Here is a 57,671-nt window from a genome sequence, read left to right on the forward strand (position 1 = left end):
TTCACAAAGTTTTGAAATAATCTATAATTGTCATTAAAGACCGAATTCTTTAAAACCTAATTCGTAATGAAATAACGATCGGAGACGATTTTATGAACGATGACTATTCATATCCATTGATTGATGGTTTAAGCAACGATGAAGTCATTATACTCGTGACCTTTTTTCAGAAGGTCGAAGAGGCTTATGAAAAACAAAGTGGCGTTGATCGAGAGTCATTTATGAATGCTTATCAGGATTTTGTGACTGTTGTACCGTCAAAAATGGAACAAAAGCAATTAGAAAAGCAATTTCAAGAACGTTCCGGATACAATGCATATCAAGTTATTAGGCAATCTAAACAAGATGTGAAAACTTTGAAAATGAATGAGGCGTAAAATGGAAATAAATGAGCTTGAAGAAATTGATAAAACTGTTAAGGGATGGTTAAGAGAGTCCCGGGATAATGTTTTAAGAAACATCGACACCCGTTTAACAGTTAGTACCAAAACAAGTCGTCGTGACTTGGTAACGAATATCGATAAACAAAATGAAAAGTTTATTGTTTCCAAAATTCGTGAATTCGAACCACATGCAAGAATTCTTGGTGAGGAGGGGTTCGGAGATAAGGTAGATTCGACAAAAGGTCGTGTTTGGATTGTTGATCCTATTGATGGCACTATGAACTTTGTGAAGCAGAGGAATCATTTTGCAATTATGATCGCTTTATATAATGACGGGATTGGTGAACTGGGGTATATTTTAGATGTGATTGGTAACCGACTGTTATCTGGTGGGCCAAAAATCGGCGTGTTTGATAATGGACAACCCCTCACGCCGGTTGCCGACACAGCTCTTAAGGACGGCTTGATTGGCTTGAGTGGACCAATGGTATTAAATAATGAATTTAATATGGTAGATATTGCTGAAAAATCCCTTGGAATGCGCATCTATGGTAGTGCCGGAATCGATATTATTTCCGTCCTGCGCGGTGAGTTGGTGGGTTACATTTCATACTTGAAGCCTTGGGATTTTGGTGCCGGCAAAATTCTTTGCGAATCGGCCGGATTAAAGATGACAACTATTGACGGGAAGCAATTAGGTATGTTATCATCAACAGCGGTATTATTAGCAACGCGAAACGCACATCGAGACGTTCTTACTATCGTCGGTAAGTAATTAGTCATACTGTGACATGACAGTGGTCACAGTTTTTTTATGCGAATATATTATAACTGGATGTGCAACATTCGAGACTGATTTAAATGAAGGGAAGCAAATAATTTGGATACAAAACTTAAGACACGGGATGACATTCGAAATATCGCAATCATTGCTCACGTTGACCACGGTAAGACAACTTTAGTTAACGAAATGTTGAAGCAATCCGATACTTTGGCTGCACATACTCAAATCGAAGATCGGGCACTTGATTCAAACGCAATTGAAAGAGAACGTGGTATCACCATTCTTTCAAAGAACACGGCTGTTAAATATGGGGATAAGCAGATTAATATTCTGGATACCCCGGGACATGCCGATTTTGGTGGTGAAGTTGAACGTATTATGCGAATGGTTGACGGTGTTTTACTTGTCGTCGATGCATTTGAAGGTACAATGCCACAAACTCGTTTTGTTTTAAAAAAGGCTTTGGAACAGCATTTAACGCCTATCGTAGTCATTAATAAAGTTGACCGTGAAGGCGCACGTCCAGAAGAAGTTGTTGATGAGGTACTTGATTTATTTATCGAATTGGGTGCTGATGAGGAACAACTTGACTTCCCAGTCATTTATGTATCAGCTATGAACGGAACTTCCAGTTATGATTCTGATATTTCGACACAAGAGCATACTATGAAGCCCGTTTTTGACACAATCATTAACCGAATTCCAGCACCAATTGATAATTCGGATGAACCACTTCAATTCCAAGTGGCTTTGCTTGATTATAATGATTTCGTTGGCCGAATCGGGATTGGCCGAATCTTCCGTGGAAAGATCAAGGTCGGTGATAACGTTACCGTTATGAAACTTGATGGTTCAAAGAAAAACTTCCGAGTAACTAAGTTGATGGGCTTTATTGGCCTCAAAAAGGTTGATATTAACGAAGCAAAAGCCGGAGATTTAATTGCTGTTTCTGGAATGGAAGAAATTAACGTTGGTGAGACGGTTGTTTCACCAAGTACACCGGAAGCTTTACCAATTCTTCGAATCGATGCACCAACTCTTCAAATGACGTTTGGAACAAACACATCACCATTCTCAGGTCAAGATGGCAAGTTTGTAACGGCACGTCAATTGGGTGATCGTCTAAAACGTGAACTCCACACTGATGTTTCGTTGCGGGTTGAAGATACTGACCAACCTGGATCATGGGTTGTTTCAGGTCGTGGTGAGTTGCATTTGTCAATTTTGATTGAAACACTTCGTCGTGAAGGTTATGAACTGCAAGCTTCTCGTCCAGAAGTAATTTATCGAGAAATTGATGGACAGATGAGTGAACCTTTTGAATCTGTTCAGATCGATACACCAGATGAATATACAGGTTCAATTATTGATACACTTTCTCAACGTAAGGCTGAAATGCAGAATATGGAAACAACCGATAATGGTCAAACCCGTTTGACATTCTTGGCACCGTCACGTGGTTTGATTGGTTATTCAACTGAATTTCTGTCATTAACCCGTGGTTATGGTATTATGAACCATACTTTTGAAAAGTACCTCCCTGTTATTAAGGGATGGAACCCTGGTCGTAAGAAGGGAACTTTGGTTTCAATGAATTCTGGCAAGGCAACGACTTATGCCATGATGGGTATTGAAAGCCGTGGCGAACTGTTAATCGATCCAGGTACAGAAGTGTATGAAGGAATGATTGTTGGCCAAAATAATCGTGAAAATGATATTACGGTTAACATTACAAAGGGAAAGAACTTAACTAACGTTCGTGCCGCTGGTTCAGATGATATGGCCCGTATTAAGACACCAACTCATCTAACACTTGAAGAATCACTTGAATTCTTAAACGAAGATGAATTGTGTGAAGTCACACCGAACTTTATTCGTCTTCGTAAGAAGATTCTTAACACCAACACGCGTGAAAAAGAAGCTAAGAGAAGAAAACATTCATAAAATGACGATAGTCGTTTATTTATGAATTTAAAATAATAGTTTAAAAGGGTTGCGTTGAAAGTCATTTTGAGCGCAGCCCTTTTTGTAATGTCGGAAGGTATTTGTTCTTTGTTTAAAATCTACTTATATCTTTAAGAAGACCACAGTTACCAGATTCTAATATGCTATAATTAAACCCAATGTTTGATGATATATTTTAAGGAAAAGTGGAGTGGACTTAATGGCTAAGGTTCGTTTGAGACATCTGGATTTGTTTATATTTTTGCCATACATCATCCTTTGTGTTTTGGGGATTATCATGGTGTATTCTGCCAGTGCAAATATTGGCATTCAAAATGGTGGCAGTCCAAAAAGCTATTTGATTAAACAGATTATTTTTGTTGTTATTAGTCTGGTCTTGGTTTTTGGAACAACGGCTTTTAATTTAAAAAAAATTCGTAATAAAAAGTTTTTACGTTGGCTGGGTTATTGCTTTATTCTGGTCTTAATCGGGTTATTGGCAGTTGGTCAAACCGTCAATGGTGCTGCTGGCTGGATTCATATCGGGGGAATCAATATTCAGCCTGCGGAGTTCGCCAAGTTTTACTTGATTATTTTAGTAGCAGATGCTGTTGATCGAGATGAAAATGAGTTAACAATTTCGACTTCTCATTGGTGGCAGGCTTTAAGACACCCATTATTAATTGTAGCAGTTATGTTAATACTTATTTTTTTCCAGCCTGATGTTGGTGGGGCAGCAATCAATTTTGCAATTGTATTTATCATGTTGATTGCAAGCGGCTTTTCATGGAAACGAGGTGTGACTTATCTTGTAGGGTTTGGAATTGCCGCCTATGCGTTTATGATGGTCGTGCTAGTTCCTTTATCAGAGAGTGGCAAAATCCAAAGCTACCAGTTGAGTCGAATTACTGCATTTGTGAATCCTTTTAAGCACGCAACCGGCGTTGGTCAACAACTTGTCAATTCGTTTTATGCGATTAGCAACGGTGGTTTGTTTGGCTCCGGATTGGGAAACAGTATTCAAAAAACCGGATATTTGCCGGAACCCAATACAGATTTTATTATGGCAATTTTGACTGAAGAGCTTGGCGCGTTGGCGACTGTTGCTGTAATGGCTATTCTAGCATTGATTATTTTTAGGACGGTCCTGATTGGTATCCGCTGCAATAGCACCTATCAGAGTCTAATTTGCTATGGTGTGGCAGCATATTTAACCGTTCAAGCATTGTTCAATATGGGTGGTGTGGTTGGTTTGCTTCCAATTACAGGTGTAACTTTTCCATTTATTAGTTATGGTGGTTCAAGTATGATGACTTTATCACTGTGTATTGGGATCGTTTTGAATATTAGTGGTCGACAGAGACTAGAACGAAGTGATTATCAAGCAGCAACTAATTAATAGTATAAAGGAGATGTTGATTTGCCATTTGAAATTCAACCAACGATTGGCCTGATCATTTATCTGCATTCGTTGAAGTATGTCCGCAATTTACGAAACTACGGTCGGCTTTACTACGTTTCAAAGCGAATGAGGTATGCGATCATTTATGTTGAAATGGATGATAAAGAGGAAACAATTGCCAAACTTAAGACGCTTAACTATGTGAAACAGGTTGTACCCTCTAAGCTGAATGAACTGGTAAAAGAGGTCCAGGGTAAAGACCCAACAGCGTTAGACAAGCAATTTGATGAAGATTTTGATGATTAATGAGGAACAAAAGAAATGAGAATTGTATCAGGAAAATTTGGCGGCATTCGGCTTAATCCGGTTAAAAGCGATAAAACGCGACCGACAACCGATAAGGTGAAAGAATCGCTTTTTAATATAACGGGGCCTTACTTCGATAGTGGCTCTTTTTTGGATCTGTTTGCTGGCTCTGGAGCTGTTGGTATTGAGGCAGTTTCAAGAGGCATGGATAAAGCCGTTTTAGTTGATCGACAATTTCAAGCTATTAAAGCAATTAAAGAGAACATCAGCAAAGTCCATGCTGAAGGTCAATTTGAAGTTATTAAAGGATCCGCTGAAAAAGTAATGGTCTCACTATCAAAAAAGGGTGAGCAGTTTAATATGGTTTACTTGGACCCCCCATATAAACAGCAGAAACTGATCGAAACGTTAGTGGCACTGAGCGATTTCAATTTACTGATTAATGATGCGGTCGTGATTTGTGAAACGGATAATCACACCGAGTTACCGGATGTGTTGGATGGATTTAAAGTCATGAAACAAAAGAATTATGGTTTAACGAGTTTGAAAATATATACTTATCAAATGGAGAAAAAATAAAAATGGTAGATGCACTTTATGCAGGAAGCTTTGATCCGATTACATTTGGTCATGTTGACGTGATTCAAAGGGCTAGCAATATATTTGACAAGGTCTTTGTTGCGATCAGTATTAATACTCACAAACACGCTCTTTTTACACCAGAGGAAAGAGCCGATTTTGTGAAACAAATATTTGCTGATAATGAACGAGTCAATGTATTAGTTTCTGAAGAATTAACAGTTCATTTGGCAAAGCGTTTGGGGACTTCAGTATTAGTTCGCGGCGTTCGTGGTAGTGCCGATCTTGATTCTGAGATGTCGATTGCTGGTTTAAATAGTGGTTTGGCGCCAGATATTCAGACCGTGTTTTTGCCAACCGCCGGTCAATATCGAGACTTATCTTCCAGTATGATTAAGGAAATTGCAAAGTTTCATGGAGAGGTTTCGGCCTTTGTTCCACCAGTGGTGTCTGAGGCACTTAAAAATAAATTTTAATAGAAGAGTGAAGAAAAGATGAAGAAGAAGGGAATCAAAAAATATGTTCTGGGGGTCATTGCGACAATTATTGTATTAGCAGTGATCTTTTGGCCATTACCCAACTACATTGAAGGCCCTGGAGGTGCGTCAGATCTAAGCCAAATTGTGTCTATAAAAAATCATCCCGATAAACGGAAAGGCATGTTTATGTTAACGTCTGTCAGTATTGCCCAAGCACGGCCGCTGACTTATTTATATGCTAAAATAAGCCCTTATTACTCAGTCGAATCTGATGATAGTGTGACTGATGGTCAGAACATGAAGGAATATGATAAGGTTCAACATTTTTACATGGAAAGCTCAATTGGGGAAGCCATATATACGGCATATAAACACGCTCATCAACAAGTTAAACGGACCTACAATGGTATTTACATTCTGGACATTGAGAAAAATTCCAAATTTTATCACCAGCTTCAAGTTGGAGATATTGTGGTTAAGATTGATGGTCATCAATTTAAAAATTCAGATGGATTTGTCAACTATGTTCGTAAACAAAAGGTTGGCCAGAAATTAACAATTGAGTATCGCCGTGGACAAAAAATGCATAAAGTCACAAAACCGTTGATTAAAATCGCCAATCACCAGCCAGGGATCGGTATCACACTTACCGATGATGTAAAAGTCCATACAGGCGTTCCGATCAAAGTAGATCCGGGCCAGGTAGGGGGGCCTTCCGGCGGTTTAATGTTTTCACTTCAAATATATAGTCAATTAACCAATCAAGATTTACGGCACGGAAAAAAAGTTGCCGGAACGGGGACGATTGATTCATACGGCAATGTTGGTGAAATTGGTGGCATTGATAAAAAGATTATTGCGGCAAAAAAGAATGGCGCAAAAATCTTTCTGGCACCTTATATTAAGCCAACAAAGACAATTTTAAAGTATGAACCTGGGCACCAAACCAACTATCAACTTGCAAAACAAACAGCGCAAAAATATGCACCTAAAATGAAAGTGATTCCAGTCAAAACTTTTGATCAAGCTGTTTCAGCATTACAAAAACAATAGATATATTTTTTAAGGATTAGAAGACGGCTAATCCTTTTTTTCGTATCTAATCAATGAAGGGAGGAACAGTATGAATAGGATTCGCGAGTTTATTGATGAGTATCTTTATCAAGTATTAATCAGTGCAGCCGTCATCATTATTATTTTGGTGGTGATTGTGTTTTCTTTAGTTTTGGGGCACTCTTCAAAGCCACAGGTGCAAGGGATGGTTTCAACAACAAGCGTCAATGAGGCTTCAACAACTTCCCAATCGAAAGGCAGTGATCCCATAGATACAGCTAGTAGCGTCCCGCAGAGCAGTAGTCAACAGCTTTACGTTGATGTTAAAGGGGCAGTGAAAAATCCTGGCGTTTATCAAGTTGGTGCAAATATGCGGGTAGTTGATGCAATTGATTTAGCTGGGGGATTTAACAGGTCGGCTGATAAGAAGCAGGTTAATTTAGCACAAAAATTAACCGACCAACAAATCGTCTATATTCCGATCAAAGGAGAAATTAAAGGAAATCGGTCGCTGGGGGCAACACCAAGTCAGTCACCGTCAGCAGAGACGTCATCCACAAATCCCCAAACAGCGGCGACTTCAAATGCTGAAAGTTCAAGCGGTTCTTCCACTGAAGGAACAGAAAAAATCAATCTAAATACTGCGGACAAGTCAAAACTTCAGGAACTAAACGGAATTGGCGATAAAAAAGCAGATCAGATTATTGCTTATCGGCAAGCGCACGGTCAGTTTAAAAGTATTGAGGAACTAAAGGATGTTCCCGGTTTTGGTGACAAAACGTTCGATAATTTAAAATCTACAATTTGTGTGTAGATCAAATCATCAAATTGAGATATGATTTATTTCATGGAAGGTGAAAAAATGGATAATCGAATTAAATGGGATCAATATTTTATGATGCAGGCGGTCTTGCTTGCGTCCAGAAGTACGTGTGAGCGCCTTTCTGTCGGTGCAGTTATTGTTCGTGACAAGCGTATTATTGCGGGGGGCTATAATGGCTCTGTTGCTGGGGATGATCACTGTATAGATGTCGGGTGTTACTTGGTAGACGGTCACTGTGTTCGAACAATTCATGCGGAAATGAATGCAATTTTACAATGTGCAAAGTTTGGGGAGTCAACGGATAATGCTGAAATCTACGTCACTGATTTTCCTTGCCTACAATGCACTAAAATGTTGTTGCAGGCCGGTATCAAGCGGATTAATTATTTACGTAATTATCATAATGACGAGTACGCACAAAAGTTGATTAGATTAAAGAACGTTGAATTAAATAAAATTAAACTCACTCATTCCGACATGGACAGAGTTCCATTCAATTCCTATTTATCTGACTAATTATTGGAAACTGGCTTATTTTTCCTGCTGCTGCGATGCTTTTTCTGAGTATTTTATTATTTGGAAATCCACTAATCGGCAGCTTTCTTTTGTCATTATTAATGATTCGTTTATGCCTGCTTAAAAGTGTCAAATATACGACATTGACGGTGGCTCTAAGCGTGGTATTTTTATTCTGGGTTGGGTTGACAACTAGCCATGAAATAGCGATAACGGATAAAAATGTTCAAGAGACAATTAAAGTTTACCCGGATATGATAAACGTTGACGGTGATCGTTTTAGGACAGTTGCTAAGTCGCCGACAATAGCACGAAAGGTTATTTATTATGCCCGTTTTGAGTCTTTGAGCCAAAAGCGGGCTATCATAAATTCGTCCAAACCATTACTTCTTTCGATTAAGGGTGAACGACGGATGATTAGCCCGGCGACCAACATGAACCAGTTTGATATGCGGGATTACTATCAACATCAAAAGATTTATGAAACGTTTTCGATTGGCACCATAACAACTATCCATCCTGTTAATAAGTTGTCTTTGATTGATATCATTCATATGGTTCGTTTTCAATTTGATCGGTACTGTGATGGGTTACCCAAAACATTGCGTATTTATTCGATGGGGTTGATCAGTGGCAATCGGGAAAATGATTTTTTTACTGAGATGACTGGTGCCCAACAATTAGGGCTACTTCATATATTCAGTATTTCGGGTATGCATGTCTACTATTTTTTGACCATTCTTGATCAGGTTTTAACCCTATTGGGTATAGGCGACCGATTTAAGGCAATTGTTAAACTATGCTGTCTTGGCGGCTATTTTATTTTTTCGGGTGGGTCACCAGGCTTATTAAGGGCAGTGGTTATGGCTGGAATTGTGATAGTTAGCCAGTTACTTGGCTTTAAAATGTCTCAGTTATCAGCACTTAGTTTAACGTTAATAGTGAATCTTTTCCTGTTGCCCGAAGCAATGTTTATGATGAGCGTTCAGCTTAGTTATGGATTAGCATTTGGATTGATTGCTTCTAGCAAAATGACGTATTTGAGACAAACGGTTTTGTTGAATTTACTGTCACTGCCAATCCTGTTATTTCATTTATATGAATGGCATGTTCTTAGTTTGGCTGTTAACTTGATGGTTTTACCACTGTTTGGAAGAACAATTTTTCCACTAGTCATTTTTGGCCTTCTTTTCGGTCTGGTCAGCAGTAAATTGGCCATACCTGTGGAATGGGTATTGATGGCCTTTAATCGTTCATTAAATATGGTTGGTCGATTACCCGGGATGATTGTGTTTGGTAAACCACAGCTAGTTGTTGTGCTATTGATGTTGGGTCTAACATTGATTGTTATGATACATTCGAAAAAAAGGGTTAGGGGATATAAGGTCATTTTAGCTGGCCTTTATTTGGTGACGTTTATTTGGATTCATTTTCCCATTCACGGAGAAGTGTCAATGTTTGATGTCGGACAGGGAGATAGTTTTCTTATTAGGACGCCCTTTAATCAATCAGTAACGATCATTGATACTGGCGGAAAAGTGACTTTTAACCAGCAACAGTGGCGACGGGTAACGGAGAATTACCAGGCAAATCGTATCTCTATCAATTATTTAAAAAGTATAGGCATTTCAAGAATTGATAATATTTGTATCAGCCATCAGGACGCTGATCACTGTGGCGATTTACCTGCTTTTATTAAAGAACTGAAAATCAAACGCATTATTATACCGCTCGGGATGGATCAAAACCCAGGTTTTGTGAAACGACTATCAGGCAAAGATCCTGCAACGGTTGTTATGCCGGTAAATGATGAATTTCGAGTAGGCGGCTTACCACTCATCATTTTTCATCCCTATCAACCGGGAAAGGGAGAAAATCATGACTCGGAGGTTCTTGGTGGTCGCTTTGGCGGCCTCAATTGGCTCTTTACGGGTGACTTGGACCGCCAGGGGGAAATGGATACCCTACAACGGCATCCGAGCCTTAGAACAGATGTTATTAAGGTTGGACACCATGGAAGCCGTACATCATCGGATCCGGCCTTTATTTCACAGATCCAGCCAAAAATTGCTCTAATTTCCGCGGGCCGACATAACCGTTATCACCATCCAAATGAGGAAACATTAACCACATTAAAAAGGGAGCACATCCGAGTTTTAAATACTCAGAAATCAGGTATGGTAAGATATGTATATCGAAACAATAACGGTTTCTTTGAATCGATGTTAGGACATAATGAAGGGAAAAACGAATGAATTTTTCACAACTAATGACACAGTTAAAACAACATAAGCAAGACGCTGTTTATCTGATTTTAGGTGACCAATCTTATCTTTCCGATCAGATTAAACAAGCTTTTACCTCGTTAATTCCTGATGAGCAACGAGCTATGAATATTGGCGTTTATGATATGGAAGAAACGCCAGTTTCTAGCGCTGTAGAAGATGCCATTTCAGTTCCCTTTTTTGGGGAACAACGACTGGTTATGATTAATCGCCCATACTTTTTGACAGGTTTGCGTGTTAAATCAAAAGTGGAACATCATGTGGATGATTTTCTGGAATATTTAAAGCATCCGGAAAGCTCAACGATTATGGTCATTTTTGCCCCTTATGATAAATTAGATTCACGAAAAAAAATAACAAAATCACTTAAAAAAGTTGCAACCACCGTTGAAATCGGAAAACTTAGGGAAAGCGAAATCAAATCGACGGTTAAACAAAGGATTGCGGCAGAGGGTTATACCATTGATGAAGATGCACTTGAAAGAATGATGCAGCTTACTGCCGGTCAATTAACGTCAATGATGAATGATTTGCCAAAGTTGTTTTTATATAATAAAGACGGCAAACAAATAACATTGTCATCTGTCAATGGCCTTGTGAGTCCATCAATTGAGCAAAGTGTTTTTGATTTGGTTAATAGTGTTTTAAAGAAGAATGCTAAAGAATCAATGGATATTTATCGTAATTTGGTTTTGGAAAATGAAGCACCGATTGGTATCAATGCTGTTCTCATTCAACAATTTAGATTGCTTCTACAAGTTATGATCTTACAAAAGCATGGGTATTCTCAAGGGAATTTGGCTGCTAGTTTGAAGGTTCACCCATATCGTGTCAAATTAGCTCTGCAGACAATCCGTCATTTTGATTATAAGCAATTACGCGATGCTTATTTAGGATTGGTCGAAACTGAAAGGGAGATGAAGTCTTCCAATCGCTCTCCTGAACTTTTATTTGAACTATTTCTTTTAAAATTCATGCGACCTGATGTCGCTTAGATCATCTTCGGTCTTACGGTGGGGTTGGCGCCTTGCCTTAAAAAAAGTCCGTCTGGCAACATTTCAAATGAAGTGTTGCCGGACGGACTCTTTTAATTAATAAAAAAGTTGTTAGCATGTAAGTGACTAACAACTGAAAAGTTTTATTTAGATAAACGAGCAGTAAGACGTGACTTGTCACGAGCTGCTTTATTAGCTTTAATTAATCCCTTTGACTTAGCATGATCAATGGCACTAATTGCATTGATGTAAAGGTCCTTTACATCGTCTGAACCACTGAGTTGAGCTTTTTCAAACCGTTTAACAGCTGTTCTGTAAGTACTCAATTGAGCTGCGTTACGTTTTTGGGCTTTTTCATTAGTTTTTACTCGTTCGATAGCTGACTTGATAATTGGCATTGGATTCACCTCCGAAAGATTTCTTGGTAAAATTATTAAATTTCAACAAGCATCATTATACAAAACTGTAAGGATGATTGCAAGTCGAACCCAAATGGAAACGGAAAGATTTCCTTGTATTTAATAGATAAATTAGGTATACTGTCTTTTGTGTGTTACACGGACCTTCGACTTAGTTTACCGGTACCACTGCCGTTGACTCAGTTGTTGGATCATTTAAAGAAAAGGTGGAAATTAATTATGGCAGTTACACAATCAGAAAAAGACGCACTTATCAAAAAGTACGCTCGTCACGATGGCGATACAGGTTCTGCAGAGGTTCAAATCGCTGTTTTGACTGCAGATATTAATGAAATCAACATTCATATGAAGAATCACCGTAAAGATTATCATTCACAACGTGGTCTTATGAAGAAGATTGGTCATCGTCGTAACTTGTTGGCATACTTGCGTAATAAGGATGTTACTCGTTATCGTGAATTAATCAAGAGCTTAGGATTGCGTCGTTAATATATCGACAATATCAAGTTTTCTTTGATAATTGTAAAAAGTCGCGGACAAAACATTTTTGTTTTGTTTGCGGCTTTTTTCGGTTTACAATGGAAAAATTCGGTTGTTTTGGAAAAATATGGTAAACTAATAGAAGCTGAATCCGAACGTTTAAAAAAGAACGATAAATATTTTTTGAGGTGAAACATGAAAAACGATATAAAAATTATGGCCATTGGTGGTGTCCGCGAGAATGGTAAAAACATGTACGCAATTGACATCAACGGCGGGATTTATATTTTAGATTGCGGTCTTAAATATCCCGAAAACGAATTACTGGGAATTGATGTAGTTATTCCTGATTTTAGTTATTTAGAAGAAAATAAGGATCGAATTGTTGGTGTATTCCTGACTCACGGACATGCTGATGCAATTGGCGCAATCTCATACTTTTTGAGTGAGTTTGATGTACCTGTATTTGGATCAGAAATGACAGTTGAGTTAGCTAAATTAAATGTGGCTGATTCTGAAGAGTTAAGCGGTTTTGACGACTTTCACATTGTTAGTGAACGTTCTGAAATTGATTTTGATGATGTCAAAGTTACTTTCTTTAAGACGACCCATTCAATTCCAGGCTCTTTAGGTATAGCACTTCATACTTCAGATGGTGCAATTGTATATACCGGTGACTTTAAGTTCGATCAAACAGCCGCCCCAATGTATCAAACCAATTATTCTGCTCTAACCCGCTTAGGCGATGAAGGTGTTTTGGCCTTGCTTAGTGATTCTGGGAATGCTGAAAACCCGGCACCCAGCGCTTCGGAAAAGAAAATTGGCGAGTATATCACAGAAACATTCCATTATCATGATAGTCGGATTATTGTTGCTAGTGTTGCTTCAAACATCTTACGAATGCAGCAAGTCTTTAATGCTGCTGCCGAAACTGGCAGAAGGGTCTTCTTAACTGGTCACGACTTGGAGCGAATTGTTAAAACAGCACTAAGATTGCACAATTTGAAATTACCAGTGGACGATTTATTGATTGACTCCGTGAAGGATGTCGATAAGATGAATCCTGATAAAGTGGTTATTATCCAAACAGGTAAAATGGGTGAGCCTATCAAGGCAATTCAACGAATGGCTAATAAAGAGCAGGGCGACATTAACATTGAACCTAATGATTTAGTCTTTATTACAACTACCCCCTCGACTGCTATGGAAACAACAGTTGCCAAAACGCGTGACATGGTTTATCGAGCTGATGGTGAAGTTGAGATGATTTCTGATCAAATGAATTCGTCTGGTGATGCAAGCCAAACCGATCTTCAGCTTATTATGAATTTATTAAAGCCGAAGTTTTTAATCCCTGTTTCAGGTGAATATCGCTTGTTGGAATCCCACGCACAATTAGCAAAACAAATTGGTTTTACAGATGATCGCATTTTTATCCCTGATAAGGGAGATATTGTTTCTGTTAATAAAGATGAAATGTGGATTAGTGGGAGTGCGCCAATTTCCGATACCATGATTGATGGTATTGGCATTGGTGACATTGGTAACATCGTTCTTCGAGATCGAAAAGTGCTTTCGGAAGATGGCATTTTTGTTGCTGTAGTAACGATTGATCGAAAAAAGAAGCGGATTGTTTCTCAGCCTAAGTTGACATCACGAGGATTTGTATACGTTAAAGCAAACAAGGACTTAATGAAGGAAGCTGCGGGAATTATTGAGAAGACAGTTCGCAATAATCTTGATCACAAAGAGTTTGATTGGAGTAATTTAAAGCAGGATGTTCGTGAAACCTTAAGCGATTATTTGTATAAGCAAACGAAACGTCGCCCGGTTATTCTTCCTGTTATTATGGAAGTTAATCAGCATCATAAACGTACTAATAAAAAGCATTCAAAGAACGCTGCCAAAAGTACAGCTAAAGAAGAAAATTAATTTTAATATCTTTATAACAAATAATCAGAGGTTGGGGGACAGAATGTTATTTTTGTTCCCCCAGACTCTGATTTGTTTTTAAAACACCTTTTTGTAATTAGTAACGGAGGGAATATGAATAAATTTTCCAAAAATGATCAGGTTATCTTTTGGAGTGCTGAAGAGGACCTTGATGATCAAAAATTCCATCAGGTATTGAACAAAACGGAGCATCTAGAGGCAAAGTATCCTGACGACCTTCGTATTCACTTACTGATGGCGCAAGCTCTTTTTGCTTTGCATGAGTCTGCTGATGCCTATCGCATTATCTTTGATTATCGTGAGCAGCTTTTCGAGGTTCCCAAATATTTACCAGCTGTTTTTCATATTGTGCTAGAAAATAATGGATTTATGTTTGCCAGAGAATTCTTGCCGAATGTGTCGTCAACTCAAAGGCTGAAATGGCTTGCCAAGATTGAAAATGCAGAAGAAAAATATCGAGAAAAAGACAGAAATGACTTGAATAACAAAATGAAAAATTTAGCACACTTGGGATCATTGGATGCCTATAAACAGGTTCACGGCATTAATGATGCGCTGAAGATGCCATTGAAAGAGTATTTGACAGCAGCTAAATTGCTTCTGTCCGATCCATTTGGGTGGCAGGTTTCCAAAACCCAGGTTTTGCTTGAATTAAATGCAGTTGGAAGTGGGGAAACGATCGATTTAACTTGGATTGATAAAAATAGCTATCATCTTCCTCTCAATGAACTGAAACCGTTAACCGCTTATCATGTGCTTATTGATGCGTTGAGGGAAATCGATAAACAATATGGAGCCGATGATCCTATTAAGTTTCAGTTACTCGAAAAAGAACTCTTTACGCAAAGCAGTTATATTTATCCTTTCTTTGATAAGGTTATTCAAGATTCTAAGTTCTGGGTTAAAATTATCGTAGCTGATTTATTTGGCGATCACTTAGAGGCAAACACACCGGCTCAGCGAGAGATGCTGGGATGGATTAAACAAATTCATCAAGCAGAAAGCTTCATAAAATTCGTTTAATGAAAAATATTTCGAGAAAACGATAATAATCTGTTTACAAACAAATTAAGTACCGATATAATACTTAAGGATTCTTCGAAATTAGACTGCTTTGTCTTTTCAAGAAGATGTAGTATAATATCATTTAGAAATGCATTGATGCGAATTGATGTAATTCTTGAAAACAACAGGAGGTTTCATTAATGGCAAAAGAACATTATGAAAGAACAAAACCCCATGTAAATATTGGTACTATTGGCCATATTGATCATGGGAAAACTACTTTGACTGCTGCAATCACAAAGGTATTGGCTTCTAAAGGTCTTGCAAAGGCTGAAGACTATGCTGATATCGATGCAGCCCCAGAGGAACGTGAACGTGGTATTACGATCAACACTGCTCACGTTGAGTACGAAACTGAAAAGCGTCACTATGCGCATATTGATGCCCCAGGACATGCTGACTACATCAAGAACATGATCACTGGTGCCGCTCAAATGGATGGTGCCATCTTGGTTGTTGCTGCAACTGATGGTCCTATGCCACAAACTCGTGAGCATATCTTGCTTGCCCACCAAGTTGGTGTTGATTACATCGTTGTCTTCTTAAACAAGACTGATTTAGTTGACGATGACGAATTAATTGATTTGGTTGAAATGGAAGTTCGTGAATTACTTTCTGAATACGATTATCCTGGTGATGACATTCCTGTTGTCCGTGGATCCGCTCTTAAGGCTCTTGAAGGCGACAAGGAACAAGAACAAGTTATCCTTGACTTAATGGATATCGTTGATGAATATATTCCAACTCCAGAACGTGATGACAGCAAGCCATTCTTGATGCCTGTTGAAGACGTATTTACGATCACTGGTCGTGGTACTGTTGCTTCAGGACGTATTGACCGTGGTGTTGTTAAGATTGGTGACGAAGTTGAAATCGTTGGTTTGAACGATGCTCCTTTGAAGTCAACTGTTACTGGTTTGGAAATGTTCCGTAAGACACTTGATGAAGGTCAAGCCGGCGATAACGTTGGTGTTCTTCTTCGTGGTATCGATCGCGACCAAGTTGTTCGTGGACAAGTTCTTGCCGCACCTGGTTCAATTCAAACTCACAAGAAGTTTGAAGGCCAAGTATATATCTTGACTAAAGAAGAAGGTGGCCGTCATACGCCATTCTTCTCAAACTACCGACCACAATTCTACTTCCATACTACCGATGTTACCGGTGTTATTGAACTAGAAAAGGGCGTTGAAATGGTTATGCCTGGTGATAACGTTACATTCAATGTTGAATTAACTAAGCCAGTTGCCATTGAAAAAGGTACTAAGTTTACCATCCGTGAAGGTGGCCATACTGTTGGTGCCGGTATTGTTAGTGACGTTAAAGACTAATTTCGCTAATTAATATTGAAAAGCTGTGAGGAGTGATCCTTGCAGCTTTTTTATTTATCATATCAATTTGTCTACTTTAAATTCATTTAGCATTTTACATTTTGTTATTAATACGTTAAAATAACAATGTTATGCAATTATGAATTGTAAAAAAATATGTTTGTCGTCTCGGAGGAAAAAAGATGTCTGCAAAATGGGAAAAGAAGGGTACCAACGATGGTGAATTAACTTTCGAAATTGGTACTGATTCTATCAAAAGCGGTTTAGACCGTGCATTTAAGAAAAACAAAAACAGTATTCGGGTTCCTGGATTCCGTAAAGGAAAAGTACCTCGTGCCATTTTTAACCAAATGTATGGCGAGGAAGCATTGTATGAGGATGCTTTAAACATTCTATTGCCAGACGAATATTCAAAGGCTGTTGACGAAGCAAAAATTGAGCCAGTTGACCAACCAAAGATTGACGTTGAATCAATGGAAAAGGGCAAACCATGGGTTATTAAGGCTAATGTGACTGTTAAGCCGGAAGTAAAACTTGGTAACTACCAAGGATTAAGTGTACCAAAGCAAAATACCCGAGTTTACCAAAAGGATATTGACGCAGAACTTGAAAAGAAACGTCAAAACGAAGCAGAACTAGTTCTTAAAGAAGGTAAAGCTGCTGAAAAAGGCGATACGGTTGTGATCGACTTTGACGGAACTGTTGATGGCAAGCCATTTGATGGTGGCAGTGCTAAAAACCATTCCTTGGAACTTGGATCAAATTCGTTTATTCCAGGCTTTGAAGACCAATTAGTTGGCCATAAAGCTGGTGATGAAGTTGACGTTAAGGTAACATTCCCTGATGATTATCAAGCAAAGGATCTTCAAGGTAAAGACGCGATCTTTAAGACTACTATTCACGAAGTAAAAACAAAGGAATTGCCTAAATTAGACGACGATTTTGCTAAAGATGTCGATGAAGACGTAGATTCACTTGATGAGTTAAAAGAAAAGATTAAAGACGATCTTAAGACTCAAAAGAAAAATGAAGCTCGTGAAGCAATTGAAGATGCTGCTATTAACCAAGCTGTTGACAATTCAGAAGTTAAGGATATCCCACAAGCCATGCTTGATGAAGATATTCAACGACAAATGGATCAATACCTTGCAGGTATGCAACAACAAGGGATTAATCAGCAGATGTATTTCCAATTGACTGGTACAAAGCCGGAAGATTTGAAGAAACAATTTTCTGATGGTGCTGAGCGTCGTGTTAAGACCAATCTTGTTCTGGAAGCAATTGTGGATGCAGAAAAGATTAATCCAACCGAGGATGATCTCAAAGCTGAAGTGAAGGATCTTGCCTCACAATATGGCATGAAAGAAGACGCTGTTCGCAGTGCTTTGACTGATGACATGCTCAAGCATGATATTGGTATCAAGAAGGCTATTGACTTGATCGTTGATTCTTCGAAACAGGATGCTAAAGCTAAAGAAGAAAAATCTGATACAGATAAAAAAGATAGTTCGGAAAAGTAAACGTCTTTTCTTTAAAAGATCCGTTTTAATAACGGGTCTTTTTTTGAAGTGAACCCTTCTAATTGCAATTTGACTATTATATGTTAAAGTTACGTATAGTTGGAGAGTGAATAGGGCTAATTTTTACTGTGGTCGGTTTTATTCTTGGTCTCCATTGTTTGACCAGAATTAACTTCCAACTCTAATGGAGGAGTGAATATATTGTTCGAAGATAACGAATCAAATGGACCAATTACCTGTTCTTTTTGTGGTAAAACTCAAGATCAGGTAAAAAAGATTGTTGCTGGTCCAGGCGTTTACATTTGTAATGAATGTATCGATTTGTGTAAAGAGATCATTGATGAAGAACTAGCACCAGAGAAAACTTCAGAAGATTTATTGAAGGTGTTGACACCTGCACAAATCTTGGACAAACTAAATGAGTTTGTGATTGGCCAAGGAAACGCCAAACGTACTTTGGCTGTAGCCGTTTATAATCATTATAAGCGGGTAAATGAAATGATTAGCGATCCAAATGATGACTTGGAATTACAGAAGAGTAACATTTGTGTCATCGGACCAACGGGTTCTGGTAAAACCTATTTAGCCCAGACACTAGCTAAAATTTTAAATGTCCCATTTGCAATTGCCGATGCAACGACTTTGACGGAAGCCGGTTATGTTGGTGAGGATGTTGAAAACATTCTTTTGAAATTATTGCAAAATGCAGACTATGATGTTGATAAAGCTGAAAAGGGCATTATTTACATCGATGAAATTGATAAGATTGCAAAGAAATCGGAGAACGTATCAATTACACGAGATGTTTCCGGTGAGGGTGTTCAACAAGCATTATTAAAAATTCTTGAAGGCACGATTGCAAATGTACCGCCTCAGGGTGGTCGTAAGCATCCGCAACAAGAATTCATTCAAATTGATACAACCAACATTTTGTTCATTGTTGGTGGTGCGTTTGATGGGATTGAAGGAATTGTTAAGAGCCGACTTGGTGATAAAACAATTGGGTTCGGCACAGATTCTGATGAAGCTAAATATGTCAATTCAAAGAATATTATGCAGTCAGTTATTCCAGAGGATATGTTGAAATTTGGGTTAATTCCTGAATTTATTGGCCGACTCCCAATCCTGACAGCTTTAGATAAGTTGGATGAACATGATTTGGTTAGAATTTTAACTGAACCAAAAAATGCACTTGTTAAGCAATATCAAAAATTGATTGAGCTAGATGGTGCCGAACTTGAATTTCAACCAGCTGCTTTGCAAAAGATGGCACAACTTGCGATTTCTCGAAATACAGGTGCCCGTGGGCTCCGTTCAATTATCGAAGATGTTATGCGTGATATTATGTTTGATTTACCAAGCAGAAACGATGTTTCTAAGGTGATTATTACACCAGAAACCGTTACAAATCATACAGAGCCGCAACTTGTTCTGAAAAAGGCATCGTAATTAAAGGGGGTCTGATGTAAACTTTAATCAGTTTACCGTCAGGCTCTTTTTTTGTCTAAAATGAGATTTTGCATTATTTGAAAGGAAAGGAACGGTGATCTAATGGACGTACAAAACGTCGATTTAACGATTAGTGCAGTGGAGGCAAAGCAGTACCCGAATACGCGGTTTCCAGAAATTGCATTTGTCGGACGCTCCAATGTTGGGAAATCTTCTTTAACAAATGTGTTAATTAATCGAAAAGGATATGCACGAACTTCCAGTCAGCCGGGGAAGACGCAGACACTTAATTTTTACAATATCGAGGATAAACTTTTCTTCGTTGACGTGCCAGGATATGGTTATGCTAAAACGTCGAAGGCTAATCGTGAAAAATGGGGTAAAATGATTGAGAAGTATTTAACGGAAAGAGAACAATTGCGAGGGGTCATTACGCTGGTTGATGGTCGTCATGCGCCAACCAATGACGATGTATCCATGCATGAATGGTTGAAATACTACGGTATTGAAATTCTGACAGTGGCCACCAAGATGGATAAGATTGCCAAAGGCAAATGGAACAAACAAGAGTCCTTGATTCGAAAAACACTTAATTTGGATGCCAATGAAAAACTGATTTCTTTTTCTGCATTAACCAAACAAGGAAAGACAGAAATCTGGCAATGGATTGAAGGGAGAATGCATCAATGAATTTTGATGATTATCAAATGGCTGCCAATCGTACTTTGATGGGGAAAGAGCAGGTCCTTACTAACTGTGTTTTGGGGCTAACAGGGGAATCAGGTGAAGTTGCTGACCTTGTCCGAAAATATACTTTTCAAAGTACAAAATTAGATAAAGGCCAACTGACAAAAGAATTGGGAGATGTTTTGTGGTATCTCTCGCAAATTGCTGAATGGGCTGATATTCCTTTTGACCAAATTGCTTCTGAGAATATTAAGCGATTGAAGCAACGCTACCCGTCATCAAAGGGTGGCCTGAATCAAGTTAATCTGTAATAATTATAAATAAAAAAATAAGATGCTTTAAATAAGTAGATTAGGTCAGCCTGTATTTTGACCTAATCTACTTGTTTTTGTTTACAAAGAATTTCGGTTGTTATGTGATTAAATTCTTATCGTTTTCTAAGTAAGCGTCTGATTTGAAAAGGTTATCAGTGTACAAGATACGCGCCAAAATGCATATTAAACTTAATATTTAGAAAAATAATGAATAAAACGCAAAAATGGTTGCAATTAATGAATATCGGTGTTAACCTCATTACTAATTGATAATTAAGAAATTCGAGGTATTTATAAATGACAGAAAATAAAAAAGTAATTTTAGCTTATTCAGGTGGTCTGGACACATCCGTTGCTATTCCTTGGTTAAACGATAAAGGTTACGACGTTGTCGCTTGTTGTATAAATGTTGGTGAAGGTAAGGATCTTAACTTTATTAAGCAAAAGGCACTTAATGTTGGGGCTGTCGAAGCATATGTTATCGATGCTTTGGACGACTTCGCAGACCATTATGCGTCTGTTGCGTTAAAGGCTAATGCAATGTATGAAGGGGCTTATCCGTTGATTTCAGCATTGTCACGTCCACTTATTTCAAAGGCATTGGTTGACCTTGCTCATCAAGAACATGCCCAAGCAGTTGCTCATGGCTGTACTGGTAAGGGGAATGATCAAGTACGTTTTGAAGTTGCAATTCACAGTTTGGATCCACAGCTTGAGGTTCTAAGCCCGGTACGTGACTGGCACTGGTCTCGTGAACAGGAAATTGAATATGCAAAGAAACATAATATTCCAATTCCAATTGATTTGGATTCACCATATTCAATTGATGCAAATATTTGGGGACGGGCCAATGAAGCCGGTGTCTTGGAGGATCCATGGCATAGTGCGCCGGAAGATGCGTTTGCCATTACAAATGCATTGGAGGATACACCTGACAAACCCGCAGTTGTTGATTTAACCTTTGTTAAGGGACTTCCAACTGAGCTAAATGGTCAACCGATGAAATTCTCAGAAATTATCCAGCAATTAAATACTATTGCTGGCGAGCATGGAATCGGCCGAATCGACCACATTGAAAATCGTTTGGTGGGTATCAAGTCTCGCGAGGTTTATGAAGCCCCGGCCGCAACTGTTCTTCTTAAAGCACATAAAGAGCTTGAAGATCTAACTTTCGAACGTGACTTGGCTCATTTTAAACCAACGGTAGAGAAACAATTGAGCGAGCTGGTCTATAATGCACTTTGGTTCTCTCCTTTGATGGATGCTTTAAATGCCTTTATTGACAAGTCACAAGAAGTCGTTAGCGGTGTTATTAAAGCACAATTATTTAAAGGAAATGTCACAATTCTCGGTCGTAAATCGGGTTCCTCACTTTACGACAAGGACTTGGCAACTTATACGGCATCAGATTCATTTGATCAAGAAGCTGCCAAAGGATTCATTAAGCTTTGGGGCCTTCCAACACAGGTTTATTCACAAGTTCAACTTAAAAATAAGCAGTCCCAATTTGTAAAAGCAGTCACTGAGTCACACGCCGAAGACAAGGTTACTATTCAAGGAAATTACTCTTCTCAAATGGGAGCAAAGAAATAATGAGTACAAAGAAGCTTTGGGGTGGTCGTTTTCAGGAGCAGGCATCAAAATGGGTTGATGAGTTCGGTGCATCGATTTCGTTTGATCAACAAATGGCTGATGAAGATATCGAAGGGTCATTGGCTCATGTCAAGATGTTGACTTATACAAAAATTCTTAATAGTAAAGATGTGGATCAAATCGTGGCTGGTCTGGAAGAACTTCGACAGGAGTTACACGAAGGTAAGCTCACCTTTACAGTTGAGAATGAAGATATTCATATGAATATTGAGGCACTCTTAACTGAGAAAATTGGGCCGGTTGCCGGAAAGCTCCATATGGCTCGTTCACGAAATGATCAAGTAGCGACGGATTTTCATTTATATGTCAAAAATCGTTTACCAAGGATCATCGATGAAATTACAACGCTTCAAAAAACGCTGGTATCAATGGCGGCACAAAACGTTGAAACAATTATGCCAGGGTACACGCATCTTCAACACGCACAACCAATTTCTTACGGTCATTATTTAATGGCTTATTATCAAATGCTGAAGCGGGATAAAGAACGCTTTGAATTTAACATGAAGCATACGGATATGATGCCTTTAGGAGCGGCTGCATTGGCTGGTACGACTTTTCCGATCGATCGGGAATACACAGCTAAAGAGCTTGGATTCGGACAAGTATATGCAAATTCTCTGGACGCTGTTTCTGATCGAGATTTTGCATTGGAGTTTTTAAGTAATAGTTCGATTTTGATGCTTCATTTATCACGTTTTTGTGAAGAAATCAGTATGTGGGTAAGCCACGAATTTAAGTATCTTGAGTTGAGTGATGCCTATACAACCGGTAGCTCAATCATGCCGCAAAAGAAGAATCCTGATATGGCAGAACTTATTCGTGGAAAGAGTGGCCGTGTGTATGGGCATTTAATGGGACTGTTAGCCACTATGAAGTCATTGCCACTTGCGTACAATAAAGACCTCCAAGAAGACAAAGAGGGTGTCTTTGATACGGTTAAGACGCTCCTGCCTTCATTAAAGGTCTTTAACGGGATGCTTAAGACTGCCAAACCAAACGTTGAACGTATGAAGCATGCGACTGAAAATGATTTTTCAAATGCTACTGAATTAGCTGACTATCTTGCTGCCAAGGGTGTACCGTTTCGTGAAGCCCACGGTATTGTGGGGCAGTTAGTGCTTAAGGGGCTTCAAACGCACAAAAACCTTCAAGATATGTCGCTTGAAGAGTTGAAAGAAGCATCCCCTAAAATTGAAGCAGATGTTTACCATGACCTTAAGTCAGAGGTGGCTGTAGAGCGTCGCCATTCGTTAGGTGGAACCGGTTTTGACCAAGTAAGAATCCAAATTAAAAATGCCAAGCAGGAATTAAGCGATTCGTAGATTAGAAAACCTCTGCTGGTTTGTTTTAATAGGGTCTTTCAAAAATTAACTATTGGGTCACATTATCATTAATGCAGAATAAAAAAACGACTGATGACAATAGTGGAAAATTGTCATCAGTCGTTTTTATAATGAAGTGGATAATCGATGAATCCTCTAATGGATAAAGGATATTACTTTTTTTCTGGTCGTTTCTCGTTTTTCTGCTTCTTATCTTTATCGTTTTTCTTATGCTTCAAAAACTTGTCCCGCTTATCATCGTCGAGATTCATTTCAGCAAATTTGCCGAAGATGGCGTCCAGGTCGTCCTGTCGATTAATCTTGAGTGCCATTTAGTTCATCTCCTTATCTCTTTTCGTGATAATCATATCAAAATTAAACAGGAAAGTCACTTTTATTGGTTAATTTTGCATATATGCATTATATCGAACATAATATGAATAAAAACGACTAATTTTCAATTTTTATTGCATAAACAATAAAAATGAGGTAGTATATTCTGTATTATCTGTTTGAGAGAGGGAAAGTTGATGAAAAAGCTTAAAGCAATTATTCAAATGATGCTCGTTTTTGTGACCTTACTGACTGTTAGTGCCATTCAGACTAATAGTGCGTCGGCTGCGGACAATTCACTTCAAAGAGTTAAGCAAAGAGGCGAATTGATTATGGTAACCAGTCCGGATTATCCACCCTATGAATTCCAAGTGAATAAGGGCGGCAAAAGCCGAATTGTTGGAATGGATATTGACGTTGCCAAAAAAGTGGCTAAAGATTTAGGCGTAAAATTAGTCATTAAAAGTATGAATTTTGATTCACTGTTAGTGGCAATCCAAACCGGAAAAGCCGATATGGCCATTGGTGGGATTAATCCAACCAATGAGCGTCGTCAAAGTGTTGATTTTTCGGACATTTATTATTCGGGAGGTCAAAGCTTCCTGATTAATTCAAAAGATGTAAATAAATATAAAAGCGTGAAGAACTTGCGTGGTGGTAAAATTGGTGCCCAAACAGGAACGTTACAGTATGGTTTGGCAAAGAAACGGATTCCCGGAGCTACAGTTAAAGGAATGGATAAATCCACCGATTTGGTTTTGGCACTTAAGACTAACAAAATTGATGCTTTGGGAATTGAAAAGCCAAGTGCAGAAGCTTATGTCAAAAATGATCCAAGTCTTAAGATGATTCCTTCTGGATATCACCTCAATAAAAATGATATTGGCGCTGCAATTGCCTTTAAAAAGGGCTCTACAAGTTTGGTGAATGCCGTTAATAAGAGTATTGTCCAGATCAAAAAGAAACATTTAACAGACAAATACTTAGCTAGCGCAGGGAAGTATATGAAAGTTAACACCGTTAATACATCAATGTTTCATTACTGGAAGTATTTTGCCAGTGGTGTTGAGTACACAATCCTGATTTCGTTAGTTTCAACATTCTTTGGTGTTTTGATCGGAGTAGTTTTAGCTTTAATGCGTTTCAGCAGACAGAGGTGGTTGCGCGGGCTTGCAATCAGCTACACTGAATTTATTCGAGGAACGCCTTTGATGGTTCAAGTGATGTTTGTCTATTTCGGAATTGGCGTGATCATTAATATTCCGGCTTTGATTTCAGGAATGATTGCCGTTTCGCTGAATAGTGGTGCTTATGTTGCCGAAATCATTCGAGGTGGCATTAATTCTGTTGGTAAAGGTCAAACAGAAGCAGCGGAAAGTTTGGGATTAACTAAAGGTGATATGATGCGATACGTCATTTTACCTCAAGCGTTTAAAAATATTTGGCCGGCATTGGGGAATGAATTTATTTCGCTCATTAAGGAAAGTTCAATCGTCTCCATTATCGGGGTTACCGATCTTATTTATCAATTGAATATTGTCCGTGCCGACACGTATCGTGGTGTTATGCCGATATTCGTAGCGATGGTCCTTTACTTCCTAATGACATTCTTATTAACAAGATTATTGAATCACTACGAAGGGAAGATGAAACATGCAGGATAAAGCTGTAATTGAAGTTAATCATTTAAATAAAAAATTTGGTGAAAATACGATTTTAAAAGATATTAATGGTACAGTGAAATCCGGTCAGGTGATTTGTGTGATCGGTCCTTCCGGTGCCGGTAAAAGTACTTTTTTACGTTGCCTGAATCTCCTTGAAAAGCCCACTTCCGGAGAGGTTAAATTTGATGGTACGGATTTAACCCATGTTGATGGTAAGCAGTTGTTGGATTTACGTGAACGAATGGGAATGGTTTTTCAGAGCTTTAATTTATTCCCTAATATGACGGTGCTGAAAAATTTGATGTTAGCACCGATGCGAGTGAAGCATATGACGGAGGATGAAGCTAAAAAGACGGCCATGCATTTGTTAGACCGAGTTGGACTGCAGTCTAAAGCGGAAGCTTATCCAAGCAGCCTATCGGGTGGTCAGCAGCAGCGTGTTGCGATTGCACGGGCGTTGGCAATGAACCCTGAAGTGATGCTTTTCGATGAACCGACCAGTGCATTGGATCCTGAAATGGTTGGTGAGGTTCTGGAAGTCATGCAGGAATTGGCTAATGAAGGGATGACAATGGTGGTTGTTACTCATGAAATGGGATTTGCTAAATCTGTTGCCAATCAAGTATGGTTTATGGCAGATGGCTATATTCTGGAAAAAAGTTCCCCTAGCGAAATGTTTGATAATCCACAAAATGAGCGGGCCAAAGATTTTATTGGTAAAATTATTGAAGCTAAATAGCTTTTTTCGCGATCAAGTCGTTTTATTAATGGACAAACAATAAAGTAATGTGATTGTTACATTTGAATATGAAAGCCGCATCACTTTTGATATCGGAGTGGTGCGGCTTTTTCAATCAACATGGTTGTGATATGATTCCTTTTGAGAGTGACAGGATTCGGTATTTAATAATTGAAGCAAACGTACATTCGAGTTATACTCTTATGTTGAGTATTAAGAAAGGAGTGGACATTTTTTGGCAAGCGAGTATTTAGAACATAAATTATCTTTATTACCAGGACTTCCGGGATGTTATCTGATGAAGGATATCAACGGTAAAATTATTTATGTTGGGAAAGCTAAAAATTTAAAAAATCGTGTTCGCTCATATTTTAAGAGTAGTCATGAAGGCAAAACTGCAAGACTGGTTTCAGAAATTGCTGATTTTGAAACAATTATTACTTCAACTGATAAAGAAGCGTTTTTACTAGAAATTACACTCATTCAAAAGCATCGTCCTTATTTCAACATTAAACTCAAGCAGGGGCACAGCGGTTATCCATATATCAAGATTACCAATGAACGTGATCCTCAAATTAAAATTGTTAATACGCTTTTAAAAGATGGCGCTTATTATTTTGGCCCTTATCCAAATGTCTATGCTGCGGAGGAGACGGTTAACTTTTTGCAGAAGGTTTATCCGCTTCGACGCTGCAACGGATTCCAAAATAGACCATGTCTTTATTATCACATGGGCCAATGCCTCGGTGCTTGTTTTAAAGTAGTCCCAGAGGAAGTATATGATCGTCAAATTAAGCGAATTAAGTCGTTTCTGAATGGCAATGTCGGCCATGCTAAACAAATGTTGGCTAAACGAATGGAAGATGCTTCGGCGAATATGGCCTATGAACGGGCGGCTGAAATCCGGGATTTAATTAAGTATATTGAGATAACAGTTGAAAAGCAGAAAATTATTTCGCATGACAATACACCTAGAGATATCTTTAATTATTATATGAATAAAGGATGGCTATCCATTCAAGTATTCTTTATCCGTCAATCCCGATTAATGAAACGCGAAAAGCGCCTTTTCCCAATTATTACTGATCCGGAAGAAGAAATGGTCAGTTTTATTTCACAATTCTATAAACAAAAAAATCAAATTCTGCCTAAAGAGATCCTGGTGCCCAGCTCCCTGCCTTCCGATGTTGTTAGCTCGGTTGTTGATGATGTTCCGGTAAGAACGCCCAAACGTGGACAAAAACGTGATTTGTTGGAAATGGCCGGGAAAAATGCGCAGCTTGTTCTGGAAGAAAAGTTTCGGTTGCTGGAATTGGATGAGAGCAAGACGACCGGTGCGATGAAGGAATTAACAGATGCGATGGGGATTCCAGAAGGTCACAAGGTTGAAGCTTTTGATCATTCTCACATTCAGGGTGCGGATTTGGTATCAGCAATGGTCGTTTTCGTTGACGGTCAACCCAATAAAAATTTATATCGAAAATATAAATTGAAGACTGTTGACCACGCCGACGAAGCAGCCAGTACCAGAGAAGTCATTCGGCGACGTTATACCCGACTGTTAAAAGAACATGCTCAAATGCCCGACTTGATATTAATGGATGGCGGTACGATTCAAATGAATGCGGTAAAAGATGTTTTGGTTAATGAACTTGGGTTAGATATTCCAGTTGGCGGGATGGTTAAAAACGAGCATCACCAAACGGCCGACTTGTTATTTGGCGATAGTGATACGCCACTTCATTTAGATCCCAAGAGTCAAGGATTCTACCTCCTTCAGCGAATTCAAGATGAAGTCCACCGCTTTGCAATTACCTATCATCGCAAGGTACATGCTAAAAATTCTTTGGGTTCCCGATTGGACTCAATTGCCGGAGTGGGACCAAAAACCAGAAATAAACTTTTGCGAAAGTTTGGATCTTTAAAGAAAATTTCCGAAGCACCTGTTGATGATTTGAAGGCTTTGGGAATTTCAGAAACGGTTGCTCAGACCATTAAGTTTTCATTGAGCAAAATTGATGCAGAAAGAAAAGTCGTTAATTATCAAGATAAAAAATTAATTAATTGATTCGTTATCTTTTAATCTTTTGTTCTTTTTTGCGGATTCCTTTGACCTTCTGATATAAACTCGGTATACTTCAAAAGGTAACAACTGTATGGGTTAAAGTTAAGAATTAATTTGAAATGGTGATAAGATGTTTGTTGATCAAGTAAAAATTGATGTACAAGCCGGAAATGGCGGCAATGGTATTGTTGCGTTTCGGCGTGAAAAATTTGTTCCTAATGGTGGCCCGGCAGGCGGCGACGGTGGTCGAGGCGGAAGTATCATATTTAAAGTTGATTCAGGGATGAATACTTTGATGGATTTCCGCTACCATCGTAAGTTTAAAGCTAAAAATGGCGGCGATGGCGGTAACAAGTCGATGACAGGTAAAAGTGCCGATAATTTAATTGTGCCCGTACCGGAAGGAACCACCGTAACCGATACAACTACAGGTGAGGTTATTGGTGACCTTTTGAAACCGGATCAGGAATTAACAGTCGCTAAGGGCGGTCGTGGTGGTCGTGGTAATATCCATTTTGCAAGTGCGACAAATCCGGCGCCTGAAATTGCTGAAAATGGTGAACCCGGTCAAACAGTTTCTTTGAGTTTAGAGTTACGGGTACTGGCTGACGTTGGCTTGGTTGGATTCCCATCCGCTGGAAAGTCAACGTTACTTTCAGTCATTACCAGTGCGAAACCAAAAATTGCTGGATATCATTTTACCACTCTGGTACCCAACCTTGGAATGGTTAGATTGGATGATGGCAGAGACTTTGCTGTTGCTGATTTACCAGGCTTAGTGGAGGGTGCCTCGAAAGGTGTTGGGCTCGGTTTTCAGTTCTTACGACACGTTGAGAGAACTCGGGTCATTTTACACCTTGTTGATATGTCCGGTGTTGAAGGCAGAGATCCTTATGATGATTATTTGGTAATCAATAAAGAATTAGTTGAATATGATCCGGATATCTTAAAACGGCCGCAAATTGTAGTCGCAACTAAGATGGATTTGCCAAATGCCAAAGATAATTTACAGATTTTTAAGGATAAATTGACATCAGGTCATTCCGTGGATACAGAGTTGCCTGAAGTTTTGGCTATATCATCAGTAACGCATGCCGGTTTATCGGAACTGATTAATAAAACCGCCGCTCTTCTGGATCAGACTCGCTTACAAGCACAGGAACAGCCCGAGACAGAAAGTAACACCAAGGAATACGATTTTGATAAAACTGATTCTCCGGCCTTTAAGATATCCTTTGATAAAGAAATTGATTCTTGGGTTATTTCCGGAGATAAAATTGAAAAACTGTTCAAGATGACTGATACTGAACATGATCAGAGTATGTTGAGATTCGCACGCCAAATGAGGGGTATGGGAATTGATAGTGCACTTGAGAAAGCCGGTGCTAAGGATGGAGACACAGTCACTATCCTCGACTTCTCATTCACTTATGTAGCTTAAAGTAATTTAATTAAGACAGGGAAGATTTTTAATGCAACAGGTTCGCTCACAACAAACTGGGAAAAGACTTAAGAAGAGTCGATATATAACAGGTTTTGATGGCATTCGTGCACTGGCCGTGGTTGGGGTAATTGTTTATCATTTATTGCCGTATAACCTCCAAGGTGGTTATCTTGGTGTGCCGACGTTCTTCGTTGTATCGGGTTATTTGATTACGGATTTATTGTTACAAGAGTGGGAGCAAAATGGCAAAATTGATTTTTGGGGATTTTATTCCCGGAGATTAAAACGGTTATATCCTGCTTTAGTATTTATGCTGGTGGGAACCGGCACGTACATAACCCTTTTTGAACGATCGCTTTTGACTAATTTAAGGTCGATTATTACTACTAATATGCTGTATTTATATAATTGGTGGGAAGTCGGTCATGGACAAAGTTATTTTGACAGGTTCAACGGAGAATCACCATTTACCCATTTATGGTCATTATCAATCGAAGGGCAGTATTATCTGATCTGGCCGTTGATTTTAATTGCCATGATTTTAATCATTAGAAGAAAAAAGGTAATCGCTTATATTTTACTTGCTTTGGCGGCTATATCGGGACTGTTAATGGGCGTTCTATACACTGGTCCGGATGCACTGAACCGTGTTTATTATGGGACTGATACGCGAATGTTTTCAATTGTATTTGGCGCTCTACTCGCGATTATCTGGCCATCTACTCATTTGCGGAAGAATATTTCTGGAGGATCCAGATGGACGTTAAATGTCATTGGAATCCTTTCGATTGGTGTAATGGCAGTGATGTTCTTTAAACTTGCCGGGCAAAATACGTTTACCTATCGCGGTGGCATGTTTATTATGGCGGTTGTTTCTACAACGTTGGTTGCTGCATGTGCACATCCGGGGGCCGATATCAATCGGTGGTTAACCAACCCGGTATTTGCATGGATTGGTACTCGCAGTTATGGTATTTATCTCTATCAGTTTCCGGTAATGATTTTTTACGAGATGAAAATTCAGGATATCGCAGATCATCCGATTTTAAATGCGTTAATTGAAGTGGTACTCATTATGGTGATTAGTGAGCTATCGTATCGTTATATTGAAAAGCCACTTCGTCACTATCATTATAAGCAGCTTGGCCGTTCAATTACTGAGTTTGTCAAACCAAATTCACAGTTTGGACTTAAACGATTGTGGATGCTGCCCGCGTTAGGGTTAATTGGTATTTGTTTATACGGAAGCGCGATTGCACCAACCAAGGCTCAAAAAAACATACTTCAAGAAAATATTTTGAAGAACCAAAGTAAGGCAAACGCCCATAACAAAGTTGCATTGGCAAAGCAAAAAAAGGCTAAAAAACTAGCTGAGAATAAACGCAAAATGCACGCTTTAATGACCAAAAAGTTAACCCGTAAACAATATTTGATTGCTAAAAAATATCGTTTAAGCAAAGCACAATATTTAGTTGCCTCACATCAACCGTTGACGGCTGTTGGAGATTCGATTATGGCAGATAATAGTCATGATTTGCAAACGGTTTTTAAACAAGCATATGTTTCTGCCAAGGTTGGCCGACAAATTTGGCAAGCAGGGGACGTGTTAACTGCTCTTAAAAAGAGGGGGGAGCTGGCACCTAACGTTTTAATCAATTTGGGAACTAATTCACCAATGACATCTGCTCAAATCGCCAAAGTTGTCAAGACGATTGGTAAGGGACATCGGATCTTCTGGGTCAATACCCATGTTCCTACAAGAAATTGGGAAACAGAAGTCAACGCTACGCTTGGCATGGCTGCTAAAAAATATAAAAACTTTTATGTTATTGATTGGCATAGTTATAGTGTTAATCGTTCAGATTGGTTCTGGCAGGACAATGTTCATCCAAATCCACAAGGGAATATTCATTACACACATCTTGTGGCAAAAGAAATTGCACATCAGTTAATGCCGGCGAGCTGAGTTTGACTATTTTACAAGCAGGTTGATGTACACACATTCAATCAGTTTATTGTTGTAATCAAAAGAGGTACGATCAAAAAGTTGATTTTTGATCGTACCTCTTTTTGTATGGCCTGTTCACATAATTAAAGTGATCACAACTCAACATGACTCATGGGACTACTGTGGGGCATGATTGATCATTAGGAAAGTGTCACTTGTAAAGCATGAGAAGGAGCTGAAGCAATTTTAGTTCCTTTAGTATCAAATATTGGCCCAAAATTGATGGCTAAATTTGATGCTGGATCTTTATCGTAATGATAAAGATAACCGTTCATCACGAATTGGCGGGATTTTCCCGCAGGAATTTGACTACCTGCCGAAGAATCCGTTAGTTGGTTGGATGTTTGAAGCGTCTGTCCCTGATTAGTTTTAACAGAAGATACGCCATTTAAAGCGATTGTCTGCTGCTGTTGGTTGGTAACCTCATAATTAATGACAAATGTATAGTAAGTATCAGGAACACTAGACAGATTGAGTACTTGAGAAGCTGCTTGCTTTGCGGCACTGGTTTTTGCCGAGTTCTTTAATACTCGTACGTTTAGTATACGGTAAGTCACTTTATCACTGTTGAATGTTGATGAAGGCGTGGCTTTTTTTGCCAGTTGCTGCTTTGTACCAAAGCGATCATAACTAAATTGATGTTTATTGGTTAAATGACCGTCGGCTACATAATCTCTGTTCTGCTTTTCACTTTTTGGAACTTTATATTTATAATGGGTGAGACTGCTGTTCGTACTGCTTGATTCTGAAGCTGAACTATCGTCGTTAGCCATTTTCGCACTCATAGCTGCTTTTTCTTTGTTTTGATGTTGGTTGCTTTGCTTATTTCCATGACAACCAGCTAGTCCTAAAATAAGAATTGTTCCTAACGCCAGTGATACTTGATATTTTTTCATTTTTTCGACCCCTAGTAAAAAACAATTGATTTATTAACAATTCTAAACCCAAATACAAGCTGGTGGTTATTTGACGTTCGTAAATTTGTTTGTGCAGGCAACAGTCTGGTTCGAGTCATAAATTGGTCTAAAGTAATAGTAGCAGTGCCGCTTTGGGATTTTGACGCTGATCCTAAGAAAAGCACATGATCATCTCTGGTTAATTGGTTGATGGGGATAAAGTGTTCACCTTTAGAAATGAGTAGTGTCAACTTTGAATCCAAGGTGGCGCTTGCCCGGTAAAATTCATCAAGATTCATCTGCTTCACCTTCCTTACTAATGATTATTTTACCTAAATTATGATACAATTGAAATTGCTTTTCAGTGGCGTGTACAAAACCACTGATCGATTATAAGAGTTAAGGAAACGATAAATGATGCAAATTGAATTTTTAGGAACCGGAGCTGGATCTCCGGGAAAGTTTCGAAATGTTTCAAGTTTAGCACTTAGGTTACTGGATGAAATTAATTCAGTTTGGTTATTTGATGTTGGGGAGGGAACTCAACATCAAATTTTACGTTCAACGATTAGACCTCGAAAAATCGACAAAATTTTTATTAGTCATCTCCATGGTGATCATATCTTTGGCTTACCTGGATTACTGAGCAGCCGTTCATTTCAAGGAGGCTTTGAGCCGCTTGACATATATGGCCCAAAGGGAATTAAGGAGTACGTCGAAGTAAGCTTAAAAATTTCAGAAAGTCATTTATCTTATAAAATTCGATTCCATGAACTGACGAAGCAAACGAATGGACTCATTTTTGAAGATAACAAATTTTCTGTCTACGCTGCACCCCTTGACCACCGGATTTTAAGTATTGGATATCGAGTTGTGGAGCATGATCATCCGGGCGAATTGATGGTTGATAAATTGACTCAACTTCATATTCCATCAGGCCCTGTGTATGGTCGCCTTAAAAAGGGAGAAACTGTGACACTTGATGATGGACGTGTCGTTGATGGTAAACAGATGATTGGTCCTGCACAACCCGGCAGAATTGTGACAATTATTGGTGATACCCGTAAGACGGAGAATGCGGTTAAATTGGCCCGGAATGCTGATGTCTTGGTTCATGAAAGTACGCTTGGAAAAAGCGAAACCAAACTTGCAAGAAGTCATTATCACTCGACAAATGTTCAAGCAGCACAAATTGCCAAGAAAGCACATGTCAAAAAACTATTACTCAATCATATTTCTGCCCGCTATACAGGTAAATTAGTGTATGAACTTGAAAAACAGGCAAAAGTTGTTTTTCCGAATACAAAAGTTGTCAAAGATTTTGACGTGATTGACATTCCGTTTAAAAAACTTGATTCATAACGGTTGGTTTAGTTTAAAAGATATTAAGTGCAGTGATCTTTTAGATGTATTGGTTTAATTAAAGAATATTGTACAACTATGTGGCTAGGGGGATGTGCATTTTGAAAAAACAAGTTACAACAATAATCAGTATTATTCTGATTATTTTAATTGCTGTTTTTGCAATGCTGAATTTAGAAAAAGTTGACGTTAGTTTTGGCTTTACTTCGGTTGAAATGCCACTGGTATTGCTAATTTTGGTTTGTTTACTGATCGGGGCTTTGATTATTTTTCTATTTTCTTCTACGCAAAATATTCGACAAAATCGAGAATATAAAGAACTTCAGAATCAAAGTGATGAACGCCAGCAAGAATTGACTGATCAAATTAATCATTTACAAGATAGTCTTAAAGCACTGGAAACCAGATTGAAAAATTCATCCGGTAAACAAGAAATTGGTGCCAAGGATCAACAGATTAGTGATTTAGAATCAGAAATCGAGAAGTTAACTGACAAACTGTCATCCCAAAAGTAAGGTAGCGTGTTTTTTATGATTGATTCAAAATTTAAATGGCGAATTAGGCAGAATACTGATCCACAGCAGGTTCAGGCACTTAGCGAGGCATTAAAAATTGATCCGCTTATCGCATCAATTTTGCTTCAAAGAGGTGTTAGCACTGAGGAAGCTGCCCAGGACTTTTTGACGCCATCGTCGAAAGATTTTCACGACCCTTATTTGATGCATGACATGAAAAAGGGGATTGCACGAATCCAACACGCAGTTGAAAACGAAGAACAAATCACCGTTTATGGGGACTATGATGCTGATGGCATTACCAGCACTACGATTATGTATGAAGTGCTTAACGATTTAGGAGCAAATGTTGATTATTATATTCCGAATCGTTTTTCAGACGGTTATGGTCCAAACGTTGACGCTTTTGAGAAAATTATAAATAACGGTACGACGTTGATTATTACCGTTGATAATGGTGTCGCCGGAAATGAGGCAATTGATGTTGCTAACTCCTTGCATTGCGATGTGTTAGTCACAGATCATCATTCGTTACCGGAAGTGTTACCCAATGCGTACGCAATTATTCACCCACGTGTTAAAAACCAAGAGGGACGGGCATACCCGTTTGGTGACCTATCGGGAGCGGGAGTTGCTCTCAAGGTTGCTCAAGCATTAATGGAAGATTTACCAATTGATTTCATTGATGTTGCAGCTATAGGCACCGTTGCTGATATTGTGTCCCTTAAAGATGAGAATCGCGCGATTGTTAAATTCGGTTTGAATGCCATTAGAAATACACAACGTCCTGGTCTTTTGGCATTGATTAAAGCTGCGGATATTGACTTAAGCAAGTTTGACGAGCAGGATATCGGTTTCGGCATTGCACCAAGGCTTAATTCGTTGGGGCGAATCGACGATGCAAATATTGGTGTTGAGTTGCTTTCCACTTTTGACGATCAAAAGGCTACTGAACTTGCTAAATTTGCCGATCATCAAAATGATAGTCGTAAGTCACTGGTTGATGAATTTTACCAGCAAGCTGTTCAGATGGTCGAGTCTTCGGGTGATGCAGAGAATCGCTCAACCTTGGTAGTTGTTGGTGATGATTGGCATCAGGGCGTACTGGGAATTGTCGCCAGCAAATTAGTGGAGAAGTATGGTCGACCGACAATTGTTTTAACGTCTCAAGATGGTAATGATCAAGTAAAAGGATCAGGGAGAAGTGTTGAGTCATTTGATCTTTTTTCTGCTATTGACCCTATCCGAGATCAAACAATTGGATTTGGTGGTCATCATTCCGCTGTTGGGCTTACCATTAATAAAGACAAGATTTCTGTTTTAAAGGACCAGCTTGAAAAAGCGGCCGAAGACCAAGAACTTGATTTGAGTCAGAAACCAACGTTGGATATCGCTGCTAAAATTTCTGCCGATCAGATTGATAATCAGTTTATTAAAAATTTGAATGTGCTGGCGCCCTTTGGCCAGGACAACCCCAAACCGGTTTTTGAGATTGAGTACGACCAACTCATTGATGTGAAAACGATGGGAAAAACCGGTGATCATCTTCGCTTTAGCCTGGTAAAGAATAAGAGCCGTTTAACTGCAGTTGCTTTTGGCCAGGGAGCAGCTGCTGGACAACTTTCCAATGGCTCGGCTTCAATAAAAGTGTCTGGGGAAATCAATGAAAACACTTGGAATAACCACACCACTATTCAATTAATGGTGAGTGATTTGAAGCAAATAGCCTTACCAATCGTTGATGAGCGGACTCAGAAGCTTCATAAACAAATGTTTAGTCAACTTGGCACATACGTTTTTTTTCACGAAAATGTTTTTACCCAATTAAAGGGTTATATCAATGACGATTCTTCGGCTCTAATGTACGATCAATTAGCATCTAATAAAATTGTAGGGACAAAATTGTTTATTGTCGATTGCCCCGATGTTGTGGACGATTTGGCAACTGTGCTTCGCCACAGTCATCCTAAAACCACGGTTTTGTATCTGTATAAAAAGCGTTTGATTTCAAGAATAGGGATGCCAGATCGAAGTTCTTATGCTAAACTATTTAGGTTCGTTAAAAACAATCCAAATTTAAATATTGGAACTCAGTTGCAAAAACTAGCAAAGCAATTAAATCTTACTTCAAGAACGGTTGTATTTATGATTCAAGTATTTTTAGAACTGGATTTTATTACAATTCACGATAAGATCATTAATTTGAATCCTCATTATCTTTCTAAGGATTTAAAGTCGGCTCCAAGTTATCACTTGAGGCAAGAACAAGTAAAGACCGAAAAAGCGTTATTGGTCTCTAATACGAAAGAATTAGTCAGTTTTGTCAAAGGTTATTTAGACAACTGATGAAAGGAAGAAAGAATATGTCAATCGATTTTTCTAAGTATATTGCGTCTTATCCCGACTTTCCGGAACCGGGGGTTCTATTCCGAGACATTTCACCAATGTTGGAGAACGGGGAAGTTTATCGCGCAGCTACCGATCAAATTGTTCAATTTGCAAAAGACCGAAATGTCGAAATGATCGTTGGACCAGAGGCACGTGGCTTCATTGTTGGTTGTCCTGTTGCTTACAAATTGGGTGTTGGTTTTTCACCTGCGCGAAAGAAGAATAAGCTTCCTGGTGAAACCATTGAAGAGAGTTATGGCTTAGAGTATGGGAAATCGTCCTTATACTTGCGTACAAACGCCGTTAAGCCTGGTCAAAGGGTTTTGGTAACAGACGATTTGTTGGCCACAGGAGGCACAATTGACGCGACAATTAGGTTGGTTGAAAAATTGGGCGGCATTGTTGTTGGGACTGCTTTCTTGATTGAATTAACCGAACTTAAGGGACGCGAAAAAGTTAAAGACTATGATTTCTTCACGCTTTTAAAATATTAGAAAATAAAAAGTGTCGTTAAGTCAACTTCTTTATGAGTTGAGCTTAACGACGCTTTTTATTAATAGGCAATGAGACTTGTTTTGGGCTTTGAATCCGCTAAGGGCTTTTAACATGACAATCACTGGAATTAATAATTTACAAGTGTCCTGACAATTGATATAATGTTATTTGTTGTGGAGAGTTGGCAGAGTGGTAATGCACCGGACTCGAAATCCGGCGAACCGGTTTTGCGCCGGCGCGCAGGTTCAAATCCTGTACTCTCCTTACTGCAGTAAGCATTGCACCACATAGTGAGTTAAACACTTGCTATGCGGTGCTTTTTTATTTTATTGGAAATCATGGCAAGCGAAGGAATGTGAGCATCGAAATTTTGCTGTTTCGTATATGAGTTATTAAAAAAGACCCATCTCCTTGAATTGAAGATAGGTCCTTTGAGCTATTTTTCGGGTGTCATTTTTGCTTTAATGAATCCAATACATGCCGGGATTAAAGAAATTATGACAATTCCTATAATCACCATTGAAAAGTTTTCTTTCACAATTGGAATGTTTCCGAAGAAATATCCGGCACCGCAACAGATTGCGACCCAAGCGATACAGGCAGAGACATTGTATTTGATGAATTTAGTATACGGAAAATCGCTTGTTGCTGAAACAAAAGGCATCAATGTTCTAATGATTGGCATAAATCTTCCAAGGAAGATTGCCATTGCACCATATTTATTAAAAAATGTTCGTGCTTTATCTAAGTCCTTTTCTTTGATAAACTTACCTAAGACTTTATGTCTAGGAATTAGTTCTCCGAATTTTTTTCCTAAATAGAAGTTTAAGGAGTCACCTGTTATTGAAGCAATTAAGAAAAGAGCGACAAATAATTCAATGTTTAATCCATAAGTTGCATTAGCAGCTAAAGCTGCCGCAGCGAATAGCAATGAGTCTCCTGGTAAGAACGGAAAGATAACAATTCCCGTTTCTATAAAAATGATTGCAAAGAGGATTAGATAAGTCGAATTTCCAAACGTGTTGACAATATTAATAAGATGATCATCGATGTGTAAGATAAAATCGATAAGGGTACTCACAGGATCATTCCTTTCGATTGATTTACATATGATTTTACCAAATTAATGTTGTTTTTTATAATTAAAGTTAGAGTTTAAACAAAAATCAATCTTTTGGATAGCTCTGTTTTATGTCAAAGGTGGTTAATGAAGTTGGTTAAAGTACTTTGAGAATTTTTGTGATCAAAAATCGTTAAACAGGATGTCATGGATCTGTTTAACGTTCGGACATGTTGAGAGTCATTTATAGGAGAGTGCTTGATTTGGGATTAAAAGTTGGTATGAAAGTTAAGGGTGTTGTCACCGGCATTCAGCCATATGGCGTTTTTGTTGATTTGGGAAATCAAAATCAAGGGTTGATCCATATATCGGAATGCCAATCAGGATATGTAGAAGATATCAATCAACTATTTAGCGTGGGAGAGATAGTCAGTTCTTTAATTATTGATATTGATGAATATACAGGGAAAATAAGTCTATCTACCAGGAGTAATTCGGTTAATTATGAGGTGTTTAAACAATCAGCAAATGGTCGGTTTTCAAACCACCACTATTGGACGAACTATCGTTTGAATATTGGCTTTTCGACACTTTCTAAACGACGTAGCGAATGGATGGAAGATGCAAAAGACTTTTTTTGACTGGATTTTTAAATTTGTACTTGACCAGCTTTCGAAATCTTGGTAAACTAGTTTTCGTTGCGTTAAAGCAATCGACTTTCAATGCCAAATTCAAGTTTTGTTTCTTTCAAAAAACTGCTTGCATTTCAATTGGAAATCTGATAATATTAAATAGTTGTCAAAAGCGATGAACAAGCGCTTTGATAGCCAAGTAGACCTTTGAAAACTGAACAAAATTTTCGACAAACAAATTGTGTAGGGTGCTTCGATTTTTGATCGAAGCCAATTAACAAATTGCGAAGTCAATTCGCTAGTAACAATAAAAAATAATCAATGAGTCACAAATGATCATTTTGATTTTAAGATGAGAGTTTGATCCTGGCTCAGGACGAACGCTGGCGGCGTGCCTAATACATGCAAGTCGAACGCGTCTTGGTCAATGAAGTTGAGTGCTTGCATTTAACTGATTTGACATTAAGACGAGTGGCGAACTGGTGAGTAACACGTGGGTAACTTGCCCCGAAGCGGGGGATAACATTTGGAAACAGGTGCTAATACCGCATAACAACAAAAACCACATGGTTTTTGTTTAAAAGATGGTTTCGGCTATCACTTTGGGATGGACCCGCGGCGTATTAGCTAGTTGGTGAGGTAATGGCTCACCAAGGCAATGATACGTAGCCGACCTGAGAGGGTAATCGGCCACATTGGGACTGAGACACGGCCCAAACTCCTACGGGAGGCAGCAGTAGGGAATCTTCCACAATGGACGAAAGTCTGATGGAGCAACGCCGCGTGAGTGATGAAGGGTTTCGGCTCGTAAAACTCTGTTGTTGGAGAAGAACGGGTGTCAGAGTAACTGTTGACATCGTGACGGTATCCAACCAGAAAGCCACGGCTAACTACGTGCCAGCAGCCGCGGTAATACGTAGGTGGCAAGCGTTGTCCGGATTTATTGGGCGTAAAGCGAGCGCAGGCGGTTTTTTAGGTCTGATGTGAAAGCCTTCGGCTTAACCGGAGAAGTGCATCGGAAACCGGGAGACTTGAGTGCAGAAGAGGACAGTGGAACTCCATGTGTAGCGGTGAAATGCGTAGATATATGGAAGAACACCAGTGGCGAAGGCGGCTGTCTGGTCTGCAACTGACGCTGAGGCTCGAAAGCATGGGTAGCGAACAGGATTAGATACCCTGGTAGTCCATGCCGTAAACGATGAGTGCTAAGTGTTGGAGGGTTTCCGCCCTTCAGTGCTGCAGCTAACGCATTAAGCACTCCGCCTGGGGAGTACGACCGCAAGGTTGAAACTCAAAGGAATTGACGGGGGCCCGCACAAGCGGTGGAGCATGTGGTTTAATTCGATGCTACGCGAAGAACCTTACCAGGTCTTGACATCTTCTGCTAACCTAAGAGATTAGGCGTTCCCTTCGGGGACGGAATGACAGGTGGTGCATGGTTGTCGTCAGCTCGTGTCGTGAGATGTTGGGTTAAGTCCCGCAACGAGCGCAACCCTTATTGTCAGTTGCCAGCATTTAGTTGGGCACTCTGGCGAGACTGCCGGTGACAAACCGGAGGAAGGTGGGGATGACGTCAAATCATCATGCCCCTTATGACCTGGGCTACACACGTGCTACAATGGACGGTACAACGAGTCGCGAAACCGCGAGGTCAAGCTAATCTCTTAAAGCCGTTCTCAGTTCGGATTGTAGGCTGCAACTCGCCTACATGAAGTTGGAATCGCTAGTAATCGTGGATCAGCATGCCACGGTGAATACGTTCCCGGGCCTTGTACACACCGCCCGTCACACCATGAGAGTTTGTAACACCCAAAGCCGGTGAGGTAACCTTCGGGGGCCAGCCGTCTAAGGTGGGACAGATGATTAGGGTGAAGTCGTAACAAGGTAGCCGTAGGAGAACCTGCGGCTGGATCACCTCCTTTCTAAGGAAAATTCGGAAACCTACACAATGTCGAAAGTTTTGTTTAGTTTTGAGAGGTCTACTCTCAAACACGGTTACGCTTTTTGGGCCTATAGCTCAGCTGGTTAGAGCGCACGCCTGATAAGCGTGAGGTCGATGGTTCGAGTCCATTTAGGCCCATCACCCGGCCTCATGACCGGCGTAACATGGGGAATTAGCTCAGATGGGAGAGCACCTGCTTTGCAAGCAGGGGGTCAGCGGTTCGATCCCGCTATTCTCCATTGACGCGTCAGCGTCAGAATTTGGTTCTTTGAAAACTAGATAATATTAATTTTCTGTAATTTATTGAATTGGATATAATCCAATTTCAACCGAGAACACCGCGTTATTTTGAGTTTGTTAACTAAGTAAAAAATCGCAAATACTCAATTAACTAAAGTATCCGTAGGATACTTAGGTTAAGTTATCAAGGGCGCATGGTGGATGCCTTGGCACTAGGAGCCGATGAAGGACGGGACTAACACCGATATGCTTCGGGGAGCTGTACGTAAGCTTTGATCCGGAGATTTCCGAATGGGGAAACCCAGCAGTTTTAATCGACTGTTACTGCTCAGTGAATTCATAGCTGAGTAGAGGTAGACGTGGGGAACTGAAACATCTCAGTACCCACAGGAGAATAAAGAAATTTCGATTCCCTCAGTAGCGGCGAGCGAACGGGGAACAGCCCAAACCAATGAGCTTGCTCATTGGGGTTGTAGGACTGAACATTTGAGTTACCAAAGTGATGGATAACCGAACAATCTGGGAAGATTGGCGAAACAGGGTGATAGCCCCGTAGGTGAAATCCAGCACCCTCAGTTCAGGATCCTGAGTACGGCGACACACGTGAAACGTCGTCGGAATCCGGGAGGACCATCTCCCAAGGCTAAATACTCCCTAGTGACCGATAGTGAACCAGTACCGTGAGGGAAAGGTGAAAAGCACCCCGGAAGGGGAGTGAAACAGTTCCTGAAACCATGTGCCTACAAGCAGTTAGAGCCCGTTAATGGGTGATAGCGTGCCTCTTGTAGAATGAACCGGCGAGTTACGGTTGCATGCAAGGTTAAGGTGTTAAAGCCGGAGCCGCAGCGAAAGCGAGTCTGAAATGGGCGTTGAAGTATGTTGCTGTAGACCCGAAACCAGGTGATCTACCCATGTCCAGGCTGAAGGTGCGGTAAAACGCACTGGAGGGCCGAACCCGTGTACGTTGAAAAGTGCTGGGATGAGGTGTGGGTAGCGGTGAAATTCCAAACGAACTTGGAGATAGCTGGTTCTCTCCGAAATAGCTTTAGGGCTAGCCTCGGACGTAGAATCATGGAGGTAGAGCCACTGTTTGGACGAGGGGCCCGTCATGGGTTACTAAGTTCAGATAAACTCCGAATACCATTGATTTTTATCCGGGAGTCAGACGATGAGTGATAAGATCCATCGTCGAAAGGGGAACAGCCCAGACCGCCAGTTAAGGTCCCTAAATATATGCTAAGTGGAAAAGGATGTGGAGTTGCATAGACAACTAGGATGTTGGCTCAGAAGCAGCCACCATTTAAAGAGTGCGTAATAGCTCACTAGTCGAGTGATCCCGCGCCGAAAATTTACCGGGGCTAAGCATATTACCGAGACTGCGGACCTGAACTTTGTTCAGGTGATAGGAGAGCGTTCTAAGGGCAACGAAGCCGGACCGCAAGGACCGGTGGAGCGCTTAGAAGTGAGAATGCCGGTATGAGTAGCGAAAGATCAGTGAGAATCTGATCCACCGAATGACTAAGGTTTCCTGGGGAAGGCTCGTCCTCCCAGGGTTAGTCGGGACCTAAGCCGAGGCCGCAAGGCGTAGGCGATGGATAACAGGTTGAGATTCCTGTACTAGTTGATGATGTTTGAGCGATGGAGGGACGCAGGAGGCTAAGTTGTGCATGCAGTTGGAAAGGCATGTTCAAGCCACGAGTCAGTCAAAGAGTCAAATGCTTTTTGGCGGGTTGACAAGTGGTGATGAGGACCGAAATTTAAGTAGGGAAGCAACCCACGTCACACTGCCGAGAAAAGCTTCTAGTGAGTCATCAACTACCCGTACCGCAAACCGACACAGGTAGTCGAGGAGAGAATCCTCAGGTGAGCGAGTGAACTCTCGTTAAGGAACTCGGCAAAATGACCCCGTAACTTCGGGAGAAGGGGTGCTGGCCACATGGCCAGCCGCAGTGAAAAGGCCCAGGCGACTGTTTATCAAAAACACAGGTTTCTGCAAAATCGTAAGATGACGTATAGGGGCTGACGCCTGCCCGGTGCTGGAAGGTTAAGTGGATGAGTTAGCTTCGGCGAAGCCCAGAAATGAAGCCCCAGTAAACGGCGGCCGTAACTATAACGGTCCTAAGGTAGCGAAATTCCTTGTCGGGTAAGTTCCGACCCGCACGAAAGGCGTAACGATCTGGGCACTGTCTCAACGAGAGACTCGGTGAAATTGAGATACCTGTGAAGAAGCAGGTTACCCGCGACAGGACGGAAAGACCCCATGGAGCTTTACTGTAGCTTGATATTGGGTGTTGACACAGCTTGTACAGGATAGGTAGGAGCCGTTGAAGCCGGAACGCTAGTTTCGGTGGAGGCATTGGTGGGATACTACCCTCGCTGTGTGAACACTCTAACCCGCGCCACTTAGCGTGGCGGGAGACAGTGTCAGGTAGGCAGTTTGACTGGGGCGGTCGCCTCCCAAACAGTAACGGAGGCGCCCAAAGGTTCCCTCAGAATGGTTGGAAATCATTCGACGAGTGTAAAGGCAGAAGGGAGCTTGACTGCGAGACAGACAGGTCGAGCAGGGACGAAAGTCGGGCTTAGTGATCCGGTGGTTCCGTATGGAAGGGCCATCGCTCAACGGATAAAAGCTACCCTGGGGATAACAGGCTTATCTCCCCCAAGAGTCCACATCGACGGGGAGGTTTGGCACCTCGATGTCGGCTCATCGCATCCTGGGGCTGTAGTCGGTCCCAAGGGTTGGGCTGTTCGCCCATTAAAGCGGTACGCGAGCTGGGTTCAGAACGTCGTGAGACAGTTCGGTCCCTATCCGTCGCGGGCGTAGGAAATTTGAGAGGAGCTGTCCTTAGTACGAGAGGACCGGGATGGACATACCGCTGGTGTACCAGTTGCGCCGCCAGGCGCACCGCTGGGTAGCTATGTATGGATGAGATAAACGCTGAAAGCATCTAAGTGTGAAACTCGCCTCAAGATGAGATTTCCCATTCCTATATGGAAGTAAGACCCCTGAGAGATGATCAGGTAGATAGGTTGGAAGTGGAAGTGCAGCGATGCACGGAGCGGACCAATACTAATCGGTCGAGGACTTAACCAAGTAGAAATGGTGTTTGAAGGCAGAAAATTAATATTAGCTAGTTTTGAGAGAACGAAGTTCTTTCAGGAAAATAGTGTGGTGGCGATAGCCAGAAGGATACACCTGTTCCCATGCCGAACACAGTCGTTAAGCTTCTGCACGCCAAGAGTAGTTGGGGGATCGCCCCCTGCAAGGGTAGGACGTTGCCACGCAATTATTCCGGCATAGCTCAGTTGGTAGAGCACCTGACTGTTAATCAGGTTGTCGACGGTTCGAGCCCGCCTGCCGGAGTTATTATTTAATTGGAGAGTTGTCCGAGCTGGCCGAAGGAGCATCATTGGAAATGATGTAAACGGGTAAAAGCCTGTTTCAAGGGTTCGAATCCCTTACTCTCCGTAACCGAATAATAAGTTTTATGACCCGTTGGTCAAGTGGTTAAGACACCGCCCTTTCACGGCGGTAACATGGGTTCAAATCCCGTACGGGTCATTATGGAGGATTAGCTCAGCTGGGAGAGCATCTGCCTTACAAGCAGGAGGTCACAGGTTCGATCCCTGTATCCTCCATCCCATAACAGCCTGGTTCGTTGGTCTAGTTGGTTAGGACGCCTGCCTGTCACGCAGGAGATCACGAGTTCGAGTCTCGTACGGACCGTTGTTATGTATTTGAAAACTGAATACACAACTTAGTATTATTATCTCTGTTAATGGTTTATTTGGCTCGGTAGCTCAGTCGGTAGAGCAATGGATTGAAGCTCCATGTGTCGGCAGTTCGATTCTGTCCCGCGCCATTTATGGAGGGGTAGCGAAGTCTGGCTAAACGCGGCGGACTGTAAATCCGCTCCTTCGGGTTCGGTGGTTCGAATCCACTCCCCTCCATCATAGGGATATAGTTTAATGGTAGAACTACGGTCTCCAAAACCGTCGGTGTGGGTTCAACTCCTACTATCCCTGTTAATAATACTATGGCGGTAGTGGTGAAGTGGTTAACACATCGGTTTGTGGATCCGACACGCGTGGGTTCGATTCCCACCTACCGCCCTTTGATTGGGTTATAGCCAAGTGGTAAGGCAACAGACTTTGACTCTGTCATGCGCTGGTTCGAATCCAGCTAACCCAGTTTGGGGTTAGCCAAAGTTTTGGCGGTATAGCCAAGTGGTAAGGCAGAGGTCTGCAAAACCTTCATCGTCGGTTCGAATCCGATTACCGCCTTTAACCATATAGTGGCCAATCAATTATTATTTTGCCGGAGTGGCGGAACTGGCAGACGCGCTGGACTCAAAATCCAGTGTCCGTTGAGGACGTGTGGGTTCGAACCCCACCTCCGGTATCTTGTACCATCATATGGAAACATGAATAAAAACAACGTTGAATATTTTTAATTCAACGTTGTTTTTTTACTTAAATAATTTTAGACCCTTCTTATCGGAGTCGATACAGCCCCAAAACTGTTCACTCGCCGCCATCTATAGTCGGCGAGTCAAAATATTAGAGTTCTAATCAACGTTGTGAGTAGAGCTCTTTTTGTTTTAATTTTAAAAGCATTCGGAACAACCTGTATGTTTTTAAAAGTTTCGATTAAGGACGTGATTTTTCTTATTAGGTTCGTCTAAGAGACCGTTTGAATATAAGCCATACAAGACATATCCTTCTTTCGCTAAAAACTTTGATGGTAGCTGGCTTTTTTTAATGAACAGACGGGAAGTGCCTATTTTATATATTCAATAACAATAAAAAAACTGTTGTTGGTAATAGATTAAATCTATTACCAACAACAGATATTGCAGGACCATCATCTGACCCGTTTGTGATTTATGACGTTACCTTTATATACTTATTAACAGCCATAGAAAGAGGAAATCATTTCTTTACGTTGCTTATATATTAAACATTCAAAATCTTATTTAAGAAATCCTGTAAACGTTCATTCTTAGGATGTTCAAATATTTGATCAGGAGTTCCTTGCTCTAAAATTTGCCCGTCATCAACAAATACGACTCGATCGGCGACTTCTTTAGCGAAACCCATTTCATGAGTGACCACAATCATCGTCATTCCCTTTTTAGCCAAATCTTTCATAACCTCAAGGACATCGCCAACCATTTCAGGATCTAGTGCTGAAGTCGGTTCATCGAATAACATGATGTTTGGATCCATTGCCAGAGCTCGAGCAATAGCAACACGTTGCTGCTGTCCTCCTGATAGTGATTGGACTCGTGCGTTAAACTTTTCTTCCAAGCCAACCGTGTTCAGTAAACGTTTGGCTTGTTCTGCTGCGGCCTGTTTGCTTTCTTTTTTTAACTCAACAGGTGCCAGCATAATGTTTTCACCAACGGTTAAATTGTTAAAAAGGTTAAAATGTTGAAATACCATGCCGATATTTTCACGAACCGTATTCATATTAGCGTTTTTATTAGCGATATCAACGTTGTCAATAACAACTGATCCCGATGTTGGTTCTTCAAGCTTATTCAGTGTCCGAAGTAGGGTGCTTTTACCCGATCCGGAGGGACCAATAATCACAACGACCTCATTATTTTGGACTGTCAAGTTGATGCCCTTTAACACTTTGTTTGTGCCAAACGTCTTCACTAAATTTGTCACTTTTACTTTTTCGCTCATACTTTTGTTCTCCTTTGAACCCAGTTGGACAACCAAGTTAATAACGTAATAATGATGAGATACATTAACGCAACAATCGTCCAAACTTTAAATCCTTCAAGATTTCTGGCGATAATAATTTTACCGGTTTGGGTTAACTCAAGTAAACCGATAATTGAAAGAATTGAGGTATCCTTTAAAGTGATGATGAATTGATTGATAAAAGATGGAATCATGATTCGAATTCCTTGAGGCAAAATAACCTTGCGCATAGACTTACCAAATGGCAAGCCAAGACTACGTGCTGCCTCCATCTGTCCGGGATCAACGGCTTGAATTCCGCCTTTAACAAAGGCTGCGATATAAGCACCTTCGTTAAATGTTAACGTCACAACACCAGCAACAAAAGCAGGTATTTTTTCGCCCGTTAGGCTTGGAATGCCGGTATAGATGAACAATGCCAACACAAGCAGCGGCATTCCCCGGAAGAGGTAAATGAGAATGCTTGATAACCAGTTGAAAAATTTGCCAGGAACGACACCCATTAGTCCAACAACAATCCCAAAAATAGTGGCGAAGAAAATAGAAACGACGGTTAGCCACATTGTTTCTTTTAATCCCGATAGTAAAGCACCTTGATTTTGCTTGATCAATCCAAGAAAAGTCCGATCTTCAGAACTGCCTGTTGATTTTGTCGTTGTTAGCGCATCGCTGCTCCCTAAATACTTAGCTTTAATATCATCATAGGTGCCACTGGCTTTTAAATCCTTAAGCCCATTATTAAAGGCAGCCAACAATGCTTTATTATGGCCCTTCTTAACGGCGAATCCATATGGTGCACTCTCAGCCGGTTTTGTGACAATCTTTAACTTGGTTCCCTGCTTAATAGCATATTGCATAACCGGATGATCTTCAAAACACGCTGCAGAATTCCCGGTTGTAACGTCCTGATACATATTGTTTGAGTCATCAAAGGTAGTGACCGTAAAACCATACTTCTTTTTTATGCTGTTAGCGTAATCTGCACCGGCCGTTCCGGTTTTTACAGCCACTTTCTTTCCACGTAATTGAGAAAGCGACTTTACCTTACTTTTTTTATTAACGGCCATCACAACTCCAGAAGTAAAGTAGGGATTCGAAAAATTAAATTGTGCTTTTCTAGCATTTGTAATTGACATGCCGGCAATAACACCATCAATTTGTCCTGATTCAACTGCTTGAACAGCTGCATTAAATCCCAGAGGCTTAATTTTTACTTTAAAGCCCTGTTCATTGGCAATCGCTCTAACTAAGTCCATATCGATACCAACGTATTTATTTTGTTTGTTTGCAAACTCAAATGGTGGAAACGTGACATCTGTACCGATCGTAAATGTTTTTCCTTTGACGGCTTGGTTAGCATTGCTGCCCAAATATTGACCAACAATTTTATCGTAGGTACCATTTGCCCTAATCTTTTTTAAACCAGCATTAAATTTAGAAACAAGTGCTTTGTGAGTACCTTTTTTAACGGCAAAACCGTACCAACCGGTGTTTGCTGGTTTAGTCACAATTTTTAATTTAAGTCCCTGTTTAATGCCATATTGCATGACCGGTTGATCCTCAAAACAGGCAACCGAATTTCCAGTTGTAACATCTTGATACATATTATCGGAATCATCAAAAGTTACGGTTTTAAAGCCATATTTTTTCTTAATGCTGTTGGCATAATCTGCGGCCGCAGTTCCTGTCTTTAACGCAACCCGTTTACCTTTTAATTGTTTAAAGTTCGTAATATGACTGCTTTTTGCGACGGCCATAACCACGCCTGTTTTATAGTAGGGGGTTCCAAAATCAAATTTAGCCTGTCTGTCTGGTGTGATAGTCATCCCAGCGATAACACCATCTTCTTGCCCTGACTGAACTGACTGCACGGCAGCATTAAATCCGACCGGTTTAATATGAACTTTAAATCCCTCTTCTTTAGCAATGGCGTTCATAATGTCAATATCAATACCAACATATTTGTTTTGCTTGTTTGCAAATTCAAATGGTGGGTAGGTAACATCTGTTCCAATTTGATAAGTTTTTGCCTGTGCCGCAATGTTTGAAAAAATAAGGCAAGTCAAAAAAGTCATCAAAAAGACAACCCATCTCTGGGCTTTTGACAATTTGTGGTTCATAATCATCCTCCTAATAATATGTAATAAAACATAACATAAAAATACAATAATGTGACCATTCTAGCAGAAATCTGTTTAAATGTATAGATTGATTGGCAATCGAATGAGACGGTCAGAGTTTATACATAAGGAAAAGATCATTTTTTAGAATGATTAAAAAATCGTTAAAACCACATTGACAATTATGGGGTATTTACTCATAATTAACTTTATATGTCTTGGGTAGGTGGGTCTTAAGTTTTTAACCTTATTACGTAAACAGGGCTATACATAAATGATCTAAATAAATGTGACATCATACTGGAGGAATTTAAGTTGAAATTTGCAGAATCAAATGTGCTTCAGGGACTTCCAAAACAATTTTTTGCTAACTTAGTGAAAAAAGTGAACGCAAAAATTGACACCGGAGCCGACGTGATCAACTTGGGTCAAGGGAATCCAGATCAACCAACACCGGATTTTATTGTAAAGGCCATGCAGGAGCAAACTGCTGTCCCTGATAATCATAAATATTCACAATTTCGCGGAGATCCGGCATTAAAGCGGGCAGCTGCCGATTTCTACAAAAGGGAGTATGGAGTTGAACTGAACCCTGATAAAGAAATCGCAATTTTGGGAGGCTCAAAGATTGGTTTGGTAGAGTTGCCATTTGCGATTTTAAATCCTGGCGATACTATGTTATTGCCTGATCCTGGCTATCCAGATTATCTGTCGGGTGTTGCCCTTGCGCAGGTGGATTTGTCATTAATGCGTCTCAAGGAAAAAAATAATTTCATGCCTGACTATCATGATTTGGATCCTCAAATTGTAAAAAAGGCCAAGTTGATGTATCTTAACTATCCTAATAATCCAACCGGGGCAGTCGCAACACCTGATTTTTTTGAAAGGACGGTCGCATTTGCCAATCAAAATCAAATTGGCGTTGTCCATGATTTTGCTTATGGCGCGATTGGTTTTGATGGTAAAAAGCCAATCAGTTTCTTACAAACACCCGGAGCGAAAGAAGTCGGTATTGAAACATATACATTCTCTAAATCCTATAATATGGCCGGATGGCGAATTGGATTTGCGGCCGGAAATGCCGATATGATCGAAGCCATTAACTTATTGCAGGATCACCTATTTGTTAGTGTTTTTCCTGCAATGCAGAAAGCTGCCATCACGGCTTTAAATAGTGACCAGCATACCGTTAGGGATTTGGTGGCCCTATATGAAAAAAGAAGAAATCAATTCTTTACGGCTGCTCGCTCAATCGGGTGGGAACCATATCATTCCGGTGGATCTTTTTACGCGTGGATGCCGGTTCCAGAAGGCTATACAAGTGAGTCCTTTGCAGATCTATTATTAGAAAAAGCGGCAGTTGCTGTAGCTCCCGGAAACGGTTTTGGTGATGGTGGTGAAGGATTTGTTCGTGTAGGATTATTAATTGACGAGCCAAGGTTTACAGAGGCCTGCCAACGAATTAAAAAACTTGGGTTGTTTTAAAGGTTTTTAGCTTGGTAAATTGCGGTTAATAATAAAGAGATCAGTGACAAGTCGCAAGTTGGCTTGTCCTGATCTCTTTATTATTACCAATAGTCTAGTTGTTTAGCTAATTTGGCTCTATTTAAATCACGCTGAGAAATCTGAGCTGTTTCTGTGCCATCCAACCCGGTTGATGATCGTTGAATTGGTCGTTTCCACAAATACTTTGTAATAACATTTCCATCGCTGGTAGGCGCAAACATTAAGTCACTTTGATAAGCTGTATGGTCCAGACCAAGGGTGTGGCCAAGTTCATGGGCAATCACACCTGTCCAGTATTGTTCAATCGACATCTGGGAGGCTATAGACGGCTTCATATAAGCAGTGGGGTATTTAGGATCATTAAAATGGGCTCTGTCCACGTAGATCTTTCTTCCATTAAATAGCCCATCCCAATTGTCCTGACCAGCGTTACCGAAACTAATGGTTAATGTGTGTGTTCTTTGAGATCCAATTTTAAAGACAACTGTGTCCAAAGCGTTATTCCACTTATTTGCTGCTATCTTTATCAAAGGTAATAATCTATTTGAAGTTGTATAAATAGTTGCTGTATTAGATTTAAACATTGCTTTTGGTGAAAAATGAAAAACGTTATATGAAACGTCAAACAACTTCTCGTTTTTAAGATAATCGGTATGAGACAAAGATAAAATTAATGGATCCGGATTCATATCCGGCGTTTCCTTGATTAATTTTGCAATCGAATGAGCAGACAAACGATTCTTTTGATTAGTTGACGTTTTAGTACCGTCAAATTGTTGATTAACGGCTATGTAACCGTTCTTTGGTATATTTTCAGCACTTGAATGGATGGTCTTAGGCGCATTGAACGCTGGATTTAGCGGATTTGCGCCCACGTCCTGATTGGTAGTCAAGATGGTAAGACAAAGCGAAAGCATTGTTGCCATCAGTAACAATAGTGTGCATCTAATTTGCTGCATGTGGTTTTCCTTTCACTGTTACATATAATTGTCTTAAATATAGCATATATATGAAGATGACATCTTGTTAATGCACGACTTAATAAAAAATTGGGCAAATAAAAAACACTGTCAAAATTGACAGTGTTTTTTATTTTTATCAATTATCATCATTCTAGTTAACGCAGTGATAGACAAGTTAATCTTTCAATACATTCAAGAAAACGGCACCAAGTCCTTGATCAAAGGTTGCTTTCCATTCGCCATCGGTTAAAGATTCAGGTAAGAGGAAAGTACCGCTTGATACGCGTTGACCTGCTTGTAGCGGTTGACCTTGATCCTCCAGCTTTTTAACCAACCAATGAAGTGAGTTTAAAGGATTACCAAGTACTTCTGATGACGCACCGTCCTTTAATTTCTGACCATTGTGGAAGAGCTGACATGTGACATTTGCCAAATCATCGACGTGATCGAATAAACGGGTGGCCTCTACTTCTTGGCCATAAACGACAAATCCACCAACTGCCGCATCTGCCATTACCATATATTTGGATAAGCTTGGGAACCAATCGCTAAAGCGTGAATCAGGTACTTCGACGGCAGGGGCGACCTTGGTTTTCTTCAATAAATCCTCAAGAGAATCTTTACTGCTAAGGGGTTCTTTAGCTGTAAACAGCATCTCTACCTCTGCTAACGGTTCCATTAACTCTGCTCGATGTAACGTGACTGGCGACTGGACAAAGTGACTTTTAACTTGTGCGCCATATAATGGGGAATCCGAATCAAACATATCTTGAGTCTGCTTACTGGTCAGCGATACTTTATAACCGCCAACTTCCTCACTTTTGAGTTCGGTAAATCGTTTTTGAACCCGGTATGCGGTTGCTTCATCGGTAACAACGTCTTTCCAGTCTGACTCCTTTAACGCTCTATGTGATTGATAGGCGTTGAAAAGTTCCTTTGCAAATGCGTTTTCCTTTGCTGATAATTCTAATGTAGCTTGTTTTTGTGTATCCATAAGCGTGACCTCCATAAATTTAGTTGATTTGTTTGTCCTCGCTTATAAGATTTTGTGAGGACAAATATGTGTGGGTAATAATACAGTGTGAAACTATGTCGTTAAAAATGAAAGCTATGTTAAATCTAATATGTTTAAAACTCGATGGTGCATTATGTTGTAAAAAGTTTAAGTTGCTAACAGCCCCTAAGTGACTAATCTGACCTGGATTATCGTTAGAGTTGCTAATGTCCGATTTCATATGTCCTCACCACCTTTAACTCTTTCTTCATTAAAATCCAACAAAAAACGTCCTTTAATTACCCAATCATTGGTAATTAAAGGACGTTTTAGCGCGGTACCACCTTATCTTTATAACCTTATTACTAAGGCTATCTCACACGTACAGTAAAAATTACGATACGCTGACATAATAATGGGTGCTCCCAATGCAACCTACTAAAAACATTTGGCTACATAGCTCGGAGATGATGATCATTTTATATCGTAAATTGCTTCTCACCAACCAGCAACTCTCTGATTACAACTACAAAATGACGTTTCTCTTCATCGCTTTTTCTAATGTGAATTTAATGATTGTCATTAATTTACACCCAGTTTTTAATAATGTCAACACTGTTTTTTTATTTTTGAAATTTATTTGGATTTTCGCGTAAAATGCGTGCGGGATTGCCAGCGATAATCACATTATCGCCAAATGATTTTGTCACTGTTGAATTTGCACCGACAATCACATTGTTTCCTAATGTCACTCCCGGGAGGATGACGGATCCGCCGCCAACCCAAACATCATCTCCAAGTGTAACCGGTTTGCCAAGCCCGGTGAAAGCCTCTCGTCCGGCTGGATCAAGCGGATGATAGGCTGAATAAATTTGAACATGCGGTGCCAACATGCAGTGATTGCCAATTGTAACGGGAGCAATATCCAAAATAACGTTATCATAATTGCACATAAAGTTATCACCGACATGAATATTGTAACCAAAGTCACAACGAAAATTTGGCTGGACCCATGGACTTTTCCCAACGGAGCCAAATAACTGGCGGATCAATTGTTCTTTTTCCTTACCAGCTGTATCGTCCAATTCATTCATCATTTTACATAAACGACGGGCTTTTGTTTCCTCTGAAGCTAATTCCGGATCCATGATGTTATAAGGTTCGCCGGCTAAAAATTTTTCCTTTTCTGTCGCCATTATTTTTCCACCTTTAATCTAGTATATTGATATAAAAACATTATATCATATTCATCAGTATCAATTGATGCAATTAAAATTGGTACTGATGAATTTAAAAATTAAAACCTGATTGATGAACTTCTCATTTTCGGGTATTATTAATGAAATGCGATAATCTCAACGGATGAGATGAAAGGATGAATTTGGATGAAAGCAGTTATCACGGTGATTGGTCACGATCAGATTGGAATCGTTGCCAAGGTATCACAAAAATTAGCAACATTGAAAGTAAATATTACTGATATTTCTCAAACATTAATGCATGGAGATTTTACAATGATGCTAATGGGAGAGTGGCGTGAATCGGAAGTTGATTTTGAGACCATTAAAAGGGGATTAACTGAATTAGGATCCGAAACAGGGCTGGATATCCATATTCAACGCCAAGAATTATTTGACGCCATTCAAAAACTATAGGAGGTTAATTTGAAATGGAAACCAAGCAAATATTAGAAACCATTCAAATGGTCTCCGAAGAAAAATTGGATATTCGAACGATCACAATGGGAATTTCATTGTTTGATTGTATTGATAGTAGCGGTGAGAAAGCCCGTCAAAAAATTTATGACAAGTTGACTAGCAGCGCAAAAGATCTTGTTAAAGTTGCCAATCAAATCGAATCTGAATATGGTATTCCAATTGTCAATAAGCGACTTTCAGTGACACCGATTTCAATGATTGCCGCTGCGTGTCACGACGATAACTATGTCGCATACGCCGAAACGATGGAAAAGGCTGCTCAAACGTTAGGCGTTGATCTGATTGGCGGCTTTTCGGCTTTAGTTCAAAAAGGTTACCAAACCGGTGATAAAAAATTAATTGCTTCAATTCCGGAAGCGTTGAATGAAACAACGCGGGTTTGCGGATCTGTCAATGTTGGATCAACCCGTGCCGGTATTAACATGGATGCGGTCAAACAGATGGGGCAGGTCGTCAAGCAGTTGGCGGCGATTGATCCTGTGAGCTGCATGAGTCTTGTCGTTTTTGCCAATGCAGTTGAGGACAATCCATTTATGGCAGGTGCTTTTCATGGTGTTGGCGAGGCCGATAAAGTCATTAACGTTGGCATTAGTGGACCGGGAGTTGTGAAACGGGCTCTGGAAAAAGTCCGTGGTGAGTCAATTGATATTGTTTCGGAAACCATTAAAAAGACGGCTTTTAAAGTAACCAGGATGGGACAGTTTGTTGGAAATGTGGCTGCAGAACGCTTAAATGTGCCATTTGGTATTGTCGATCTTTCATTGGCTCCAACGCCAAGTCAAGGTGATTCGGTTGCTGAGATTTTAGAAGAAATCGGACTGCAAAGCGTCGGTGCACCTGGCACAACGGCTGCATTGGCCTTGCTAAACGATGCGGTTAAGAAGGGTGGCGTTATGGCCTGCGAGCATGTAGGCGGCTTGTCAGGAGCATTCATTCCGGTTTCAGAGGATAGCGGTATGATCAAGGCTGTCGAACATAGTAACTTGAACATAGAGAAACTTGAAGCAATGACTGCGGTCTGTTCAGTTGGCTTGGATATGATTGCAGTTCCCGGTGACACGCCTGCTGAAACCATTAGCGGTATGATTGCCGATGAGGCGGCTATTGGGGTAATTAATAACAAGACAACAGCGGTCAGAGTTATTCCGGCAACCGGGAAAAAGGTTGGCGAAAAAATTGATTTTGGTGGCCTTTTTGGGTACGCACCTGTTATGCCTGTTAATTTAAACAGTCCTGCTAAAATGATTAACAGGGGCGGACGAATTCCAGCACCAATTCATTCATTTAAAAACTAAAAGTCATCTATTTCGGATAGGATTATGTCGAAACGGATTGTTAAAAAGTTGGGGCAAAATGTTCCGGCTTTTTTGTTTGTAATCGTTTTAAATGTATGATATAGCCTTTTTAGGTAAATGTTGTTCCCCTGCCATCACAATCACTTGATGGAGGCATATTTTAGATATTTAAAAGGATGTGATGGTATATTAAGGTCAAAAGTGATCACGGAACGGAGGCATTTTATGAAATCGTCTGAGGAGCCATTGACTAATCGTTTGAGCAAGTTATCATCGACGGATTTGATTAAATTAACATCCGGTGAGGACTTTTGGCACTCTTCGTCACTAATCGACGATCATATTCCTAATTTTCGAATGAGTGATGGACCAAATGGTTTAAGGTATCAGGCTGATAAAGGGGATGCTTTGGGAATCAACAACAGTGTGCCCAGTACCTGTTTTCCGACTGCAAGCGCTATTGCCTGTACATGGGATCCAGAGCTGATTAAGCGCATGGGTCGGGCAATTGGTCAAGAAGCACGTAGCTTAAATGTTGATATGGTTCTTGGCCCCGGCATCAATATTAAACGAAATCCCTTATGTGGTCGAAACTTTGAATACTTCAGCGAAGATCCATATTTAGCCGGGACTATTGGTGCTGCGTGGATAAAAGGGTTGCAATCCCAAGGGGTTGGTGCCTGCGTTAAGCATTTTGCGGGCAATAATCAGGAGAATGACCGACTGCGATCAGATTCGCTTATTGATCAAACCGCTTTGCATGAACTATATTTGGCGGCCTTTCAGATTGCTGTGACAAGGGCCCAACCCGAAGGAGTCATGTGTTCTTACAATAAGGTGAATGGTACCTACGCAAGCGATAATCCATACCTTTTAACGACGGTCTTAAGACAGCAATGGCGATTTAAAGGAAGTGTGATAACTGACTGGGGCGCGTTAAATAATAAGATTGCCAGTATTAATGCCGGTACGGATTTAGAAATGCCATCCAGTAATCACTTATTTGATAAACAGGGTTTGGCAGGATTGAAGACTGGCCAACTTCAGAACAAAGCTTTATATCGTGCAGCCGAAAATGTCATCAAAATTGCCGAAAAGAAACGACCTGTGTTTAAAGGAGACCGGTCGGCATTATTAAAGGAAAGCGGTCAACTTGCACAAAAGATTGAAGAAAGTGCAGCTGTTTTATTAAAAAATGATAATCAGGTGTTGCCAATAAAATCAAGTGACGAGGTAGCTGTCATTGGTGAAATGGCAGCTCATACCAGATATCAGGGGGCTGGATCATCCCATATCAATCCACCCGAGTCAGTTACAATCCTTCAAGGACTGGATCACATGGGCGTTCATTATCAGTATCAGCAAGGTTATTCACTTTCTAATCAAAAATCGGATCAGTTCATTACAAGTGCCGTGGCGCTTGCTAAAAAGGCTGACAAAGTTATTTTTGTAGCCGGGTTGCCGGAAAATGACGAGTCGGAGGGCTTTGATCGAAAAAACATGCAGCTGCCTGTTATTCAAAATGTGTTAATTGATAGAATTGCGGCAGTTAATCCAAATGTCATTGTTTTGTTGGTAGCTGGGGCACCGGTCGAACTACCATGGTTAAAGGATGTGAAAGGCGTGTTAAACCTTTATCTTGGCGGTCAATATGTCGGCAATGCTGCAGCAAACTTATTACTGGGGAAGGTGAATCCCTCTGGGAAATTGGCTGAAAGTTACCCGATTAACTACATGGATGTCCCTTCTGCAGAAATCTATGATCATAATCCTCAATCTGTCGGGTATGCGGAAAGTGTTTATGTTGGTTATCGCTATTATGAAAAATCAGGTACC

The 57,671-nt window shown here is 40.1% G+C and carries 46 protein-coding genes, 15 tRNA genes, 3 rRNA genes and 1 other annotated feature (1 of these 65 cut by a window edge); of the genes, 54 read left to right on the plus strand and 10 right to left on the minus strand.

Annotation, left to right across the window (positions count from 1 at the left end):
* Positions 1-92 precede the first annotated feature (92 nt).
* From GQR93_RS05865 to holA, 12 genes are all read left to right on the plus strand, one after another.
* Positions 93-377, plus strand: a complete 285-nt coding sequence (locus tag GQR93_RS05865) for a UPF0223 family protein (RefSeq protein ID WP_003555235.1) — start codon at positions 93-95, stop codon at positions 375-377.
* A gap of 1 nt (position 378) precedes the next feature.
* On the plus strand, positions 379-1,158 hold the full coding sequence (locus GQR93_RS05870) for an inositol monophosphatase family protein (protein WP_035444949.1): 780 nt from the start codon (positions 379-381) through the stop codon (positions 1,156-1,158).
* 105 nt (positions 1,159-1,263) lie between these two features.
* Positions 1,264-3,111, plus strand: coding sequence for a translational GTPase TypA (gene typA / locus GQR93_RS05875; protein WP_003555239.1), 1,848 nt, complete (start codon positions 1,264-1,266; stop codon positions 3,109-3,111).
* 220 nt (positions 3,112-3,331) lie between these two features.
* Positions 3,332-4,510: an FtsW/RodA/SpoVE family cell cycle protein gene (locus GQR93_RS05880; RefSeq protein WP_003555242.1), complete on the plus strand. Its 1,179-nt coding sequence runs from the start codon at positions 3,332-3,334 to the stop codon at positions 4,508-4,510.
* Between the two features lie 21 nt (positions 4,511-4,531).
* Positions 4,532-4,819, plus strand: coding sequence for a YlbG family protein (locus GQR93_RS05885; protein WP_003555244.1), 288 nt, complete (start codon positions 4,532-4,534; stop codon positions 4,817-4,819).
* 15 nt (positions 4,820-4,834) lie between these two features.
* A complete protein-coding gene (gene rsmD / locus GQR93_RS05890) occupies positions 4,835-5,398 on the plus strand; it encodes a 16S rRNA (guanine(966)-N(2))-methyltransferase RsmD (RefSeq protein ID WP_003555246.1) in 564 nt (187 codons plus the stop codon).
* A gap of 2 nt (positions 5,399-5,400) precedes the next feature.
* Positions 5,401-5,874: a pantetheine-phosphate adenylyltransferase gene (gene coaD / locus GQR93_RS05895; RefSeq protein ID WP_003555248.1), complete on the plus strand. Its 474-nt coding sequence runs from the start codon at positions 5,401-5,403 to the stop codon at positions 5,872-5,874.
* Between the two features lie 18 nt (positions 5,875-5,892).
* Positions 5,893-6,930, plus strand: a complete 1,038-nt coding sequence (locus tag GQR93_RS05900) for a SepM family pheromone-processing serine protease (RefSeq protein WP_003555250.1) — start codon at positions 5,893-5,895, stop codon at positions 6,928-6,930.
* A 70-nt stretch (positions 6,931-7,000) separates the two neighbouring features.
* The gene (locus tag GQR93_RS05905; protein ID WP_003555252.1) at positions 7,001-7,744 is read left to right on the plus strand and encodes a helix-hairpin-helix domain-containing protein; all 744 of its coding nucleotides are present in this window, start codon (positions 7,001-7,003) and stop codon (positions 7,742-7,744) included.
* Between the two features lie 48 nt (positions 7,745-7,792).
* A complete protein-coding gene (locus GQR93_RS05910) occupies positions 7,793-8,269 on the plus strand; it encodes a ComE operon protein 2 (protein WP_187117447.1) in 477 nt (158 codons plus the stop codon).
* 161 nt (positions 8,270-8,430) lie between these two features.
* On the plus strand, positions 8,431-10,524 hold the full coding sequence (locus GQR93_RS05915; RefSeq protein WP_311319143.1) for a DNA internalization-related competence protein ComEC/Rec2: 2,094 nt from the start codon (positions 8,431-8,433) through the stop codon (positions 10,522-10,524).
* A complete protein-coding gene (gene holA / locus GQR93_RS05920) occupies positions 10,521-11,549 on the plus strand; it encodes a DNA polymerase III subunit delta (RefSeq protein WP_003555258.1) in 1,029 nt (342 codons plus the stop codon). The genes GQR93_RS05915 and holA overlap by 4 nt, the downstream gene beginning before the upstream one ends.
* A 143-nt stretch (positions 11,550-11,692) precedes the next feature.
* Here holA and rpsT read toward each other — a convergent pair whose 3' ends face one another.
* The gene (rpsT, locus tag GQR93_RS05925) at positions 11,693-11,947 is read right to left on the minus strand and encodes a 30S ribosomal protein S20 (protein WP_003555260.1); all 255 of its coding nucleotides are present in this window, start codon (positions 11,945-11,947) and stop codon (positions 11,693-11,695) included.
* Positions 11,948-12,187: 240 nt separating this feature from the next.
* Between rpsT and rpsO the strand changes: the two genes are divergently transcribed.
* The 10 genes from rpsO to argH all read left to right on the plus strand — a co-directional run bounded on the left by rpsO (position 12,188) and on the right by argH (position 23,742).
* A complete protein-coding gene (rpsO, locus tag GQR93_RS05930) occupies positions 12,188-12,457 on the plus strand; it encodes a 30S ribosomal protein S15 (RefSeq protein WP_003555262.1) in 270 nt (89 codons plus the stop codon).
* Positions 12,458-12,643: 186 nt separating this feature from the next.
* Positions 12,644-14,380 (plus strand): ribonuclease J, encoded by a 1,737-nt coding sequence (locus tag GQR93_RS05935; protein WP_003555266.1) that lies wholly within the window; start codon positions 12,644-12,646, stop codon positions 14,378-14,380.
* A 114-nt stretch (positions 14,381-14,494) separates the two neighbouring features.
* Positions 14,495-15,424, plus strand: coding sequence for a hypothetical protein (locus GQR93_RS05940; RefSeq protein WP_003555268.1), 930 nt, complete (start codon positions 14,495-14,497; stop codon positions 15,422-15,424).
* A gap of 182 nt (positions 15,425-15,606) precedes the next feature.
* Positions 15,607-16,794 carry an elongation factor Tu gene (gene tuf, locus GQR93_RS05945; protein WP_003555271.1) on the plus strand — a complete coding sequence of 396 codons (1,188 nt, stop codon included), beginning with the start codon at positions 15,607-15,609 and terminating at the stop codon, positions 16,792-16,794.
* 182 nt (positions 16,795-16,976) lie between these two features.
* Complete coding sequence (gene tig, locus GQR93_RS05950) at positions 16,977-18,314, plus strand: trigger factor (protein WP_003555273.1); 1,338 nt, start codon at positions 16,977-16,979, stop codon at positions 18,312-18,314.
* Between the two features lie 201 nt (positions 18,315-18,515).
* The gene (clpX, locus tag GQR93_RS05955) at positions 18,516-19,763 is read left to right on the plus strand and encodes an ATP-dependent Clp protease ATP-binding subunit ClpX (protein ID WP_035444955.1); all 1,248 of its coding nucleotides are present in this window, start codon (positions 18,516-18,518) and stop codon (positions 19,761-19,763) included.
* A gap of 102 nt (positions 19,764-19,865) precedes the next feature.
* Positions 19,866-20,453, plus strand: coding sequence for a ribosome biogenesis GTP-binding protein YihA/YsxC (gene yihA, locus GQR93_RS05960; protein ID WP_003555277.1), 588 nt, complete (start codon positions 19,866-19,868; stop codon positions 20,451-20,453).
* Positions 20,450-20,761 carry a nucleoside triphosphate pyrophosphohydrolase family protein gene (locus GQR93_RS05965; RefSeq protein WP_003555279.1) on the plus strand — a complete coding sequence of 104 codons (312 nt, stop codon included), beginning with the start codon at positions 20,450-20,452 and terminating at the stop codon, positions 20,759-20,761. Before yihA ends, GQR93_RS05965 begins: the two co-directional genes overlap by 4 nt.
* Positions 20,762-21,061: 300 nt before the next feature.
* Positions 21,062-22,357, plus strand: a complete 1,296-nt coding sequence (locus tag GQR93_RS05970) for an argininosuccinate synthase (RefSeq protein ID WP_003555281.1) — start codon at positions 21,062-21,064, stop codon at positions 22,355-22,357.
* Complete coding sequence (argH, locus tag GQR93_RS05975; protein ID WP_159298721.1) at positions 22,357-23,742, plus strand: argininosuccinate lyase; 1,386 nt, start codon at positions 22,357-22,359, stop codon at positions 23,740-23,742. The genes GQR93_RS05970 and argH overlap by 1 nt, the downstream gene beginning before the upstream one ends.
* A 173-nt stretch (positions 23,743-23,915) precedes the next feature.
* Here argH and GQR93_RS15265 read toward each other — a convergent pair whose 3' ends face one another.
* Complete coding sequence (locus GQR93_RS15265; protein ID WP_003555285.1) at positions 23,916-24,074, minus strand: SPJ_0845 family protein; 159 nt, start codon at positions 24,072-24,074, stop codon at positions 23,916-23,918.
* A gap of 198 nt (positions 24,075-24,272) precedes the next feature.
* On the opposite strand from GQR93_RS15265, the gene GQR93_RS05980 reads away from it, so the two are divergent.
* From GQR93_RS05980 to GQR93_RS06005, 5 genes are all read left to right on the plus strand, one after another.
* Positions 24,273-25,739: an ABC transporter substrate-binding protein/permease gene (locus GQR93_RS05980; protein WP_003555287.1), complete on the plus strand. Its 1,467-nt coding sequence runs from the start codon at positions 24,273-24,275 to the stop codon at positions 25,737-25,739.
* A complete protein-coding gene (locus tag GQR93_RS05985; protein ID WP_003555289.1) occupies positions 25,729-26,478 on the plus strand; it encodes an amino acid ABC transporter ATP-binding protein in 750 nt (249 codons plus the stop codon). Before GQR93_RS05980 ends, GQR93_RS05985 begins: the two co-directional genes overlap by 11 nt.
* Before the next feature lie 235 nt (positions 26,479-26,713).
* On the plus strand, positions 26,714-28,546 hold the full coding sequence (gene uvrC / locus GQR93_RS05995; RefSeq protein WP_035444957.1) for an excinuclease ABC subunit UvrC: 1,833 nt from the start codon (positions 26,714-26,716) through the stop codon (positions 28,544-28,546).
* A 127-nt stretch (positions 28,547-28,673) separates the two neighbouring features.
* On the plus strand, positions 28,674-29,984 hold the full coding sequence (obgE, locus tag GQR93_RS06000; protein WP_003555295.1) for a GTPase ObgE: 1,311 nt from the start codon (positions 28,674-28,676) through the stop codon (positions 29,982-29,984).
* A 31-nt stretch (positions 29,985-30,015) separates the two neighbouring features.
* A complete protein-coding gene (locus tag GQR93_RS06005; RefSeq protein ID WP_003555297.1) occupies positions 30,016-31,953 on the plus strand; it encodes an acyltransferase family protein in 1,938 nt (645 codons plus the stop codon).
* Positions 31,954-32,135: 182 nt separating this feature from the next.
* Here the strand turns inward: GQR93_RS06005 and GQR93_RS06010 are convergent, their stop codons facing one another.
* Positions 32,136-32,891, minus strand: a complete 756-nt coding sequence (locus GQR93_RS06010; protein WP_003555299.1) for a hypothetical protein — start codon at positions 32,889-32,891, stop codon at positions 32,136-32,138.
* Between the two features lie 11 nt (positions 32,892-32,902).
* A complete protein-coding gene (locus GQR93_RS06015; protein ID WP_003555301.1) occupies positions 32,903-33,190 on the minus strand; it encodes a hypothetical protein in 288 nt (95 codons plus the stop codon).
* A 118-nt stretch (positions 33,191-33,308) separates the two neighbouring features.
* On the opposite strand from GQR93_RS06015, the gene rnz reads away from it, so the two are divergent.
* From rnz to GQR93_RS06040, 5 genes are all read left to right on the plus strand, one after another.
* Positions 33,309-34,253, plus strand: a complete 945-nt coding sequence (gene rnz, locus GQR93_RS06020; protein WP_187117450.1) for a ribonuclease Z — start codon at positions 33,309-33,311, stop codon at positions 34,251-34,253.
* A gap of 92 nt (positions 34,254-34,345) precedes the next feature.
* Complete coding sequence (locus GQR93_RS06025; RefSeq protein ID WP_003555305.1) at positions 34,346-34,768, plus strand: LapA family protein; 423 nt, start codon at positions 34,346-34,348, stop codon at positions 34,766-34,768.
* A 15-nt stretch (positions 34,769-34,783) separates the two neighbouring features.
* Positions 34,784-37,114 (plus strand): single-stranded-DNA-specific exonuclease RecJ, encoded by a 2,331-nt coding sequence (recJ, locus tag GQR93_RS06030; protein WP_159298722.1) that lies wholly within the window; start codon positions 34,784-34,786, stop codon positions 37,112-37,114.
* A 17-nt stretch (positions 37,115-37,131) separates the two neighbouring features.
* A complete protein-coding gene (locus tag GQR93_RS06035) occupies positions 37,132-37,650 on the plus strand; it encodes an adenine phosphoribosyltransferase (protein WP_187117448.1) in 519 nt (172 codons plus the stop codon).
* A 176-nt stretch (positions 37,651-37,826) separates the two neighbouring features.
* Positions 37,827-37,915: transfer RNA gene (locus GQR93_RS06040), tRNA-Ser, on the plus strand.
* 172 nt (positions 37,916-38,087) lie between these two features.
* On the opposite strand, the gene GQR93_RS06045 is transcribed toward GQR93_RS06040, so the two are convergent.
* Positions 38,088-38,732 carry a VTT domain-containing protein gene (locus GQR93_RS06045; protein WP_003555313.1) on the minus strand — a complete coding sequence of 215 codons (645 nt, stop codon included), beginning with the start codon at positions 38,730-38,732 and terminating at the stop codon, positions 38,088-38,090.
* 209 nt (positions 38,733-38,941) lie between these two features.
* On the opposite strand from GQR93_RS06045, the gene GQR93_RS06050 reads away from it, so the two are divergent.
* From GQR93_RS06050 to GQR93_RS06135, 18 genes are all read left to right on the plus strand, one after another.
* Positions 38,942-39,352: a CvfD/Ygs/GSP13 family RNA-binding post-transcriptional regulator gene (locus GQR93_RS06050; protein WP_159298723.1), complete on the plus strand. Its 411-nt coding sequence runs from the start codon at positions 38,942-38,944 to the stop codon at positions 39,350-39,352.
* Between the two features lie 339 nt (positions 39,353-39,691).
* A 16S ribosomal RNA gene (locus tag GQR93_RS06055) occupies positions 39,692-41,265 on the plus strand.
* 84 nt (positions 41,266-41,349) lie between these two features.
* A tRNA-Ile gene (locus tag GQR93_RS06060) sits at positions 41,350-41,423 on the plus strand.
* 28 nt (positions 41,424-41,451) lie between these two features.
* Positions 41,452-41,524 (plus strand) — tRNA-Ala (locus tag GQR93_RS06065).
* A gap of 175 nt (positions 41,525-41,699) precedes the next feature.
* Positions 41,700-44,619: ribosomal RNA gene (locus GQR93_RS06070) — 23S ribosomal RNA — on the plus strand.
* A 74-nt stretch (positions 44,620-44,693) separates the two neighbouring features.
* Positions 44,694-44,810 (plus strand): 5S ribosomal RNA (gene rrf, locus GQR93_RS06075).
* Together the 16S, 23S and 5S rRNA genes with 14 tRNA genes alongside form the textbook arrangement of a ribosomal RNA operon.
* 6 nt (positions 44,811-44,816) lie before the next feature.
* Positions 44,817-44,889, plus strand: a tRNA-Asn gene (locus GQR93_RS06080).
* A 13-nt stretch (positions 44,890-44,902) separates the two neighbouring features.
* Positions 44,903-44,994, plus strand: a tRNA-Ser gene (locus tag GQR93_RS06085).
* Between the two features lie 21 nt (positions 44,995-45,015).
* A tRNA-Glu gene (locus tag GQR93_RS06090) sits at positions 45,016-45,087 on the plus strand.
* A 4-nt stretch (positions 45,088-45,091) separates the two neighbouring features.
* Positions 45,092-45,164: transfer RNA gene (locus tag GQR93_RS06095), tRNA-Val, on the plus strand.
* 14 nt (positions 45,165-45,178) lie between these two features.
* A tRNA-Asp gene (locus GQR93_RS06100) sits at positions 45,179-45,252 on the plus strand.
* 63 nt (positions 45,253-45,315) lie between these two features.
* Positions 45,316-45,388 (plus strand) — tRNA-Phe (locus tag GQR93_RS06105).
* Positions 45,389-45,393: 5 nt separating this feature from the next.
* Positions 45,394-45,476 (plus strand) — tRNA-Tyr (locus GQR93_RS06110).
* A 4-nt stretch (positions 45,477-45,480) separates the two neighbouring features.
* Positions 45,481-45,551, plus strand: a tRNA-Trp gene (locus GQR93_RS06115).
* A gap of 14 nt (positions 45,552-45,565) precedes the next feature.
* Positions 45,566-45,638: transfer RNA gene (locus tag GQR93_RS06120), tRNA-His, on the plus strand.
* Between the two features lie 7 nt (positions 45,639-45,645).
* Positions 45,646-45,717: transfer RNA gene (locus GQR93_RS06125), tRNA-Gln, on the plus strand.
* A 21-nt stretch (positions 45,718-45,738) separates the two neighbouring features.
* A tRNA-Cys gene (locus tag GQR93_RS06130) sits at positions 45,739-45,809 on the plus strand.
* A gap of 33 nt (positions 45,810-45,842) precedes the next feature.
* Positions 45,843-45,927 (plus strand) — tRNA-Leu (locus GQR93_RS06135).
* A gap of 554 nt (positions 45,928-46,481) precedes the next feature.
* On the opposite strand, the gene GQR93_RS06140 is transcribed toward GQR93_RS06135, so the two are convergent.
* Together GQR93_RS06140 and GQR93_RS06145 are read right to left on the minus strand one after the other, a co-directional pair.
* Entirely contained in the window at positions 46,482-47,219 is a 738-nt protein-coding gene (locus tag GQR93_RS06140; protein ID WP_003553372.1) for an amino acid ABC transporter ATP-binding protein, read from the minus strand.
* The gene (locus GQR93_RS06145; RefSeq protein ID WP_003553376.1) at positions 47,216-49,366 is read right to left on the minus strand and encodes an amino acid ABC transporter substrate-binding protein/permease; all 2,151 of its coding nucleotides are present in this window, start codon (positions 49,364-49,366) and stop codon (positions 47,216-47,218) included. Before GQR93_RS06145 ends, GQR93_RS06140 begins: the two co-directional genes overlap by 4 nt.
* A 309-nt stretch (positions 49,367-49,675) precedes the next feature.
* On the opposite strand from GQR93_RS06145, the gene GQR93_RS06150 reads away from it, so the two are divergent.
* Positions 49,676-50,845, plus strand: coding sequence for a pyridoxal phosphate-dependent aminotransferase (locus tag GQR93_RS06150; RefSeq protein WP_003553378.1), 1,170 nt, complete (start codon positions 49,676-49,678; stop codon positions 50,843-50,845).
* Between the two features lie 83 nt (positions 50,846-50,928).
* Here GQR93_RS06150 and GQR93_RS06155 read toward each other — a convergent pair whose 3' ends face one another.
* The 3 genes from GQR93_RS06155 to GQR93_RS06165 form a co-directional block, all read right to left on the minus strand.
* Complete coding sequence (locus tag GQR93_RS06155; protein ID WP_225430272.1) at positions 50,929-51,825, minus strand: matrixin family metalloprotease; 897 nt, start codon at positions 51,823-51,825, stop codon at positions 50,929-50,931.
* A 178-nt stretch (positions 51,826-52,003) separates the two neighbouring features.
* Entirely contained in the window at positions 52,004-52,837 is an 834-nt protein-coding gene (locus tag GQR93_RS06160) for a 2-keto-4-pentenoate hydratase (RefSeq protein ID WP_003553382.1), read from the minus strand.
* A 302-nt stretch (positions 52,838-53,139) separates the two neighbouring features.
* Positions 53,140-53,381: a binding site (T-box leader), on the minus strand.
* Positions 53,382-53,445: 64 nt separating this feature from the next.
* The gene (locus GQR93_RS06165) at positions 53,446-54,018 is read right to left on the minus strand and encodes a sugar O-acetyltransferase (protein ID WP_003553388.1); all 573 of its coding nucleotides are present in this window, start codon (positions 54,016-54,018) and stop codon (positions 53,446-53,448) included.
* 189 nt (positions 54,019-54,207) lie between these two features.
* Here GQR93_RS06165 and GQR93_RS06170 point away from each other — a divergent pair, with 189 nt between their 5' ends.
* The 3 genes from GQR93_RS06170 to GQR93_RS06180 form a co-directional block, all read left to right on the plus strand.
* Positions 54,208-54,477: an ACT domain-containing protein gene (locus GQR93_RS06170; RefSeq protein WP_003553390.1), complete on the plus strand. Its 270-nt coding sequence runs from the start codon at positions 54,208-54,210 to the stop codon at positions 54,475-54,477.
* Positions 54,478-54,491: 14 nt separating this feature from the next.
* Positions 54,492-55,835: a PFL family protein gene (locus tag GQR93_RS06175; protein WP_003553392.1), complete on the plus strand. Its 1,344-nt coding sequence runs from the start codon at positions 54,492-54,494 to the stop codon at positions 55,833-55,835.
* 225 nt (positions 55,836-56,060) lie between these two features.
* Positions 56,061-57,671 carry the 5' portion of a beta-glucosidase gene (locus tag GQR93_RS06180; protein WP_187117451.1) on the plus strand. Its footprint extends 780 nt past the window's final position, so only the first 1,611 of its 2,391 coding nucleotides appear in the window; the start codon lies at positions 56,061-56,063; its stop codon lies beyond the right edge, outside the window.

It is taken from the genome of Lentilactobacillus hilgardii (assembly GCF_009832765.1).
Lineage (GTDB): Bacteria > Bacillota > Bacilli > Lactobacillales > Lactobacillaceae > Lentilactobacillus > Lentilactobacillus hilgardii.

Excerpts from the sequence above, each read along its gene's own strand:
- GQR93_RS05865 (WP_003555235.1), top strand. The coding sequence starts at position 93 with ATGAACGATGACTATTCATATCCATTGATTGATGGTTTAAGCAACGAT.
- GQR93_RS05870 (WP_035444949.1), top strand. The coding sequence starts at position 379 with ATGGAAATAAATGAGCTTGAAGAAATTGATAAAACTGTTAAGGGATGG.
- GQR93_RS05880 (WP_003555242.1), top strand. The coding sequence starts at position 3,332 with ATGGCTAAGGTTCGTTTGAGACATCTGGATTTGTTTATATTTTTGCCA.
- rsmD (WP_003555246.1), top strand. The coding sequence starts at position 4,835 with ATGAGAATTGTATCAGGAAAATTTGGCGGCATTCGGCTTAATCCGGTT.
- coaD (WP_003555248.1), top strand. The coding sequence starts at position 5,401 with ATGGTAGATGCACTTTATGCAGGAAGCTTTGATCCGATTACATTTGGT.
- GQR93_RS05900 (WP_003555250.1), top strand. The coding sequence starts at position 5,893 with ATGAAGAAGAAGGGAATCAAAAAATATGTTCTGGGGGTCATTGCGACA.
- GQR93_RS05905 (WP_003555252.1), top strand. The coding sequence starts at position 7,001 with ATGAATAGGATTCGCGAGTTTATTGATGAGTATCTTTATCAAGTATTA.
- GQR93_RS05910 (WP_187117447.1), top strand. The coding sequence starts at position 7,793 with ATGGATAATCGAATTAAATGGGATCAATATTTTATGATGCAGGCGGTC.
- holA (WP_003555258.1), top strand. The coding sequence starts at position 10,521 with ATGAATTTTTCACAACTAATGACACAGTTAAAACAACATAAGCAAGAC.
- rpsT (WP_003555260.1), bottom strand. The coding sequence starts at position 11,947 with ATGCCAATTATCAAGTCAGCTATCGAACGAGTAAAAACTAATGAAAAA.
- rpsO (WP_003555262.1), top strand. The coding sequence starts at position 12,188 with ATGGCAGTTACACAATCAGAAAAAGACGCACTTATCAAAAAGTACGCT.
- GQR93_RS05935 (WP_003555266.1), top strand. The coding sequence starts at position 12,644 with ATGAAAAACGATATAAAAATTATGGCCATTGGTGGTGTCCGCGAGAAT.
- GQR93_RS05940 (WP_003555268.1), top strand. The coding sequence starts at position 14,495 with ATGAATAAATTTTCCAAAAATGATCAGGTTATCTTTTGGAGTGCTGAA.
- tuf (WP_003555271.1), top strand. The coding sequence starts at position 15,607 with ATGGCAAAAGAACATTATGAAAGAACAAAACCCCATGTAAATATTGGT.
- tig (WP_003555273.1), top strand. The coding sequence starts at position 16,977 with ATGTCTGCAAAATGGGAAAAGAAGGGTACCAACGATGGTGAATTAACT.
- yihA (WP_003555277.1), top strand. The coding sequence starts at position 19,866 with ATGGACGTACAAAACGTCGATTTAACGATTAGTGCAGTGGAGGCAAAG.
- GQR93_RS05965 (WP_003555279.1), top strand. The coding sequence starts at position 20,450 with ATGAATTTTGATGATTATCAAATGGCTGCCAATCGTACTTTGATGGGG.
- GQR93_RS05970 (WP_003555281.1), top strand. The coding sequence starts at position 21,062 with ATGACAGAAAATAAAAAAGTAATTTTAGCTTATTCAGGTGGTCTGGAC.
- argH (WP_159298721.1), top strand. The coding sequence starts at position 22,357 with ATGAGTACAAAGAAGCTTTGGGGTGGTCGTTTTCAGGAGCAGGCATCA.
- GQR93_RS15265 (WP_003555285.1), bottom strand. The coding sequence starts at position 24,074 with ATGGCACTCAAGATTAATCGACAGGACGACCTGGACGCCATCTTCGGC.
- GQR93_RS05980 (WP_003555287.1), top strand. The coding sequence starts at position 24,273 with ATGAAAAAGCTTAAAGCAATTATTCAAATGATGCTCGTTTTTGTGACC.
- GQR93_RS05985 (WP_003555289.1), top strand. The coding sequence starts at position 25,729 with ATGCAGGATAAAGCTGTAATTGAAGTTAATCATTTAAATAAAAAATTT.
- obgE (WP_003555295.1), top strand. The coding sequence starts at position 28,674 with ATGTTTGTTGATCAAGTAAAAATTGATGTACAAGCCGGAAATGGCGGC.
- GQR93_RS06005 (WP_003555297.1), top strand. The coding sequence starts at position 30,016 with ATGCAACAGGTTCGCTCACAACAAACTGGGAAAAGACTTAAGAAGAGT.
- GQR93_RS06010 (WP_003555299.1), bottom strand. The coding sequence starts at position 32,891 with ATGAAAAAATATCAAGTATCACTGGCGTTAGGAACAATTCTTATTTTA.
- GQR93_RS06015 (WP_003555301.1), bottom strand. The coding sequence starts at position 33,190 with ATGAATCTTGATGAATTTTACCGGGCAAGCGCCACCTTGGATTCAAAG.
- rnz (WP_187117450.1), top strand. The coding sequence starts at position 33,309 with ATGCAAATTGAATTTTTAGGAACCGGAGCTGGATCTCCGGGAAAGTTT.
- GQR93_RS06025 (WP_003555305.1), top strand. The coding sequence starts at position 34,346 with ATGTGCATTTTGAAAAAACAAGTTACAACAATAATCAGTATTATTCTG.
- recJ (WP_159298722.1), top strand. The coding sequence starts at position 34,784 with ATGATTGATTCAAAATTTAAATGGCGAATTAGGCAGAATACTGATCCA.
- GQR93_RS06035 (WP_187117448.1), top strand. The coding sequence starts at position 37,132 with ATGTCAATCGATTTTTCTAAGTATATTGCGTCTTATCCCGACTTTCCG.
- GQR93_RS06050 (WP_159298723.1), top strand. The coding sequence starts at position 38,942 with ATGTTGAGAGTCATTTATAGGAGAGTGCTTGATTTGGGATTAAAAGTT.
- GQR93_RS06140 (WP_003553372.1), bottom strand. The coding sequence starts at position 47,219 with ATGAGCGAAAAAGTAAAAGTGACAAATTTAGTGAAGACGTTTGGCACA.
- GQR93_RS06145 (WP_003553376.1), bottom strand. The coding sequence starts at position 49,366 with ATGATTATGAACCACAAATTGTCAAAAGCCCAGAGATGGGTTGTCTTT.
- GQR93_RS06155 (WP_225430272.1), bottom strand. The coding sequence starts at position 51,825 with ATGCAGCAAATTAGATGCACACTATTGTTACTGATGGCAACAATGCTT.
- GQR93_RS06160 (WP_003553382.1), bottom strand. The coding sequence starts at position 52,837 with ATGGAGGTCACGCTTATGGATACACAAAAACAAGCTACATTAGAATTA.
- GQR93_RS06165 (WP_003553388.1), bottom strand. The coding sequence starts at position 54,018 with ATGGCGACAGAAAAGGAAAAATTTTTAGCCGGCGAACCTTATAACATC.
- GQR93_RS06170 (WP_003553390.1), top strand. The coding sequence starts at position 54,208 with ATGAAAGCAGTTATCACGGTGATTGGTCACGATCAGATTGGAATCGTT.
- GQR93_RS06175 (WP_003553392.1), top strand. The coding sequence starts at position 54,492 with ATGGAAACCAAGCAAATATTAGAAACCATTCAAATGGTCTCCGAAGAA.